Source organism: Mycobacterium sp. IDUB_36 (assembly GCF_055419225.1).
On the sequence record NZ_JBVAXH010000001.1, the window covers coordinates 1740497 to 1798167 of the forward strand.

Here is a 57671-nt window from a genome sequence, read left to right on the forward strand (position 1 = left end):
CGACCGCACCGCGTCGACCGTCTCGCTCACCACGTGTCGGTAACGCGGGCCCAGATTCATGGTGTCCGTGATGATCATCGGCTGACCCGATTTGACGACGTCGACCGGCACGATCGGGGTGTCCATCGACGCGATGTGGTAGCGATCGCGAATCTCGGCGGGAACCGCTGCGCTGTACTCGAATCGGAGGTTGTTGCCGTCGGCGTCGAGTAGCCCCAGGCAGATGATCGGGGCCGCACCGCTTCCGAACGCCGCACCTTGCAGGGCCTCGACGATCGCCGGGGGCGAGTCGGCGGCCTGCAGAGCCGCGTCGAGCTGCGCGAAATCCAGAGCCAGCTGCGCCTGGGCGTCACTCGACCGGCGACGGGTTCGTTCGCGTGCAGCAGCCGCCAACCTGGCAGCCACCCGGTCACGTAAATCTTTGGACGTGAACGGTTTTGGCAGATAGTCGTCGGCACCGCCGGCGAAGCCCTCGCTGACGGCCTCCGCGCCGGCTCTGGCCGACAGCATCAGCACCGGGGTGGCCGCCAAGGCTGGGTCGGCGCGGATGGCCGCGACCAGTTCGAAGCCGTCCATCCGCGGCATCATCACGTCGGTCACGACGATGTCCGGTCGCAGCTTGCGGGTGGTCTCGAAGGCTTCTTGGCCGTCCGCGACGAGCACCGTGCGCCAGCGTGGCGACAACACCTGCTCCAAATACGCCCGCATGTCCGCATTGTCGTCGGCGATCAGGATCAGTTCGCGTCCGTCGAGTGCGGGCGCCGCATCGCCGGAGGACACGGGTCGCGAGGTCACCCACTGGCCCGCCTCGACGACGTAGGGGTTGTCCAGCAAGGCGGCGGGCGCATGGTCGATCGGCTCGCCGCTCACTGCCCGTGGCAACCGGATGCTGACCGCCGTGCCGCGGCCGAGTTCACTGTCGAATTCTACTGTCCCACGCAGCAACTCAACCAGACCCCGCACCAGCGACAACCCGATACCGGTGCCTTCGACACTGCGCCCGTGCGTCTCCTCAGCACGAAAGAATCGCTCCCCCAACCGCTTCCGATCGGCCTCGGCGATGCCAACCCCGGTGTCGCGAATCACGATGTGGCAGAGGGACGCATCACTGCGGACCGTGACGGTGATGGACCCCGCCAGCGTGTACTTGACCGCGTTGGACAACAGGTTGAGCAGGATCGTCTCCCACATGCCCGGATCGATGTCGGCCACCGCCGGCCGGCAGTCGAGCACCAACGCCAGTCCGGCCCGCTGACACAGCTCGGTGAACGACGATGCGATGTGCGACGTCAGCGCCCCGACATCCGTGCACAGCAGATTGACTGTGGCCCGGCCGGCTTCGATACGGGAGAAGTCCAGCAGCGAGTCGACCAGTCGTCGTAGGCGCTCCGCGTTGCGCCGCGCAATGCCGAGCTGACTCTCGATCGTGCTGTCGGCGCTGCTGTCCGACAAGGCGTCGTCCAGGGGGCCGAGCAAAAGCGTGAGCGGCGTGCGGAACTCGTGGCTGACGTTGGTGAGGAAGGCGTTCTTGGCGCGGTCCAGCTCGGCAAGCGAGTCGGCCCGCTGCCGCTGTTGTTCGTAGGACACCGCCGAGGCCATCGCCGAGGACAGCTGGTCGGCGAGCAACTGGCAGAAACCGACGTACTGGTCGTCGAGCTGCGCGAGCGGATTGGTGCCGATCAGCAGAGCTCCGCCGGTGGGACCCTCACCCAGCGGCAACAGCAGCGCGTGGTCGGGGCAGTGGGTGCCCAGCGCGTCGTTGATGCCGTCGATCATCGTGGCGACGTCGTCGATGACCTGGGCCTCGGACCTGGTTCGCGGCACCGCCGCGGATGTGGTCAACGCGCTCAGGGTCGTCGGTAACAAGGGCAGCACCGCAGGCGTCGCAGCGCGCAGCGTGACCTCGCCGGTGTCGGGATCGCCGACATACGCGGCGAGCAACGGCACGTCAGCCGGGCGTTCCTGGCACACCGCCACTGCCGCCCGCACCGCGTCGTCGATCGTGTTGGTGTCCATCACGGCGGAGGCCACCGCGTTGAGAAGTTGCAGCCTGCGTTCGCTCAGCACCCGTTCCGTGGTCTCGAACGACGGGCAGATGATGCCGATCGTCGTGCCGTCCTCGCCGACCAGCGGGCTGTAGGTGAAGGTGAAGTACCGCTCTCTCCGTCGGCCCGCGGTCAGGATCGGCAGCATCAGATCGTGCGACCAGGTTGCCTCGCCGGTGGCGATCACGCCGGCCAGCATCGGACGCACCGGCTCCCACACGTCCCACCACGCATACTGCCCGCGCTGGCCCAGCGCGGCGGGGTGCCGGTCGCTGAGAATCGGGATGTAGGCGTCGTTGTAGACCAGGAAAAGCTCCTCGGTGCCGAGCCATAGCACGATCGGGAAGCTAGACGTCAACACCATCGCGACCACTGACCGCAGTTCCGTCGGCCACGACTGCGGCGAGCCGAGTGGATGGGCGGTCCAATCGAATTCGGCGAACCGGCGGCCCATTTCCCCGCCGAGCGCAACGGCGGCGGCAAGATCGGGCGGCAGGATCTTCGGGTCGCGCGGCCAGCCGCGGCGATCGTTCCCGCTCACGTCCCCTGCTCGGACTCGCGGCCTTTCAGCGCCTCGGGCAACGTGGGATACAGGTCGAGCAGGCTGTCCAGGTTCGTCACCTCTATCGGACGGACCACCAGATCGTTCTCGGCGACCAGCCGGACCGCTGTCCCGGCGCGCAGACCGCTCTTGTGGCAGTCGAGCACCGCATTCAGCCCGGCACTGCCGAAGTACGTCAAGCCCTGCAGGTCGACGATGAGCAGGCGGGATTCCTGCGCGCCGGCCTGCTGCAGCGCCGACCCGAGTTGTGTTCTGAGCTGGGTCGCGTTGCCGGAGTCGATCTCGCCGGACGCATGCACCAGCACGGCTTCGGGTCGGACCTCAGAGTTGACCGTCAACAGTTCCATCGCGCTCACCCGCTTCGACGCACGTGATTCCCCGATCCGGAGCCACGGGTCTTGGACCGGACCGCAGGACGGAAGCACCTTGGCGTGCCGTCCGTCGTTTTCGACGAGCCTAACCGGCAGCGCCATTACGCGGTGGGTTCACCCGGAACGCGTTGGTGCACGGTGAGCAGAAGGTGGTCGAAAGCGGCCTGCACATCGGCCGACGGCGGTGGCTGCGTGGACATCTCGGTGATGAGTTGCTTGGCCAGCGAGCGCAGCTTGGTGTTGGTCTCCTGCGACCGCCAGCGCAGAACGCCGAACGCCTGCTCCGGGCCGACCCGGTAGACGGCCATCAGGATGCCTTTGGCCTGCTCGATGACGGCGCGCGCCTCGAACAGGTCGGGCAGCGCTTCGTCGAGGGCCTCCTGACGGTTCTCCACGAAGGTCGCCGTGAGATCCAGGTAGTAGCCGGCAGTACCGACCACCGCGCCGTTCCCGTCGAGCATCCGGTCGGCGACCACGATGGCGTCGTGCACGGTGCCGGCCGTGTCGATGAAGCGGTGCCGGCTGGAGAACGAACTCTTGGACAGCAGCGCCCGGTCGAGCAGATCCTGGACATGACCGCGGTCGTCGGGATGCTTGTGCGACATCAGCAACTCGGTCGTCGGGTCGACCGTCCCGGGTTCGTAGCCGTGCATGCGGGCAAGCTCGTCGGACCACTCCCAGTGCTCACCGACGAACCAGAACCGGAACGCTCCGACGCCCGGTTTGTCGGCGTCGATGGCCGGCCACCGGGCGGGCCACACCTGGGGTGCAGTGCCTGTTTCAGCGACCTCTCGCACGCTGATCATCTTCTCACCGATGCCACACCTTGCCTACTGATTGACGGGCACCGGATCGGGTCGGCGTGCAGGAAGCTCAGGCTGCGCTAGCGTGGGAGGTCCACCGACGCGGGAGCACACGCCCAGTGCGCTGAGAGGACGGCTCGGGGCCGTCGACCGTAAGAACCTGACCGGGTAATGCCGACGTAGGGAGCAGACAATGACCGATTTGGCAGTCCAACCGACAGTGACCACCGGCCCGATCGCGGGCAGCACCAAGATCTACCGAGACCTCGAGATCTCCCCCGGCGGACCCGCCGCCAAGGTGCCGTTTCGACGGGTGAACCTGTCCAACGGCGAACACCTCGATCTCTACGACACGTCCGGGCCGTACACCGACCCCGACGCGGTCATCGACGTGTCTACCGGCCTGGCGCCACGGCCGGGCGTGATCCGTGACCGCGGCACTCAGCTGCAGCGCGCCCGCGCGGGCGAGATCACCGCCGAGATGGCCTACATCGCCGCACGCGAGCAGCTGCCCGCCGAGCTGGTGCGCGACGAGGTCGCCCGCGGTCGCGCGGTGATCCCGGCGAACCACAACCATCCCGAGAGCGAGCCGATGATCATCGGCAAGGCGTTCGCGGTCAAAGTCAATGCCAATATCGGCAACTCGGCGGTGACGTCGTCGATCGCCGAAGAAGTCGACAAGATGGTGTGGGCCACCCGCTGGGGCGCCGACACCATCATGGATCTGTCCACCGGCAAGGACATCCATGCCACCCGCGAGTGGATTCTGCGCAACTCACCGGTCCCCGTCGGAACTGTGCCGATCTACCAGGCGCTGGAGAAGGTCGACGGCGACCCGACCCTGCTCAACTGGGAGATGTACCGCGACACCGTGATCGAGCAGTGCGAGCAGGGCGTCGACTATATGACCGTGCACGCCGGTGTCTTGCTGCGATATGTGCCGCTGACCGCCAAGCGGGTGACCGGCATCGTGTCCCGCGGCGGCTCCATCATGGCCGCCTGGTGTTTGGCGCATCACCAGGAATCGTTCCTGTACACCAACTTCGAAGAACTGTGCGACATTCTGGCGCAGTATGACGTGACGTTCTCCCTCGGCGACGGGCTGCGGCCCGGGTCGATCGCCGACGCCAACGACGCGGCCCAGTTCGCCGAGCTGCGCACCCTGGGCGAACTGACCAAGATCGCGAAATCCCATGGCGTGCAGGTGATGATCGAGGGTCCCGGCCACGTCCCGATGCACAAGATCGTCGAGAATGTGCGCCTGGAAGAGGAGTTGTGCGAGGAGGCCCCGTTCTACACGCTCGGGCCGCTGACAACCGACATCGCCCCGGCGTACGACCACATCACGTCGGCGATCGGCGCGGCGATCATCGCGCAGGCCGGCACGGCGATGCTGTGCTACGTGACCCCGAAGGAGCACCTCGGCCTGCCGGACCGCAAGGACGTCAAGGACGGTGTGATCGCCTACAAGATCGCCGCCCACGCAGGCGATCTCGCGAAGGGTCACCCGCACGCCCAGGAGCGCGACAATGCGTTGTCGACGGCGCGCTTCGAGTTCCGGTGGAACGACCAGTTCGCGCTGTCACTGGATCCGGACACCGCGCGGGAGTTCCACGACGAGACGTTGCCGGCCGCGCCCGCCAAGGCCGCGCACTTCTGCTCGATGTGCGGTCCCAAGTTCTGCTCGATGCGCATCACGCAGGACGTCCGCGACTACGCGGCCAAGCACGGACTCGAAACGGAAGAAGACATCGAGGCTGTGCTGGCTTCTGGCATGGCCGAAAAATCCGCCGAATTCGCCGAGCACGGTAACCGGGTGTATCTGCCGCTCGCCCAGCAGTGACCGCGAAGGCGGCGAAGCCGGATTATCTGCCGCTGGCGCCGTCCGGAACGACGCCGCCACGGGTGTTGACGATGGCCGGATCCGACTCCGGCGGTGGTGCCGGCATGCAGGCCGACATCCGGACCTGCACCCTGCTGGGTGTGCACACGCTGTGCGCGGTGACGGCGGTAACTGTGCAGAACTCGCTGGGCGTCAAAGGTTTTCACCCCGTTCCGCCTGACGTGGTAGCCGCGCAGATCGCCGCCGTGGCCGGCGACATCGGACTGCAGGCCGCCAAAACCGGGATGCTCGCCACCGCCCCGATCATCGAGGCGATCGCCCACAGTTGGCGCGAACACGGCGGCGGCGTGCCACTGGTGGTCGATCCGGTGTGCGCTTCGATGCATGGGGATTCGCTGCTCGACGGCGACGCCTTGACAGCCCTGAAGGCCGAACTGTTTCCGCTGGCGACGGTGGTGACGCCGAATCTGCACGAGGTGCGACTCCTGGTGGACATCGACGTCGTCGACGCGCGCACGCAGGCCGATGCGGCCCGTGCCCTGCACGCCCTGGGACCGGCATGGGCGATGGTCAAGGGCGGCCATATGCCCGGGTCGGCCAGCAGCACCGATGTGTTGTTCGACGGCAAGGACTTTCACGAGTTCGAATCGCCGCGGGTGGATACCACCCATGATCACGGCGCCGGCGACACTCTCGCAGCTGCCACCGCCTGCGCGCTGGCGCACGACTACAGCGTGCTGGACGCCGTCGCATTCGCCAAGGACTGGGTCACCGAGGGTCTGCGGGCTTCCTACCCGCTGGGGGGTGGCCACGGCCCGGTGTCGCCGCTGTTTAGGTTGAGCACATGACCCTCGACGACATCGCGGGCGTCGCCCACGAACCCGACGGGCCCCCGACGGGCGTGGTGGTGTTGACGCACGGGGCCGGCGGAAACCGCGAATCGCCACTGCTGCAACGGCTTTGCGACGAGTGGGCGCGACGTGGCTGGCTGGCGGTCCGCTACAACCTGCCGTACCGGCGGCGACGACCCAAGGGTCCGCCGTCGGGTTCGTCCGCCGCGGATCGCGACGGCATCGCCGAGGCCATCTCGGTGTGCCGCGGCCTGTCGGACGGTCCGCTGATCGCCGGCGGCCATTCCTACGGCGGCCGGATGACGTCGATGGTGGTCGCCGCGAAGCAAGCCCACGTCGACGTGCTGACGTTGTTCTCCTACCCGGTTCATCCACCGGGCAAGCCCGAGCGGGCCCGCACCGAGCACCTACCCGACATCGCGGTGCCGACGGTGTTCACCCATGGCACGTCGGACCCGTTCGGCTCGCCGAGCGAGGTACAGGCTGCCGCAGCACTGGTCGCCGCACCGTCTCAGATCGTCGAGATCGCCGGTGCGCGTCACGATCTCGGCTCCAAGACGCTCGACGTGCCGAAGCTGGCGGTGTCGGCGGCGCTGCTACTACTGGGCCGCGGATAGCTCAGGCGCTTTTGCCGGTGCTGCGCTGGCCACGACCGCGGATGATCTCCGTCGCAACGTCGATCAGCTTGACATTGGAATTCTGCGACGCCTGACGAAGGATGTCGAATGCCGCGGCATCGGATACGTCGTTGCGTGCCATCAACATCCCGATGGCTTGACCGATAGCACGGTTGGTGGTCAGCCCGCGCCGAAGCGTCGCGACGTCCTCGTTGTGCGCCGCCGCCGTGCTGGCCACCGTGGCGAAGGCCGCCAACACCACCGCCTGCTCCACCGAGGAGGCGTCGAAAGCGTGTGGAGTGTCCGCGAACAAGTTGAGCGCGCCGATGTTGTCTCGATCCACCGGCAACTGAACGCTGAGGGCACCGCGCACCGGCGTCTGCGAGATCACCCGCGCCGTCAGGGCCGGCCACCGCTTGGCTGCTGCGAGGTCCGGTTCGAGCTGAGCACTTCGCGTTTCGATGGAATCGACGCACGGGCCGATGCCGAGCGCCAGTTCCATCCGGTCGATTTGGCGTGCCACGTCGTCGCTGACCGCCGCGGTACGCCGGGTGCCGTCGCGAGAGATCATCAGGCTGGCATGGTCGCAGCCCGAGACGGTCAGGGTCGCGGCCACACAGATGGCGGCGTACATCTCCGGAGAGGTCGAGCCATGGCGCACGATGTCGGCCAACGACGCGAACACCGCAGACTTGTCCTGACGCGTTGGGGACGACACGGCAACCTCCTGACCCCCGTTGTGTGGTGAGACCTGTGTTTCTATCACCCCAAAATCTATGCTCAGAACATCAGATTTTGTCTACCACGCGGCAAATTTATTCGCAAGTGTGATAGAAAGGTTTTATATGCGTCGAGATGCCGAGGATTGAGTAGATGGACGACCGACCCCACCGCGCGGACGGCCCGCCTACCGACCAGGGCGTTTACGGCATCTCGGTGGCAGCGGAACTGTCCGGCATCGCAGTGCAGTCCTTGAGGCTCTACGAGCGCCACGGCCTGCTCAGCCCAATCCGTAGCGGTGGGGGCACCCGCCGTTACAGCGCCGACGACCTGGCGCGCCTGCGGCGCATCAGCGAGCTGGTGAACGCTGGGGTGAACCTGGCCGGCATCAGCCGGATCCTCGAGCTCGAGGACGACAATGCGGTGTTGCATGAGGCCAACCGGGCGATGGGCGGTAAATCTCAGCGGAAAGCGTCGCCCGGCCGTTAACCAAGAAGGTTTACCGGTACCGGTGGTACTGCGTATATTGTCGTGCCATGACTTCCGAGCACTTCGAGGCCGTTATCGTCGGAGCCGGATTCGGCGGTATCGGCGCGGCCATTCAGCTCAAGCGCATGGGTATCGACGACTTCGTCATCCTCGACCGCGAGGACGACCTCGGCGGGACCTGGCACGTCAACCATTATCCGGGCCTGGCCGTTGACGTGCCCACCACCACGTACTCGTACTTCTTCGAACCGAACCCGAACTGGTCGCGTCTGTTCACCCCGGGTCCGGAGATCAAGCAATACGCCGCGGGTGTGGCCGACAAGTACGACGTCCGCCGGCACATGCGGTTCAACACCGTGGTGGAAAGCGCCCGCTGGGACGACGAGATGCGGCGCTGGCAGGTGGCGCTGTCGGGCGGCGACGTGCTGTCGGTGCGCTACCTGATCACCGCGACCGGATTCCTGTCGCAACCGAAGACGCCCGACATTCCCGGGATCACGTCGTTCGAGGGCAAGGTCATCCACACGACCGAGTGGGAAGACGACTTCGATCCGACGGGCAAGCGGATCGGGGTCATCGGGACCGGGGCGACCGCGGTGCAGCTGATTCCGAAACTCGCCGAGAAAGCCGGCGACCTCACGGTCTATCAGCGCACCCCGATCTGGGTGGCGCCGAAGATCGACCTGCAGTTCTCGGAGCGCGCCAAGCGGCTGTTCGCCCGCTTCCCGTGGACGCAACGAGCGATCCGGGCCGTCACCGACACGATCTACGAGTTGATGATCACGGTCGGGCTGGTGCGATACCGGGTGCCGCTGTTCCGCCGGCTCAACATCTCGGCGTCGGACTTGTGCAAGATCAACCAGTTCATCGCGGTCCGCGACAAAGAACTGCGCCGCAAGCTCACACCGGACTACGACCTGGGGTGCAAGCGTCCGACGTTCTCCAACACCTATTTCCGGAGCTTCACCAAGCCGCACGTCCACCTGCAGGCCGACGGGATCGAACGCATCGAGGCCGACGGCATCGTCAACGCCGACGGGTCGAAGACCCACATCGACACCCTGGTGCTGGCAACCGGATTCGACCTGTGGGAGGCCAACTTCCCCGCCATCGAGGTGATCGGCCGCGAGGGACGCAATCTCGGAAAGTGGTGGCGCGACACTCGTTTCCAGGCCTATCAGGGTGTGTCGATGCCCTACTTCCCCAACTATCTGAGCTTGGCCAGCCCATTCGCCTTCCTGGGACTGAACTTCTTCAACACGATGGAGTATCAGATGCGGTTGATGGACCGCCTCTTCGCCGAGCTCAAGCGGCAGGACGCCGACACCTTCGAGGTCACCGAGGAAGCCAATGCGCGCTACCTCGACCGGATGACCGACCTGCTGGGTGACTCGCTGTGGATTCTCGGCAACTGCGCCACCTCGAGGTCGTACTACTTCAACCCCAGCGGCGAGCCGTCGCTGCTGCGTCCGATGGCCACCGCGACCGCGATCGAAGAGGCATCGAGCTTTCCGATCAGCGACTACGCGATCAGTTAAGGAGAAGCATGTCGCGCAAAAGCAATCGCATCGCCCGCTTTTCGGGTCTGGCGCTCGCCGGTGCCGGTCTGGCCCACTTCACGAACCCGGGGTTGTTCGAGCCGGTGACGAAGTCGGCGTTCCCGCGCAACACGCGGCAGCACGTCTACGCCAACGGCAGCATCGAGACCGTGCTCGGGCTGAGCTTCGCCAGTAAGCAGACCCGCAGCCTCGGCGTCGTCGGCATCATCGGATACCTCGCCTACTTGGGCGGTAGCGCGATCCGCCAATCGCAAAAGAGCTAGGTAACCAGCGTCATTTCTTGTCGAGTTGGTGGCGGGTGCGGTCCTCACGGACCGGAACTCCGTTGCGACCGGTGATGTCCTGGGCGTAGAAGCCGGTCACGTACGCCACACCGCCGCCGTTGACACCCAATTCAGCACGGTCGATGTGCTCCAACGTGTCCGTGCTCTTGTGATAGTTGGGGTCGAACGCCTCGTCCGCGGGGCCACCCCACAGCTTTGACTCGTCCGCCGACTTCTTGTTCTCCGCTCCGGAGAACAGCCCGCCCGCCGGAATTCCGGCGACGGTGAAGCCGTCGTAGTCGGACCTGCCATCGAAAGAGGTGTCCTGCGGCGTCTTTCCGGCCGCGTTGAGGTAAGCCGCGAAGGATCGCTCGATGCCGGCGGAACCCTCGGGCACCACCGGGTTGCCCCGCTTGTCGGCCGGCAACGACTGGTCGCCGTCGTAGGTGAAGTATCCCGGGTTCGGCGAGGCGAGCATGTCGAAATTGAGGTACAGCGCAATGTCCTTGAGCGCGTTGACGTCCAAGGACTCGACGTACTTCCGCGATCCGATCAGTCCGAGTTCCTCGGCCCCCCAGAAGCCGAAGCGCACCGCGTTGTGAACGCTCGGCGACGGGCCCAGTTGCAGCGCAGTCTCCAGGACCGCTGCCACCCCGGATCCGTTGTCGTTGATGCCTGGTCCTTCGGGAACGCTGTCGAGGTGGGCGCCGGCCATCACCACGTCGGTGGCCGAGCCCGTCTTGGTCTGCGCGACCACATTGCGTGCGGCAATGGTCCTGGTGTCGGCGGACACCTGCACCGTCGCGGGCCCGGTCATCGTGCGCAGCAACGCGCCGTCGGATTTGGTGACACCGACGACTGGGATCTTCACCTCGTTGGTCTCACCGAGGGTGCCGGCGATGGTGTCCTCGACCACGTTGTCCGCCACAACGATTGCCACAGCACCTTTTTGCGCGGCGGCGCCCGCCTTCTGCGCGAAGGGGCAGGTGCCGCGATCCACCAGCACGACGGCGCCGTTGACCGGGAGGCTGTCGTAGTCGGCGGGATTACAGCCTGGGCTGCCATCGACTGGCACGGCGACCAGCGGGCCGGTCACCCCGACCGGCGGGGTGCCGACGCTGTACTCCAGCGCCCGCACGTCGAATTTCTTGTCCGCGACCGTCGCCGACCCCTTCTCGGCGTGGAACACGTGCGCCTCGAACTGCATGGTCTGTACGTCAAAACCCTTGTCCCGCAGCTTGCCCACCACATAATCGACGCTGGCGTCGTAGCCGGGGGTACCAACCGCGCGGGTGTTGTTGTTGGCGTTGGCGATGTCCTGCAGCTTCGTCAGGTGGGCCATTATCGCGTCGGTACTGACCCGCCCGCGCAGCGACGCGGCAAAGTCCGCAGCCGATACCGGCTTCATCGAGCGGGCGGTGTCGGAGGGGTCGCAGCCCCCGAGTGCCAGCATCGTCGTCACGGCAGCAATGAACAGCGGAGAAAATTTGGTAGCCATTGGGCCCCAGGTTAGACGTCCCCGTCGGATAGCACCCGGCATCTGAGCCCGTGTCAGCTCGCCGCGACCGAGGGACCGTGGCGGCGTAAGTAGGCGTGAATGGTTGTGCCTTCCGATGTGGTGTGTGTGCGCAGTAGGTCGGCGATGGCGTTCACCACGAACAACCCGTAGGGCCCCATGCCGCCCGAACCGGGTGGGCGACGCCCCGCCAACGGATCCGCCCAGTGACCCATGTCGCGGGCCTCGCACACGACGAACCCGCTGTCGTACCAGAACGCGAGCTGGCAGGGGCCGCCGGCGTGGTTGAGGCTGTTGGTGGCGAGCTCGGTGGTTACCAGGAGAAGATCGGCGACCCGATCGGCGTCCATCCCGAGCAGTCGACCGTAGCGTTCGGCGCATTTGCGGGCTCCGGCGAGATCCAGCGCGTGCTCGACGGTGTGGGTCACTGCGGCCGGGCTGGTGCCCAGCGGCTGGTTGCACTTGTCGAGAGCGGCGTCGACGGCGTACTCCGGGCAGTGGTTGCGCGACCCGCCCGACCATATCTCCGGGTGGGTGAGCCGGACGTGGTCGAGGACGCTCGCGTCCAGGCAGGAGGCGTCATACGGGCAGAGCCCGATGATGTCCGAGCCGGCGAACGCGATGTTGGCCAGCGCTTCGTGCTGCATGCAGGCGAGGTACTCGGATTCCGTTCGTCCGGCCCAGGCCGGCTCGGCGACGATGCGTACCCGCTGATCCGGGTGTCGTTCGACGAACGAGTACTGCCCGGCCAAGATGCGGCCCGGGTTGCGGCCGAAGTCGACCATGTCGGCCATGGTGACCTCGTCGGCGGCGTCACCGAGCGCCCCGAGCAGTGACACCAACCGATCGCCCGGGACAGCGACCAGCACCGGCTCCTGCTGCTGCAGTCCTTCGGTGATGAAGTGCATCAACGACTCGACGTACTCGTGCTCCGAGTAGTAAAAGAGCGCGGAATGGTCGAAGCCCCGAGTGTGCACGTGTTCTTTCAGTGTCATGTCATTGAACAAATCCGTAGGCATAACTTGCCTGCACAATTGCGTCGTTAGATTTACCCGCGCGCCGCGAAACTAATCAGTTCGGTGCAAAGCCTGTTCTGAAACCAGGTCGGCCACTGCGCGCATACCCGCGGCATTGGGATGGAATGGCGCCGGGCGCCACGGCAGCGGCCAGCCCGCGGCCGTCGTCCAAGGTTGCGCTGACCAGCCGTGATGGTCCCGGCTGGCCTGCGCGGCGGGCACGATTTCGCACCCGGTGGCGCGCGCGGCAGCGGCGGTGGCCTCCTCGAGACGCGCGGCGACGAACCGGCCCAGGTCGGCGTGTTCGGCCGACAGCGGTGCCGCGGCCGCACCGGGTTCGGGCAGCAGCGTGAGGTAGTCGACGAACATCACCCGAGCCTGCGGCGCCCGCCGGCGCACCGCGGTCCCGACGGCCTGCAGCGCAAACCCGAGCCCGTCGAGCGCCTGCTCGCGAGCGCCGGGGTCGAGGAGTTCACGCACGGCAGGCAGACGCCACGCCAGTCGCGGCAGTGCGGCGGCCATCAACAGCGGAACGTAGCCCACGTCGTTGCCGCCGATTGTGACGGTGACCAGCTCCTCGTTGCCATTCAGCGCGTCGATCTGCGGCGGGGCGCTGCGTTGATGCTCGGTCAGCACATGCGCGGTGGTGGCACCGGAGAAGGTGACGTCGACCAGGTCTAGGTTCAGCCGCTCGGCGACCAGGTGCGGGTAGTTGCGCGCCGACCGGGCCGACCCGAACGGCGCATCCGGGGCGGTCGGCTTGATGCCGGGCCCCGCGGCCATCGAGCTGCCGAGCGCCACATACCGACTCATACGTCGGGGCTGGACGCCTGCGCCCAGAACCGCTTGGGGATGCGTCCCGCACGGCGGGCCAGGTAGCCGGCGGTGACGGCGGCGGCCATCGCGGCGGCCATCGACGGTGGGTCGGCCGCACGGGTCACCGCTGTCGCCAACAGCACTGCGTCACAACCTAATTCCATCGCCAGGGCGGCGTCGCTGGCGGTGCCGATGCCGGCGTCCAGCACGACGGGGACACCGGATTGAGCCACGATCATCTCGATGTTGTGCGGGTTGGCGATGCCCAGGCCGGTCCCGATCGGCGAACCGAGTGGCATCACCGCCACACATCCGATGTCTTCCAACCGTTTCGCCAGCACTGGGTCGTCGTTGGTGTAGGGCAGCACTACGAAGCCATCGTCGACCAATTGCTCTGCGGCGCGGACCAACTCGACGGCATCGGGCAGCAGCGTGCGCTCGTCGGCGATCACTTCGAGCTTGACCCATTCGGTACCGAGCGCCTCGCGGGCGAGTTGAGCGGTCAGCACCGCTTCGGCGGCGCTGCGACAACCCGCGGTATTGGGTAGCGGTGTGATTCCCAGGCGGCTCAGCAGATCCAGCATGCCGGTACCGCCTTCGGCGTCGACCCGGCGCATCGCGACCGTGGTCAACTCGGTGCCGGAGGCGGTCAATGCTTCTTCGAGCACGGCCAGATTGGCCGCTCCCCCGGTGCCCATGATGAGTCGCGAGGTGAACTCGCGTCCGGCAATGGTCAGCTTCGAATCAACCACCCTGCACCGCCGTCACGACCTGGATGTCAGCCCCGTCGGAAAGTGCTGTGGCCCATCGTGATCGCGGTATCACGGCCTGATCGACAGCCACTGCGATGCCGCGATCCGGAAAGCCCAGCGACTGCAGCAGCGCGGCGACGGTCATCTGATCGTCGACCTCGACCCGTTCGGCATTGACGTTCACCATCATCACGCGACTCCAACCGGAATGAGTTCGGATGCAATCTGTTCGGCCGTCCACGGCGCCAGCAGGAAACCGGACCGGCCGTGGCCGGCCGCGATCAACGTCCGCGCGTCGAGCCGTCCCACCAGCGGCAGGTTGTCCGGCGTCATCGGGCGCAAACCGGCGGTGCACTCGGCGAACTCGTACTCGCCGAGCGCCGGCAGCACCGCGCACGCGTCGTCGAGCAGATCACGCACGCCAGAGACCGTGGGCGCGGTGTCGCGGCCGTGCTCGTACTGGGTGGCGCCCACGACGACGCCGTCGGCGCGTGGCACCACATACACCTGACGTCCGTGCACGCGGGCGCGAATCACGCGCTGCGGCAACGGCATACACCCTTTGCGCCACCGCAGTCTCAGCACTTCGCCCTTCACCGGGCGGATCGGCAGACCGGGCCACAACGACGGGGCGTCGATGCCGTTGGCGATCACGACCGCGTCGGCCCGCACCGAGCTCAGGTCGCTGACGGGTCCGCCCCACCCGACGCCCAGTTGCTCGCAGGCCGCACTCAGCCCGTCGAGCAGGGCACGGTTGTCGACCGCCAGTTCGGTGGGCGCCCGGAAACCATGGCGAATACCCTGCGCCAGCATCGGTTCCACATCGCGGACCGCGGACTCCCACACCACCGGGTGCCCCTGCGCGGACAACCAGTCGGCGACCGTGCGCAGGTCAGCGACATCGGCGCGGTCCACCGCGACCGTCAGGGACTCGCGTGCCGTGATCACGTCGGCGGGCAGGCCGTCGGTGAATCCGCCGTCCTGCCAGAGCCGCAACGATTCGAGCCCCAGATGCAGCAGCCGCTCTTCACCGGGCCAGCCCTCGCTGTGCGGCGCCAGCATTCCGGCGGCCGCCCACGATGCGCCGTGCTGTCCGGACCGATGCACGCGCACCGACCAGCCGGCTCGAGCCGCCCGGCGCGCCACGGCCAGCCCGATGACGCCGCCGCCGATGACGGCCAGCGATCTCGACTCCGATGGCACCTTCGCTCCCTTCGCCGGCATGATCCGGATCAGGTGTGACGGTAAGGGCTGGCGTGCCCACTCTCAGACCCCGGCTTGCGCGAATTTGCCGGCTCCTTGACAGACCTTGTGGCCTGCGTCGTCGCCGTGCCCTGGGACTCCCGTGTCGACTCACCACGGTAGTCGTTAGCGTCGCGGTGTGCATCAACCTCATGACCCCGCCCCCGGTCTCCTCGACCGGCTCGCCGGCGCCCGGCTCTACCTGTGCACCGACGCCCGTCGTGACCGCGGCGACCTCGCCGAGTTCGCCGACGCCGCACTGGCCGGCGGGGTCGACATCATCCAGCTGCGGGACAAGGGCTCGGCGGCTGAGCAGCGGCTGGGTCCGCTGGAGGCCCGCGACGAGTTGGCCGCGCTCGAGGTGCTCGCCGACGCGGCGCGCCGGCACGGCGCCCTGCTGGCCGTCAACGACCGCGCCGACATCGCCCGAGCCGCCGGGGCGGACGTGCTCCACCTCGGCCAGGACGACCTGCCGCTGACCGTGGCGCGCGACATTCTGGGGTCGGGCCCGCTGGTCGGCCGGTCGACCCACGACCGACAGCAGGTCGCCGCGGCCATCGCCGAGGACGTCGACTACTTCTGCGTCGGGCCGTGCTGGCCCACGCCGACCAAGCCGGGCCGTCCGGCACCCGGGTTGTCGCTGGTGCGGTCGACCGCCGAGCTGGCCTGCGACAAGCCCTGGTTCGCCATCGGTGGCATCGACGCGGATCGGGTGTCGGAGGTGCTGGAGGCCGGCGCGAAGCGCATCGTCGTCGTCCGGGCGATCACCGCCGCCGACGATCCGCAGGCGGCCGCCGCGCAACTAGTTCGGCACTTGCAGCAGTGAGCTGATCCGCGAGCTGAGCTCAGACGGCTCCTGATCGGGGCGGCCGGCCGTGCACCAGACGAAGACGCCCGCTTCGATTTCTATCGTTCGAGGCAGGGTGCGGCGCAGCTGATCGTCGTGGCCCAGCGGCAAGACTTCGGGCGCGGTGCGCAGGCGCTGCCAGCTGGCCGCGAATCCAGGGTGCAGCGGCAACTCGTCGACCTCGTCCTCGCCGACCCAGCGCATCTCGGCACTCTCGTAGTTGGCCACCGTCTGCAACTGCTCAGCCGCGTCGGCGACGACGGTGGTGTACGTCCAGTCGGTGCCGCTGGCTGCGGCGGTGACCACCGTCGCGCGCACCGCAACGAATTGGGCGGTCAGGCCGGCCTCTTCGTGCGCTTCGCGGACGGCGGCCTCCTCGGGGCTCTCGTGACTGTCGCGGGCACCGCCCGGCAGGCCCCACGTCCCACCCTGGTGGCTCCAGGGCGCGCGGTGCTGCAGCAACACTGTGGGCGAGCCATCCGGTCGCGGCGCTCGCAGCAGTAAGCCGGCCGCACCGAATCGACCCCAATGCGCGCTGCCGGTGTCCGACACCACCCATCCGTCACCGTCGCCACGCACGCGTTCAGGATAAGCACGCCCGACGACGAGGCGGCCGCGCAACGGCCCGAGGAGGACCATGGCAAGTAAGCAACGCACATGAAACGCACGACCCGGGTCGCAGACCGGTAACGAGTGAGGAAATCTGAGTAAGCAGGTCCCCGCATCTCAGGAAAACACTCTTAGACTTCACTTAATACAGTTCGTGACGCCCACGCCTGAAAGATGAGGTCCGAACAGACGTGACCGTTGAGTTGGCGCACCCGTCGACTGAGCCGCTGGGTTCGCGGTCGCCGATCGAGCCGGCCCACCCCCGGTGGTGGTTCGTGGCGACCACACCCGGCCGCATCCTGTCGATCGGTCTGGTGCTGGCCATCCTCGGCGGCCTCAGCGCCTTCGCCACCTCGACCACCATCAACCAGCGCCAACACGCGCTGACGACGGTGTTGAGCCACACCGAGCCGCTGGCGTTCGCCGCAGGCCGGCTCTACACCACCCTGTCGGTGGCGGACGCGGCCGCCGCGACCGCCTTCATCGCCCGGGCCGAGCCGCGCACGGTCCGACAGCGCTACGAGCAGGCGATCACCGACGCCGCGGTCGCGGTGACCAGGGCCTCGAGCGGGCTGACGGACGAGCCGCTGGTCCAGTTGCTCGGGCGAGTCAACGCCGAACTAGCGGTGTACACCGGGTTGATCGAGATCGCGCGGACCAACAACCGCGCCGGCAACCCGGTCGGTTCGTCCTACCTTTCCGAGGCCTCGACGCTGATGCAGTCGACGATCCTGCCCGACGCGGCACGGCTCTACAGCCAGACGTCCGAGCGGGTCGACGCGGAAACAACGGCGTCCACCCAGATTCCGGCTCCGGTGATTCTGATCGTGACTTTCACCGCAATCTTCGGCGCGTTCGCGCACCGATGGCTGGCCCGTCGCACCAAACGACGAATCAATCCCGGTCTGGTCGCCGGTGCGCTCGCAATTCTCGTTATGGTGGTCTGGGTGGGAACCGCGCTGGCGATATCCACCAGCGGCAGCCGCAGCGCCAAAAATACTGCGGCAGAGTCACTGAAGACGATCACCAACCTGTCCATCAGTGCGCAGCAGGCACGTGCCGACGAGACCTTGTCGCTGATTCGGCGCGGGGATGAAGAGGTCCGCAAGCAGTCCTTCTACGAACGCATCGACGCCATGCACAAACAACTCGACGACTACCTCGCCCGTAGTGATGCCGTCGACAAGAGCGACTTGCAGGGCGCCGACAAACTGCTGAATCAATGGCGCCGGGCCGATGACCGGATCAACTCCTATATCTCGGTGGGTAACTACCGGGCGGCGACTCAGGTGGCGCTGGGTAACGGCGAGGACGACTCCACCCCGGCATTCGACAAACTCGATCGCGCGTTGGTCAAGGCGATGGAGCAGAGTCGCCACGAGTTGCGTGACGACGTCCTCAACGCACGCGCGGGACTGGCCGGCGCCACCGTCGGCGGCATCGTGCTTAGCTTGGGCGCGGCGGTCGCGGTTGCCCTCGGCCTGTGGCCCCGGCTGATGGAGTACCGATGATCGGGCGGCGGCTGCGGATGTGGTTCGCCACCGCGGTGACGGCGACTGTGCTGGCCGGTTGCAGCGAGTCGGGGTCGATGGTGGTGGCGCCCGCGCCGACCCTGCCGCCTCCTACCCCGGCGGGGATGCAGATGTCGCCGCCGCAGCCACCGCTGGCACCGGACACGGCGGCGAACAACTGCAACCCGACCGAGAGCCTGCGTCCATTCGACAATCCGGCCGACGCCGAGGCAGCGGTGGCCAATATCCGCGCCCGCGGCAGGCTGATCGTCGGCCTGGACATCGGCAGCAATCTGTTCAGCTTTCGCGATCCGATCACCGGCGAGATCGTCGGCTTCGACGTCGATGTGGCGGGCGAGGTCACGCGCGACATCTTCGGCAACCCGGCGCAGGTGGAGTATCGGATCCTGTCGTCTGACGAGCGCATCACCGCGCTGCAGAAGGGCGAGGTCGATGCCGTCGTCAAGACGATGACGATCACCTGCGAGCGCCGCAAGCAGGTCAACTTCTCCACCGTGTATCTCGATGCCTCGCAACGCATTCTGGCCCCGCGGGATTCGCCGATCACCAAGCCGGCCGACCTGTCCGGCAAGCGGGTCTGTGTCGCCAAGGGCACCACGTCGCTGCACCGGATCCGCGAGATCGCGCCGCCGCCACTCGTTGTCGAGGTGGTCAACTGGGCCGACTGCCTGGTGACGCTGCAGCAGCGCCAGGTCGACGCGGTGAGCACCGATGACTCGATCCTGGCCGGCCTGGTCTCCCAGGACCCCTACCTGCATATCGTCGGACCGAATATGGGCACGCAGCCTTACGGCATCGGGGTTCAGCTGGACAACACCGGCCTGGTGAAGTTCATCAACGGCACACTGGAGCGCATCCGTCGCGACGGAACATGGAACACGTTGTACCGCAAGTGGTTGACGGTCTTGGGTCCCGCTCCCGCACCGCCGAATCCGAGGTACGTCGACTGATGACCGAGCAGCCGGTGGACCCGGAGGACCAGGACGCGGACGACGCCGGTCCGGCCACCCAGCCTGCCGACTCGATGGCCGATACGTCATCTCAGAGTCGCCCGATCGCCACGCAGGCGATCTTCCGGCCCGACTTCGACGACGATGACGACGACTTCTCGGTGCACATCGGGGACTCGATGCCGACGACCAAGCCGGCGACCCGGGCTCCGGTCCGCCGGCTAGGCGGTGGACTGGTCGAGATTCCGCGAGTCCCCGACATCGACCCGCTCGAAGCTTTGATGCCGAGTCCGGTTGTGCCGGAATCGAAACGGTTCTGCTGGAACTGCGGACGACCGGTCGGCCGATCCGACTCCGAAGAGAAGGCGCCGTCGGAGGGCGACTGCCCATACTGCGGTAGTCCGTATTCCTTTCTGCCGCAGCTCAATCCAGGTGAATTGGTGGCGGGTCAGTACGTCATCAAAGGTTGCATCGCCCACGGTGGACTGGGCTGGGTTTACCTGGCGCTCGATCGCAACGTCAACGACCGACCAGTCGTGCTCAAAGGCCTGGTGCACTCTGGCGATGCCGAAGCGCAGGCGATCGCCATGGCCGAACGGCGCTTCTTGGCGGAGGTCGTCCACCCGTCGATCGTGCAGATCTTCAACTTCGTCGAGCACACCGATCAGCACGGCGAACCCGTCGGTTACATCGTCATGGAATACGTTGGTGGACAGTCACTCAAGCGTCGCAAAGGTGACAGGCTGCCGGTAGCCGAGGCGATTGCCTACGTGCTGGAGATCCTTCCGGCTCTGAGTTATCTGCACTCGATCGGCCTGGTCTACAACGACCTGAAGCCGGAGAACCTCATGCTCACCGAGGAGCAACTCAAGCTGATCGACCTCGGCGCCGTGTCGCGGATCAACTCCTTCGGTTACCTCTACGGCACACCGGGCTACCAGGCGCCCGAGATCGTGCGGACCGGGCCGACGGTGGCCAGTGACATCTACACCGTCGGACGTACGCTCGCGGCGCTGACATTGAAGCTCCGGGCCCGTGGCGGCCGCTACGTCGACGGCCTCCCCGAGGACGACCCGGTACTGGCCGAGTACGACTCGTTCGGCCGATTACTGCGCCGGGCAATCGATCCCGACCCGAGCCGACGATTCGCGAGTGCCGAGGAGATGTCCGGTCAGCTGTCCGGTGTGCTGCGCGAGGTGGTAGCCCAGGACACCGGTGTACGACGGCCTAGCCTGTCGACGATCTTCTCGCGCAGTCGTGCGACGTTCGGCGAGGCCCTGCTGGTCGCCCACACCGACGTGTACCTGGACGGTCACGTGCACTCGGAGAAGTTGACCGCCAAAGAGATCGTCACCGCGCTACAGGTGCCTCTGGTGGACCCGGCCGACGTCGCGGCACCGCTGCTGCAGGCGACTGTCCTGTCTCAGCCCGTGCAAACCCTCGATTCTTTGCGCGCATTCCGCCATGGCGCAATGGATTCCGAGGATATAGACCTGTCAGACTCCGTCGAGTTGCCGTTGATGGAAGTCCGAGCGCTGCTCGACCTCGGAGACGTCGCGAAGGCGAATCGGAAGCTGGATGATCTGGCCGAACGGGTGGGCTGGCGCTGGCGATTGGTATGGTATCGCGCCGTCTCCGAATTGCTCACTGGCGACTACGATTCCGCGAGTAAGCACTTCAGCGAGGTGCTCGACACATTCCCCGGCGAGCTGGCGCCGAAGATGGCATTGGCCGCGACGGCCGAGCTGGCCGGCAGCTCAGACGAACACAAGTATTACGAAGAAGTGTGGAAGACCGACGACGGAGTGATCTCGGCGGCCTTCGGCTTGGCCCGGGCCCAGTCGGTTGAAGGCGATCGGGGTGGAGCGGTACGCACGCTCGACGAAGTCCCCGCAACGTCAAGATATTTCACCACCGCGCGGCTGACCAGCGCGGTGACGCTGCTGTCTGGACGATCGGCCACCGACATCACCGAGGATCAGATCCGCGATGCCGCACGACGAGTCGAGGCGCTGCCGCCTACCGAGCCGCGGGTGCTGCAAATTCGTGCGCTGGTGCTCGGCAGCGCGTTGGACTGGCTGGGAGACCACGAGGCCAGCACCAACCATATTCTCGGCTTCCCGTTCACCGAGCATGGTCTGCGACTCGGAGTAGAAGCGTCGCTGCGCGGACTGGCTCGGGCCGCGCCCACTCAGGCGCATCGCTACAAGCTGATTGACATGGCCAACCGCGTTCGGCCTACGAGCACTTTCTAGTTCTGGTGCGGGTCGCGACGGCGGACGTCCCGCGAGCCGTCGCGGGACATGAGCGTCATTTGCACAACTTGCCGATTTGAGCGCCTTCGACCTCGAGATCGTGGTGCAACGGATCAATGACGGTGTGGCCATCACTCATTGCCAAGTAATTGATGCCCATTTTCTGCAGGGTATTGGCAACGGTGTTGACGGCTTTTGCGAGATCGGCAGGCGTCGCCGGCTCCGCTGCGACAGTTTCTCGGAGATATGAACCGCCCCCCAGCATGGCCAACCGAACGTTGGCGGCCACCGACAATTGGGCGACCGGGTCTCCGGGCAGCGGGTTGGGCGTCCCTACCCAGACCGACTTATGGACCGGTGCCCACGCGGCGCAGACATTGGCTTTGGCCCGAGAAATTTGTTCACCACTGTAAGACTGCGATGATCCCGGGTGAAGCCATGCGGCAATCGCAACGGCTGCAGCGACAACGGCGATCACCAATGCTGAAATTGCCAGCGCACGTGGAGAATTCCATGTGACGCGTTTGCTCGAGCTGTCCTCACGGGCAATGTCGGTGGTAGACGTGTGAGTCATCAGGTGACGATATCGCACGAAATCGCAACCCGTCGGCGCTTTGTAAAGCTGGCATCGCGAATCCTAATTTAGTTCAAGGGATTCGGAACGAGGCAGTCGTTTGAGTGGTTATCCGACCACAATCGGTGTGCACCGCCCGTTCGTCAGATCCCTTCGGTCGCTGAATTCTCATGCAAAGGGATTCCGATGACGGCGGAATGGTAATTGGTGCGCCCGAAGGCGGTTGACCAAACGCCTTGTTCGGTCAACCGCCTTAGGTCCTGGCGCATCGGCGCCGGCGGGTCGCGTCTGCCTTACGGAACCGAAGTACCGGTCAGAGTCCGAGCAAGCGGCCGGTGGCTCCGGTCGCACCCGTGGCACCTGTAGCGCCGGTGGCTCCGGTCGCACCCGTGGCTCCCGTAGCGCCGGTGGCTCCGGTCGCACCCGTGGCTCCGGTCGCACCCGTGGCTCCGGTAGCGCCGGTGGCTCCGGTCGCACCCGTGGCTCCGGTGGCACCCGTAGCACCCGTGGCTCCGGTGGCTCCCGTAGCGCCGGTGGCACCCGTAGCTCCCGTGGCGCCGGTGTCACCGGTAGCGCCCGTGGCCCCAGTGCCGCCCGTCGCACCGGTAGCGCCAGTGGCGCCCGTGTCACCGGTAGCGCCAGTCGACCCCGTTGCTCCGGTCGATCCGGTTCCGCCAGTCGCACCCGTCGAACCCGTCGCTCCCGTGGCACCCGTCGAACCGGTAGCGCCGGTGGCACCCGTGTCACCAGTCGCACCCGTCGATCCCGTTGCGCCCGTGGATCCGGTGTCGCCAGTCGCACCCGTCGAACCCGTGGCACCCGTCGAACCGGTAGCACCCGTGGCCCCGGTCGCGCCCGTGTCACCAGTAGCACCAGTGGAACCCGTCGCTCCGGTCGATCCGGTGTCGCCAGTGGCACCCGTCGAACCCGTGGCACCCGTCGAACCGGTGGCACCCGTCGCACCGGTAGCGCCGGTCGCGCCCGTGTCACCAGTAGCACCTGTCGAACCAGTCGCACCCGTCGAACCGGTGGCACCCGTCGCACCGGTAGCGCCGGTCGCGCCCGTGTCACCAGTAGCACCAGTGGAACCCGTCGCTCCGGTCGATCCGGTGTCGCCAGTCGCACCCGTCGCTCCCGTGGCACCCGTCGAACCGGTAGCACCCGTGGCCCCGGTAGCGCCCGTGTCACCCGTCGCACCAGTGGAACCCGTCGCTCCGGTCGATCCGGTGTCGCCAGTCGCGCCAGTCGAACCGGTAGCGCCGGTAGCACCCGTGGCACCGGTAGCGCCCGTGTCACCGGTCGCACCAGTGGAACCCGTCGCCCCGGTCGATCCGGTGTCGCCAGTGGCACCCGTCGCTCCCGTGGCACCCGTGTCACCCGTCGCACCAGTGGAACCCGTCGCCCCGGTCGATCCGGTGTCGCCAGTCGCACCCGTCGAACCTGTAGCGCCGGTAGCACCCGTCGCGCCCGTGGATCCGGTGTCGCCAGTGGCACCCGTCGAACCCGTCGCTCCCGTGGCACCCGTCGACCCGGTAGCGCCCGTGGCCCCGGTCGCGCCCGTGTCACCCGTCGCACCAGTGGAACCCGTCGCACCCGTCGCCCCGGTCGATCCGGTGTCGCCAGTCGCACCCGTCGAACCCGTAGCACCCGTGGCACCGGTAGCGCCCGTGTCACCCGTCGCACCAGTGGAACCCGTCGCCCCGGTCGATCCGGTGTCGCCAGTCGCACCCGTCGAACCAGTCGCACCCGTGGCACCCGTCGCACCCGTGGCACCCGTCGCACCGGTAGCGCCGGTAGCACCCGTGGCCCCGGTCGCGCCCGTATCACCAGTAGCACCAGTGGAACCCGTCGCGCCCGTGGATCCGGTGTCGCCAGTCGCACCCGTCGAACCAGTCGCACCCGTCGAACCGGTGGCACCCGTTGCACCGGTCGCGCCCGTGTCACCAGTAGCACCAGTGGAACCCGTCGCACCGGTCGAACCGGTGTCGCCAGTCGCACCCGTCGAACCCGTGGCACCGGTGGCACCCGTGGCCCCGGTCGCGCCCGTCGACCCGGTAGCACCGGTAGCGCCCGTGTCACCCGTTGCACCAGTGGACCCTGTCGATCCGGTGGCACCGGTAGCGCCCGTCGAACCGGTAGCACCCGTTGCACCCGTTGCACCGGTCGCGCCCGTGTCACCAGTCGCACCAGTCGATCCCGTCGCACCCGTCGACCCGGTAGCGCCAGTGGCGCCCGTGTCACCCGTTGCACCGGTCGATCCGGTGGCACCGGTAGCGCCCGTCGAACCGGTAGCGCCCGTCGAACCGGTAGCACCCGTTGCACCGGTCGCGCCTGTGTCACCAGTCGCACCGGTAGAACCCGTCGCCCCAGTCGACCCGGTAGCGCCAGTGGCGCCGGTCGCGCCCGTGTCACCGGTCGCACCAGTTGATCCGGTCGCACCTGTGGAGCCGGTCGCACCAGTCGATCCGGTCGCACCTGTAGAGCCGGTCGCGCCCGTCGATCCGGTCGCACCTGTGGAGCCGGTCGCGCCCGTCGATCCGGTGGCACCTGTGTCACCGGTCGCACCCGTCGCACCAGTAGAGCCCGTCGCACCCGTCGATCCAGTTGCGCCAGTGGAACCCGTCGACCCGGTCGCGCCCGTGGAGCCGGTGGCACCTGTATCACCGGTCGCACCAGTAGATCCCGTCGCACCCGTCGATCCGGTCGCACCAGGACCACCCGGACCGCCGCCGCCGGCATGGCCGTCGTCACCATCCGCTCCGGCAACCCCGTCGTGACCGAAGATTCCGCCTTGCCCGCCGTCGCCGCCGAGCCCACCGTCACCCGCGTAGCCGCCCACACCGCCGACGGCCCCTGGGCCACCGGCTCCGCCGAACCCGCCGTTGCCGGCATCGCCGCCGGCGCCACCGTTACCGCCGTTGCCGATAAGCGTTGCGCCGTAACCGCCGACGCCGCCATCGCCGCCGTCACCGCCCGCGTGGCCGGGCCCGCCGGGGACGCCCAGCAACACACCGTTGCTTCCGTTGGCACCGCTGGCGCCATCGCCGCCCAAGCCGCCGTTGCCGCCGTTGCCGAAGAAGAAACCAGTGACGTTGCCGCCGTCACCACCGTCGCCGCCAGCGCCTCCGGTGCCGTCACCCAGCAAAACGCCGGCGCCACCGTCGCCGCCGTCACCCGCGATGCCGTAAAGGGTGTCGCCACCGTCCCCACCGGCTCCGCCGAACAGCGCATCTCCGCCGTCGCCCGCGTTCCCGAAGTAGGCATCGCCACCGGCACCACCCACACCGAAGATGTCGGTGCCACCGTCTCCGCCGTCACCGAACCACAAGCCGCCCGCTTCGCCGGTGGCCGCAGCAAGTGTCCCACCGTCGATGCCGTCGGCGCCGTTGCCGATCAGGATGCCAGTCCCCCCAATTTGGGACCAGAACAAGTTGAAACTGTTGTCCCACTGGATGGTTAGGGGACCCAAGAAGGTCGTGCCGTTGATCCAGTCCTGCTGGAATGCATGGATCGGTTCATAGAAATACGTCTCGTACAGCTGCGCGAAATCGGTCGAGACGGCTGCCGAGCTCATGGCATCAGGACTCGACACCCCCACGAGCGCGGAGTCGACAAATGACGGGTCGATGTTCAGTGAGCCCAGTGCGGCGTCCACACTCGCCGGGTCGAAGGTTGCGGCGCTGGCCAAGGCGGCATCAAGACTGTCGAGCCAGCTGGTCAGATCGAGGGCGAGTGCGGGGTCGACACTCGAGAGCGAGTTGATGATGGGGTCGATAACGAGGTCTTCGATCCCATCGGCTTTGGCCGGCGGGACGCTGAGGATCGGGCCTAGCCCGAAAGTGATGAACGCGCTGGTTGCACCGCTGAGACCAATGACTTTGCCGACGCCACGCTCGAGCGCCTTGCTTGACCGCCGCTTCGCCTTCTTCTTGGCGTGTCGACCAGCCATGGTGTTCCCCTTCGAACGCGGCCTGAGGTCCAGCTGAGACAGGACTCAGTTTTGGCTTTAGACCAGGCTAAAAAGCCTCAGTTTGGCTGAGGCACTGCTAGCCGGGCTCCTCTGAGATGACCACTGGGTCACACCCTGATCACTGCAGCCGGCGTCGTGAGAGGCAATCGATAGACCCCGAGAAAATGCCGTTGAACAGGACGAAACGCCCTCCGGTAAGCAGCCGCGGTGGCGACCGCGGAGGGCACCTCGGGACGCGGCTAGAGCGGTGCCGTTGCAACCACGCATTGCCCCTCCCGGCTTGGCAGTAGATTCTTCTCAGGTTTCGCTAAGGTACGACTTTGTGGGCAATCCCACAATCGAAATGCTCCAAATTCTCGGAAGAATTTTTCTGCGGGCCTCTGAACAGGCATTTTGAGCGCGCAATCCTCCATCTCGCGCGTCGCAGCGGGCCGCACACCACTCCCCTGGGCCTGTCGACGAGCTCCCGACGAAGCCGGGAGCAACTCAACCTAAGCTTCTTCTCAGCTTTAGCTCAGGTTTGGAGTTTCTGTGAGCTCTGCCGGTGCGGCCCAGGAATCGGATTTTGCTCGATCGGCCAGTGGAACGGCGTCCTGATGTCCCAACGCTGAACGACGACTGCGCAACGGTCCGGACTCGTCGTGAGTCCATGCCGACGCCTTGCATCCCAGCCACTGATTCGACTCACACACTCCACGTACTCCGCCGACTGCAGCCTGGGGCCGAATCTTGTTCGCCCACGCAATTATCCGAGGGGGAGTCGTGCAGTTATCCGATCCGCGACGGGCTCCGCAGTTCCCGCCTACGATTTGGCACTGTGTCCGAGCCGGTGATCGCGCGTCCCGCGATCTGCCTGAACATGATTGTCCGGAACGAGGCGCACATCGTCCACGAGGTGCTCGACTCGGTGGCGCCGTACATCACTTCGTGGGTGATCGTCGACACCGGCTCAGACGACGGAACCCAGAACGCGATTCGCAGCCACATGTCCCGGCTCGGCATCCGCGGTGAGCTACACGAACGCCCGTGGCGCAACTTTGGACACAACCGCACCGAAGCGTTGGTTCTCGCCCAGGGTCACGGCGACTACATCTGGGTGATCGACGCCGACGACATAGTAGTAGGCACACCGGATTTCGCTGATCTGAGCGCCGACATCTACAGCATGCGCATCGGACGAGCCGAATTCACTTACTGGCGGCCGCAGCTGTTTCGCGACGGGGCGCGGGTGCGCTACGAGGGTGTGGTGCACGAGGGCATCGCCGGAGAACCGGGCCAAGTGCAAGCGCTGCTGCCCGGCGAGTACTACATCGAATCGCGCAGGCTCGGCTCCCGCAGCCAGGACGCTCGCAAGTATGCCCGCGATCGCGACCTCTTGCTCGCCGAGGTCGAACGTAACCCCGAAGACACTCGATCGGTGTTCTATCTGGCCCAAAGTTATTACGATTTAGGAGATTTCGTCAATGCGCGTAAATGGTACGCGCGGCGGGCCGAGATGGACGGCTGGGATCAGGAGATCTACTACTCGAAGTGGCGGATCGCGGAGTCGATGGCGCAACTAGGAGAATCGTGGCCCGACGTACAGGACGCGTACCTGAGGGCCTGGGAGTACCGGCCGACCCGAGCTGAACCGCTGCATCTCCTGGCTCGCCGGTATCGCCTCGAGAGACGTTTCGAGCTCGGTTACCTTTTCGCCCAGCGGGCCACTCAAATCCCGCTGCCTGGTGAAGACAACCTCTTTGTCAGCGCGGACGTCTACACCTGGCGTGCGGCCGATGAACAAGCGATCTGCGCGAGCTGGATTGGCAAGCACGCCGAGGCATTCGACCTGTGCCGACAACTCGTGGCCCGCCCCGGCGTCCCCGACGACGACCGGCGACGGGTCGCCGGCAATCGCGACTTCAGTGTCCCGAGCCTGGTCGAATCTGCCTTGGCATACCCGGAGGCGGTGGTGCGGCGCCTCATCCCCAACTCCGACAACGCTGACACGGTGGTGAGCGTGCTAGCCGGGCTTGATCGGAGCACCACCGAACAGACGCTGAATACATTTCTAAATTGCTGTCTCGACGCATGGCGGATCAAAAGCATCCTGATCCTCGACGCCGGGTTGACCGCTCAAGATCGCGCGACGCTGCAGTCTTATTACCCGCTAGTCGATTTCATTCCGGACGTTCCCGGAGACAGTCCTGACGCCCAGTTCGCACGACTGCGCAACCGTGTCGACGGACGTCTGTGGCTACACCTGGGTTTCGGCTGGCAGTTCTTCGCGGCCGAGAACTACATCACCCGGCTGGCCGCCGTCCTCGACGCTGAAACACGAGTATTCCAAGCAGGAATCAACTTCACCGATGCGGCCCAGCTGACCGGCACCTGCGCCGAGGAAGCAACCGTACACCGCACTCCCGAAGCCGGCCGCTACGTATTGACCGACTCCGCTGCTGTCGGTCCGGCGATGTTCGATACGACGCGAATGGACTCCCGCGGCGCCGCGAACCAACACTCGATGACGGCCACACTCGACGAAGTACTCTGCATCCACTCGGGTGCCGCGCCACCGCAGCCGACGGTGAATCAACCCGACGTGGACGGAAGTCTGACCGTCCGCTCGTCGACGCGATTCGCCGTCGCTGTCGTGTCTCCCCCTGACTACCAGCACAGCGAGGTATTCCGCGAAATTGCCGAGGGCTTCCACTGTGCACTTTCAACACTCGGCTACGACTCGGTCCTGACGAACCGTCTCGACATGGACGACCGTCGCACCATTGTTCTCGGCTCCAACCTCCTCGCCACCTTCGACATCGCACCCCCTCAAAACCCCATCCTGTTCAATCTCGAGCAGGTCTATTTCGAGTCGGCCGAGTCGGTCTGGATGACGCCCAGGCTCCTCGACCTGTTCCGGCGCTTCCCGGTTTGGGACTACAGTCAGAGCAACATCGATCGCCTGACGGCGCTTGACGTTCCGGATATCACGCACGTCCCGATTGGGTATGTCCCGGAACTGACTCGAATCAGCCCAGGCCACGAGGACATCGACGTACTCTTCTACGGATCGAACAGCGACCCGCGCCGCCGCGCAGTGCTCGATGGCTTGCGTAGTCGAGGCCTGAACGTCAAAGAACTGTTCGGCGTCTACGGCGCTGAGCGTGACACGTGGATCGCCCGCTCCAAAGTCGTCATCAACATCCATCTGAGCTACTACAAGGCACAGGTCTTCGAAATCGCGCGCGTGTCTTACCTTCTGGCCAACAGACGTGTCGTGGTGTCGGAGCGCGGCGCAGATTCTGCCGAGACACGTGACCTCGAGGCCGGCATAGCCTTCGCCGAGTACGACGAACTTGTTGACCGATGCGTGCAACTCTGCGGTGACGAGTCCGCCCGCCGCGCGCTCGGCGAACGTGGCTTTAAAGCCTTCTCGGCTCGTAGCCAAGTAGATATCCTCCGTCGCGTTCTGGCGTCAGATCGCACATAGCGGCGTGGTCCCTTTTGCTGCTGTGCGCCAACGGATTGTGGCCCAAAAGCGTAACCGCCAACGAGGCCTCGAACATGCCGGTAACTGTTACCGTTACCCGCGAAGCTCGATGCGATTCGAATTCAGTCGCGCACGTGAGGGGGCCGAGAAGGTGCACGATTTCAATCAGGCGAGTGGCACATTCCAGATGCTCGGCGTGCCATACCTGGAATTTCTGACGGCTTTGCACGCCAACCTCGCGCCGCGCACCTACTTGGAAGTCGGGACCGAGAACGGCACCTCGCTGGAAATCGTCAATTGCGATGCGATTGCGGTGGACCCGAGATTCCAGCTGCGCGCCGGTGCTACCGGCAACCGTCGACGCACTTTTTTCTTTCAGATGCCGTCGGATGCTTTCTTCGCCTCAGAAGACGTACCTGGTTTGCTCGGTGGCCCAGTCGATATGGCTTTCCTGGATGGCATGCACCGGTTCGAGTTTCTGCTGCGCGATCTGATTGGCGCCGAAGCCGCCTGTCATTCTCGCTCACTGATACTGCTGCATGACTGCGTGCCGCTGAATCCGCGGATGGCGCTGCGGGCGTATCAGCAGGGCGACGCCACCGAGGGTGAGACAGCGTTCTTCTGGACGGGCGACGTGTGGAAGCTGCTGCCGATTCTCAAGGAGTACCGACCAGACCTCCGGCTTCACATACTCGACTGTCCGCCGACGGGCTTGGTCGCAATAACGGGGCTTGACCCCACTTCGCGCGTGCTCGCGGATCATTACTACGAAATCGTCGACAAGCATGCGGCCCTACACATCGACGAGATTCAGCTGAAGTCGTTCTGGGACGACCTGAGACTGACCGACTCGCGTCCGCTCTGCGAAGAACCCGACCGACTGACCGAACTATTCAGCCTTTTCTGATGGGTTTGTGGTCGACGCGCCAGTAGGTCCCGGTTCCATCGATGGGCAAGATCGGCGACGTAATCCCATGGCGATCGCGGAAATCGTGAACGGCTTTCGCACATGGCGGAAGGAAGTAGTCGTCGACTATGACGAACCCACCGTAGGAAACCTTGCGGTAGAGGGCATCTAGCGCTTCTATCGTCGACTCATACATATCGCCGTCGAGCCTCAAGACGGCGAGCCGGTCGATAGCGGCGCCCGGCAGAGTGTCCTTGAACCATCCTTCGAGAAAGACAACCCTCTCGTCCAGAAGACCGAAGCGCCGGAAGTTGTCTTCGACGTCATCGCGCGACACCTGCAGGCGGGTATGGGTGTAATGCTGATCGCCGGTATCGGCGGGGAAACTTTCAGGGTCCGGTGGCGGCAGCCCTGCGAAGCTGTCCGCGACGAAGACGCGACGCTCGTCGTCGCCGTAAGCTTCCAAGATTCCCTTCATGAGAATGCAGGCGCCGCCCCGCCAGACGCCGGTCTCGATGAAGTCACCCTTGATGCCGTCCAGAAGTACCGTCTCGCACGCGTGGCGTAGGTTCCGCATTCGCACGCTACCGATCATGGAGAATGACAGTGACGGCCAATCTTTGCCCAGAAGTCGTTTGTTCGGGTCGAACTCACCGCCGGACCAGATATCGCAGGGGGCATCCTCGAAAAGCATGCCGGTCAGCGAGGCCTCGAGCAGATTGAGGTAGCGCTGGACCATTCGGCCGCGTCCGTCACTCATCGTGGACCAGATTCCTAACTGAGCTTCGCTTCTCGGGACGAGATGTTGACTGAAGTTGTCGACGCTCTGGCAAGAGTAGATGAATTGGTTTCGCGATATGGGCGATACGCCGTGAACGTGATGACCGACCACAGCCACGCTCACGCACCGATTGAACTTTCTGGAATTCGGTCATCCGGCCGAGACCTGTGATAGAGCTTCTCCTGAAAAGGCATGCCTTCAAACAGCTGGTGGCTATGGTGCAGACTTCGAGCGTCAGCCCTCCTCGACATGCGCAGGGTGGGCGCCCCGCCCAACCCGGATTCCGTCCGGACATCGAGGGCCTACGTGCCGTAACGCTGTTGGCGATCCTCGGTTTTCATGCCGAAGTGCCGGGGGCGGGCGGCGGGTTCGTCGGACCCGACATCTTCTTCATCATCTCGGGCTTCGTCATCACCGGGCAATTGTGGAAGGACATCGACACCACCGGCACCGTAGGACTGCGCCGGTTTTACGCGGGGCGGGCTCGCCGTCTGCTTCCCGTCTCGGCCCTCATAGGCACCATCACCATGATCGGTTCGGCAATCCTGTTGCCCCCGATGCAACTTCGCAATGTGATCGGCGACGGCATCGCCTGTGCTCTCTACGTCGGCAATTACCGGTTCGCCTTTCAAGGGGTCGACTATTTTGCCGCCGACCGGGCTCCGTCGCCGTTTCAGCACTTCTGGACATTGGGCGTCGAAGAGCAGTTCTATCTGATTTGGCCGGTTCTGCTGGTTGGTACGGCCTGGGTCACCATGCGTCGGCGGCGACGCTCCGGGGTGCCGGCAGCGCCGTCGAAGAGTCCCTACATTGTGTTGCTCATTCTGATCGGAGGCGCCTCCTTCGCCTACTCGCTGTGGGCTACCGACGTAATGCCCTCCATGGCTTACTTTTCGCTCCCCTCGCGGGCCTGGGACTTGGCAGCCGGCTGCCTACTGGCGCTCACCGCCCACCACTGGCGCCGGCTTCCGAAAATACCTGCCATCGCTATCGGGTGGGTAGGCCTTGGTCTAATACTGCTGGCATGTAACCAATTTCGACCGACCACGCCATATCCTGGAACCGCAGCTCTCGTGCCATTGCTCGGCACGCTGCTGGTGCTCGGCGCAGGATGCGCGGCGCCGACCGACGGGTGCGGCCGCGTCCTGGCGTGGGGACCACTGCGGGCGATAGGAAGACTGTCCTATTCGTGGTACCTGTGGCACTGGCCGATCCTCCTCTTCGTGCCGTTATTACTCGATCGCCCAGTTGGTTTGGCGGATCGGCTGGCCGCAGTCGCCATCTCCGGTGGATTGGCCGTGTTCACACTGCACGTCGTCGAGAACCCGTTGCGCTACGCCGCCCGGCTGCGTCGTTCTGCGAAAGCGAGTCTCGCACTCGGCGCCGTTGCGACCGCCGCCGCCGCATGCGTCGGCTTCGTGATGCTGATGCTCATCCCCGCTCCCGTCGGTCGGAGCGTGGCGGCGCAAGCCTTGAATATCACTGCGGGAACACCGCTGGTGAACGCGACGGCCGACGAATACAACAAGGCGATCCAGCGGGCCTTCGCGCAGGTGCAGACCGCCGTCGCGGAGTCCGCGGACCTGCCAGACGTGCCTTCGAACCTCGACCCGTCCCTGGAGGGCGCGGCCGGGGAGCCGCAGCGGTTGTTCTTCGATGGTTGCCTGCGAAATTTCCTGGAAGTCGGCGTGCCCGACTGCGCGATGGCCGACACGTCGTCGTCGACGACCGTTGCCCTCATCGGCGATTCAAATGGCGCGATGTGGACGCCGGCATTGCAAGAGGTTGCCGCGCAGCGGCATTGGCGCCTGGAGATGATGGCGAAGGGTAACTGCCCGGTGATGGACCTGCCGACCATCATTTCGGGCCGTCCCTACACCGAATGCGAGCAATGGCGCAGCGACGTCACCGCCCGGTTGCAGAGGGAACACCCGAAGCTGATCGTGCTCAGCGTGTGGCGCCGCTACGGTGCTCCGGATGTGCCGGCGCGATTCACGGCCTACGACCCGGTCTGGATCGACCGACTCACCGCATTGGTGCGGCAGCTACGCGCCACCGGCGCAGGGGTTCTCGTACTCGGGCCGATCCCCGATCCGCAATCCCGTGTGCCCGAGTGCTTGTCCATACATCTCGATGACGCGACCGCGTGTTCACCGGACAAATCGGTGGCGGTCAACCAAACCGGAATCGCAGCTGAGGCGGCTGCGGTCGAGGCGGCAGGTGGTCAGTACACGGATATCACCGATCTCTTCTGCGCCGCCGATCGCTGTCCGGTGATCGTCGGCAACACGATGGTCTACTTCGACCGGAATCACATCTCACTCGAATACTCGCAACTCATGGCGCCCGCCATCGGACCTCTGGCGGACCGGGCAGTCTCCACTCGCTGAGCAGGCGTCTGCCGATATGACGTCGCAGAAAGACGCCCATCATCGGCGCAGACGAGAGTAGGGTCGACTGGTACTCAGCGACGGCAACAGTCTGTACGTGGCGTGCCTCCTGCGGAGCGCCCGGAAGAGGTTGCCGTGAAGTCCAGCCAGAATCATCCCAGCGGCGATCCGCAGCGAATCAGCGGCGGCGGTCCGAATATCCCCCCACCCGAAGATTTTTGGCGCAACCCAAACGCGGTAGCACCCCTCGGCTCACCAGCACTACACGCACCCGCCCCGGCTCGGTCGGAGCGTGACAGCGAGGTGCCAGGGTCGGCGAGCAAGGGCCGAGCTGGCCGCAAGGCTTCGCCGACATTCACCACGCTCGCGCTGGCCACGATCGTCGCGCTGCTGATCGGTTTCGCCGGCGGCTGGATATTTCGCGGGAACGCCAAGATCGCCGAGGCGCTCGCCATATCGAGGGTCAAATCGATCTTCGACGGGTTCGACGAGCCATCGACGCGCGGCTTCGCCAAAATCGCTACGGCCGCCAAGAATTCGGTTGTCTATATCGAAGACGTAAGAGTCAAAGACAAAGTCGGCTCTTACGGTTCTGGACTCGTCATCGACAGCCGCGGTTACATCGTGACCAACAACCACGGGATCTCGCAGACGGTCAACAATCTCGAACTGCGCACGGTCTCGGTGATCTTCAACGACGGCCGCAAGGTACTGGCCAATCTTGTCGGCCGAGATCCCAAAACCGACCTGGCCGTGCTGAAGATAGACAACGTCGACAACCTCGCCGTCGCGGAACTCGGAGATTCCGACCGAGTTCAGGTGGGTGACCTGGTACTCGCGGTCGGCTCGCCGCTGGGGTTACGTACCTCGGTGACGCACGGCATCGTCAGTGCCATGCACCGGCCAGTGCCTCTGGGCGACACCGTGATCGATGCCATTCAAACCGACGCCGGGATCAATCATGGCAACTCGGGCGGCCCGCTGATCGACATGAATGCGAAAGTCATCGGCATCAATACCGCGTGTCAGATCCAGACATGCGCGGGCGGGCCGGGCTTCGCCATTCCGATCAACGAGGCCAAGGCTGTCGCCGCTGTGCTGATTCAGGACGGTCACATCAATCACCCGAAGCTCGGGGTCGCCATCCGACCGGTGAGCGAGGCTACCGACTTCGGCGCTCAGGTGGCAGCCGTGACTGCCGAGAGTCCGGCGAAGAATGCCGGAATTCTCCCGGGCGACGTGATCGTCAAGGTCGGCGACCGTTCTGTCAGCGACGCCGATGAATTTGTCGTCGCGGTCCGTCTTCTCACGATCGGTCAGCCGGCACCGGTCGAGGTGATACGGAACGGACACACCGTCATGCTGACCGTCACGCCGTACCCGGATAAGTAGCTTCGCACAGACGCTCGCATCATCGGTCGTCGCCGTGTTGCCTCTCCGCACGTCACCGGCCAACAGCTGAGAAAATTCTGAGCGTTTAGCAAACTCCTAAGCTAAACCTCAGGTATGTTACGTCCGACTTATCGGATTAAACGTCCAAGGAGGACGGCGTGACTTGTACTTCTCGTCCTGCCATCACCGGCGGCATTGCCCTGGTCAGCGCTGCCCTTATCGCGATCACCCCCGCCGCGGCGCCGCCGCACCACATCCTTGATCTGCCGATTCAGCTAACCACCATCGAGCACGGTGACTTGTTCTTTCCCGAGGTCGGCTGGGATGAGATGGTCGCCAACACGACCGCCAACTGGAACGGCCTGATGGAGATGTACGGGCAGAGCACCAACCTGTTCTCGCTGCCTTCGGCCGTCTACTCCGAGGGTGTGCCGAAGGTCTTCAACGACCTCGTGACGCAGCTGCAGGCGCTCGCCACCTACTCGGCCGCAGTGACCGCGCAGAACGGCGCACTGGACCCGAACACCCCGCTACCGCCGCTACCCGATTTCTTCTCAAACCCGGTGACCAACCCAGTGTCGGTGCTGACCCTCGTCCTGCAGAACGCGATCGCATCGAACTTCGCGTCGAACGCCGCCCAGGTCGGCTGGGAGGGCATTCGCCAGAACATGCTTCCGTCGTTCAACGACATCGGCACCCAATTCAGCAGCATCTCCACCCAACTCCAGACGCTGCTCACGGACGGGACCTTCTCGGTCGACGCGTTCCAGACCGATCTGACCGACATCGGCAACGACCTGACGACGATAGGCGGTTACCTGTCGCTGGCGCCTTCGACGATTCTGAACAGCTACCTCAACGGTTACCCGATCGTCTCGGCCAGCCCTGACGGCTTGAACGGGATCGTGCCGTCAGTCGGGGACGCCTACACGCTGAACGCTCCGTTCAACGAAACGACGAATGTCGCCATCACGCCGTATTTCGGCCTGCTCACCAATCCGTTTGCGGCGTTCACTGAGAATGTCGGCGGGTTCGGCGACGGCGCCTCGCCGAGCTTCCTGGGTACCGCTCCGATGGTCACCGGCACTCTGGCGTCGCTGCTTCAGACTCAGCAGACATTGGCCCACGAACTGCTGACGGTGACGTCGACGATCCCGGGCAGCGGTATCGACGCGCCGCCGGTCACGGACGCGCTGACCATCCTGGGTCCGGACAGCATCAACATCGACCTCGACTTACTGGGAATCCCCGTCGTCGGTGACGTGATCAGCGGGATCAACACCGCCATCGACTCGGTCAACTCCGCAGTGAGCGAACTCATCGGCTACCTCAACACTTTCGTGAGCGGCACGTTGGACGCTGTCGTCAACCCCTTCATTGGAGCCGTCGACGGTGTCATCGACCTGATCAACGCGATTCCCGGAGTCGACATCGACGCGATCGGTAACGTCAGCCTGACGATTCCGACGATCCCGGAAATTCCGAGCATCCCGACTGACATCGCGGGAACGATCGGACTGCCGGATGTAACCGCACCAGGTGTGCCCGCGTACGTCTGGGATTTGGCCATGCACCAGATGGCCATTCTCGGCAGCATGGCCAGCATCGCCGCACCGGTCACCGGAACGGTGAGCAGCGACGGTATCGGCAACTTCCTTGCGCCGGACGCGATCATGAATCTCGGTTCCATTTTCAACGCAACTATGGAGAGCATCCTGGGGGACGGACCGTTGGCGATCACCGCGACTTTGCCGCTCGACTGGACGGACCTGATTGCCACCAGCCTGGCGAACTTGTTCACCGGCTGACACCGGACGAGTCCTAGACCACGCTCAGGCAGTCTCGGGCGATCGCCAGTTCCTCGTTGGTCGGAATCACCAGCACCGCGACCGGCGAGGAATCGGCCGAGATTCGCCGAGCGCCGTTGGCGACCTGTGAGTTTCGCTGTTCATCGAGTTCGATGCCCAGGCTTTCCAGGCCGCGCAGCGCGTCCAGGCGGACCCCGGCGACGTTTTCGCCGACGCCGGCCGTGAAGCTGATGGCATCTGCGCGGCCCAGGACCGCCAGGTAGGCACCGACATACTTACGCAACCGGTGCACGAACACGTCGTAAGCCAATTGCGCTGCGGTATCGCCGGTCTCGATCATCGCCTGTAACCGCCGAAAATCCCGCTCGCCGGCAAGGCCGAGTAGGCCTGCGCGGTGGTTGAGCATGGATTCGACGTCCTCGACACTCATACCTGCTTCGCGCTGCAGAAAGCTGACAATGCCCGCATCGATGTCGCCGCTGCGGGTTCCCATCACCAGACCTTCCAGCGGCGTCAGGCCCATCGACGTTTCTACCGGCCGTCCACCGGCGATCGCGGACGCGGACGCACCGTTACCCAGATGCAGCACAATCTGATTCAGCTCGCCCCAGGGCCGCTCCAGGAACGCGGCGGCCTGCTCGCTGACGTAGCGATGCGACGTCCCGTGAAACCCGTATCGCCGGATGTGCCACTTCTCCGCGATCTCGCGATCGATGGCATAGGTCGCCGCGGCGGCAGGAAGATCGTGGAAGAAGGCGGTGTCGAACACCGCGACGTGCGGAACCTCCGGCAGCATTGCGCGGGCGACCTCGATGCCCTGCAAAGCAGGCGGATTGTGCAGCGGCGCAAGCATCGACAGCTGTTTCAACTCGGCGATGACGCCGGCGTCGATGATGGTCGGTCGATAGAACACCGGTCCGCCGTGCACCACCCGGTGCCCCACCGCGGCCAGCCCGCAGGCCGTCAGATCGATACCGCCGTCGGACAACGTGTCGAACGCCACCTGAAGTGCGGCGCGGTGATCCGTGATCGGCGACGACGGCTCGCCGATGCGTTCGACGGTGCCGTCGGCCAGCGATCTTCCCGAATCAGGCTCGATCAGTTGGTATTTCAGCGATGAAGAGCCGGCGTTGAGTACCAGCACGGTGGTCGTCACGTAACACCCTGCGCCTGGATCGCGGTGATCGCCACCGTGTTGACGATGTCCTCGACGAGAGCACCCCGAGACAGGTCGTTGACCGGCTTGTTCAAGCCTTGCAGCACGGGGCCGATCGCGATCGCACCGGCACTGCGCTGCACCGCCTTGTAAGCGTTGTTACCCGAATTCAGGTCGGGGAAAATCAATACGGTGGCCCGGCCGGCCACCGGGGAGTCGCGCAGCTTGGTGGCCGCCACTGACGGCTCGACGGCGGCGTCGTACTGGATCGGTCCTTCGACCAGCAGCTGCGGGGCCCGGTCGCGCACCAATCCGGTTGCCTCCCTGACCTTGTCGACATCGGCTCCCGTGCCCGATTCGCCGGTGGAGTACGACAGCATCGCCACCCGCGGTTCGATGCCGAACTGCGCGGCGGTCTGCGCCCCGCTGATCGCGATGTCGGCGAGCTGATCGACGCTCGGATCGGGGACGATCGCACAGTCACCGAACGCCAGCACCTGACCGGGCAGGCACATCAGGAACACGCTGGATACCGTCGAAATGCCCGGCGCCGTGCGGATGATCTCAAAGGCAGGGCGAACGGTGTGCGCCGTGGTGTGCGCCGCCCCGGACACCATGCCGTCGACCATGCCGTTGTGCACCAGCATGGTGCCGAAATACGAGACGTCGTGGATGACCTCGCGGGCCTGCTCCACGGTGATGCCCTTCTTGGCGCGAAGCTCGGCGTACTGCTCGGCGAACTGATCGCACAACTCGCTGGATCGAGGGTCGAACACCGTGGCGTCGTCCACATTGACACCGAGTTCGGCTGCACGGGCCCGGATCTGCTTCTCATCGCCGAGGATGGTGAGGTCGGCGAGACCACGCTGCAGCACCCGGCCGGCGGACTTGAGAATCCGGTCGTCGTCGCCCTCCGGTAGCACGATGCGTTTGCGGTCCGAGCGGGCCCGTTCGCGCAATTGGTAGGTGAACATCTGCGGCGTGGTCACCTTGGGAATCGGAATCGCCAACTGTGCCAACAGGTCCGTAAGGTCGACGTGGGTTTCGATCAGCTCCAACGCGGTGTCGATTTTTCGCTGTGACGACGTCGTGACTCGGCCGCGGGCCGACCCGACCGCGGTGGCGGTGTCGAACGTGCCCAGCGAGGTGGCGATGATCGGCAGCCGCAGCCGCAGTCCCGCAACCAGTGCGCCTGTCGACTGGTGCAGCTCGAAATCGCCGTTGAGAATGATGCATGCCAGCGATGGAAACCCTTCGGCGGCATGGGCGCTCGCGACGGCAAGCACCACGTCCGACCGGTCGCCGGGAGTGACTACGGCCACGGCCTCGTCGAGGCGCTCGAGCACATGGTCGGCCGTCATGCCCGCGACCACCACACCCATCACCTCGCGGTTCATCAGTGCGGTGTCGCCGTTGAGCACGGTGCCGTTGACCGCCGCCTGCAGATCGGCAACGGTCGGGGCCACCAGCAGCGGCTCCTCGGGCACCGCATAGGTCTTGGGTGTCAGCGTCTTCAGCGCTTCGGTGATCGCGGCCAATTGGGTTGGCTCGCAACGGTTGGCGACGACGGCGGCGGTGTGCGCGTGCTGGCTGTTCAGCTCGGTCAGGCATACCTCGACGGCGTGCACCAGTTGCTCGGCGCTGCGGCCCTTGGCCCGAATGGCCAATACCACCGGCGCGCCCAAGTTCACCGCGATGCGGGCGTTGACGCTCAGCTCGGCGGGACTGGCGACATCGGTGTAATCGCTGCCGACGATGACCACCGCGTCGCATCCGTCGGCGACCGCGTGATACCGCTCGACGATGTCGTCGATCGCGCCGTCACGGTCGGCGTGCAGCCGCTGATAGTCGACACCGATGCAGGCTTCGTATGGCAGGTCTGCGGTGGCGTGGGCCAGCAGCAATTCCAGGATGTAGTCGCGGTCGCCGCCGTCGGCGCGTGTAATGGGCCGGAACACACCAACTTTGGCGACGGTTGCGGCCAGCCGATGCAGGATCCCGAGCGCGATCGCCGACTTGCCGCTGTCGCCTTCCGGCGCGGCGATGTAGATGCCGCTCGACGACGATGCGGGCCGCTGGTCGGCCCGTTGAGGAGTCGGGCGATCAGGACCGGAGGCAGGCACGCTGCGGTTCAGCCGAGCCGTCGCAACCGGGGCTCGAGATCGCGCTGGAACAGCTCCAGGAAACGGCGCTGGTCGTGTCCCGGCGCGTGGAACACCAGGTGGTTCAGGCCCCAGCCGACGTAGTCCTTGACCTTGGCGACGGCTTCGTCGGGATCAGACGCCACAATCCAGCGTTTGGCGACCTGCTCGATCGGTAGGGCGTCGGCGGCCTTTTCCATCTCGATCGGGTCGTCGATGCTGTGCTTCTGCTCGGCGGTCAGCGACAGCGGCGCCCAGAATCGGGTGTTCTCCAGCGCCAACTCCGGGTCGGTGTCGTAAGAGATCTTGATCTCGATCATCCGGTCGACGTCATCGGGGTTCTTGTCCGCCGCTTCGGCACCCTCGCGCATCGCCGGGATCAGCTTGTCCTTGTAGAGCTCCTCGCCCTTACCGGAAGTGCAGATGAACCCGTCACCTGCACGGCCCGCGTACTTGGCCACCTGCGGACCGCCCGCGGCGATGTAGATCGGGATACCGCCTTCGGGCACGTCATAGATCGAAGCGCCCTTGGTCTTGTAGTACTCGCCCTCGAAGTCGACGCGGTCACCCAGCCACAGCTCACGCATCAGCCGAACCGATTCACGCAGCCGGGCATAGCGCTCCTTGAACTCCGGCCACTCCCCCTCGTATCCGGTGGCGATCTCGTTGAGCGCCTCGCCGGTGCCGACCCCGAGGAAGATCCGGTCCGGGTACAGGCAGCCCATGGTCGCGAAGGCCTGCGCGATGACGGCCGGGTTGTAGCGGAACGTCGGCGTCAACACCGAGGTGCCCAGCTGTAGCCGCTTGGTGCGCTCCCCGACCGCGGTCATCCAGGCCAACGAGAACGGCGCGTGTCCGCCCTCGTGTCGCCACGGTTGGAAATGGTCGCTGACCGTCGCGCTGTCCATGCCGTGCTCTTCGGCGGCGACCGCCAGCTCGACGAGTTCCCGCGGGGCGAACTGCTCCGCCGACGCCTTGTATCCGAGTTTGAGTTCAGCCACGATGTCGTTTCTACTCCACACCCCGATCGCAAGCGCGGCTGAGCCGGGCGCCGCGGGCCGGCGGACCTAGACTCTCCGGCATGGCACCGGTGTTGAAGGCCGTCACCGAACGCGTCCACCTCGCCCAGGGCGGGGCGGTCAACTGGACGCTGGTCACCGATGAGCGCGGCGTCCTGTTGATCGACGCCGGTTACCCGGGGGACCGCGACGACGTGCTGTCGTCACTGCGGCGACTCGGATACCAGCCCGGCGATGTGCGGGCCATTCTGCTGACCCACGCCCACATCGACCACCTGGGTTCGGCGATCTGGTTCGCCAAGACCCACCACACGCCGGTGTACTGCCACGCCGACGAGGTCGGCCACGCCAAGCGCGAGTACCTCGAGCAGGCATCGCCGATCGACGTGGCGATGAACCTGTGGCGGCCCCGCTGGGCGCGCTGGACCGCCCACCTGGTCCGCGACGGCGGGTTGAGCCGGGAGGGGATCCCGACCACCCAGCCGCTGACCGCCGACGTGGCCGCCGCGCTGCCCGGCAGCCCGATGGCCATCCCCACCCCGGGCCACACCGGCGGACACTGCTCTTATCTGGTCGACGACGTACTGGTCAGTGGCGACGCTCTGGTCACCGGACATGCCCTGCTGGCCCGAAGCGGCCCGCAGCTGCTACCCGAATTGTTCAGCCACGACCAGGCCGGTTGCATCCGCAGCCTCGCCGCACTCGCCCTGCTCGACACCGAGCTACTGGTGCCGGGCCACGGCGATCTGTGGCGCGGCCCGATCCGGGAGGCCACCGAACAAGCGGCCGCGCTGGCGCGCTGACGGGTCAGCCGCGCATCACCGAAATCGACGCTGCCGTGCGAACGTTCGACAAGGACCCGCGCTCACGTCGATCTCGGCGCCAGGGGTCGCTAAAGGTCGCTTAGAGCCCGAGATGCTCCCGGAGAGTGGTGCCGCTGTATTCGGTACGGAAGCCGAAGCGTTCCTGCAGCAGCGGCACCACGCGGTCGACGAATTCGTCGAGTCCATGCGGCGTCAGGTGCGGCACGAAGATGAATCCGTCGCAGGCGTCGGCCTGGATGTAGCGGTCGATCTCGGCGGCGACGTGCTCCGGGGTTCCGACGAACTGCTCCCGGCTGGATACCGCGATGATCAAGTCGCGAATCGAAAGACCTTGCGCTTCAGCACGTTCGCGATAGCGACGGGCGACCTCGATCGGGTCTCCGTGCCGGACCCGGCCCTGGGTGATGCCGAGGTCGCCGGTCGGATCGTCGTTGGGTAGCGGGCCGTCCGGGTCGTAGTCGGAGAGGTCGCGACCCCACACCTGCTCCAGCATCGCTATCGCCGTCGGTCCGCTGATCTGCTGACGGCGGATGACACGGGCCCGCTCGTCGGCGTCCGCGGCGCTGTCACCCAGGACGAACGTCGCAGCGGGAAACACTTTCAGGTCGTTGGGGTCTCGACCGAACGACGCCGCCCGACCCTTCACGTCCGTGTAGTAACGCTTCCCGTCGTCCAGCGACCCGTGCAGGGTGAACAGCGCATCGGCGTAGTGCGCACCGAAATTGCGGCCTTCGTCGGAGTCACCGGCCTGCAACAGAATTGGATGCCCCTGCGGACCACTGGGCAGAGTGGCGACCCCGCGCACGTCGAAGTGCGAGCCATGATGCTCGACGACACCGATTCGGTCGGGTTCGGCGTAGACACCGGCCGTGATGTCAGCCCGGACGGCATCCGGTGCCCAGCTGTCCCAGAATTTTCGCGTCACCGCGAGGAACTCCTCGGCACGCTGGTATCGGTCGGCGTGTCCGAGAAATCCGCCGCGCCGGAAGTTCTCCCCGGTGAAGGCATCTGACGATGTGACGATGTTCCAGCCGGCTCGACCGTCGGACAACTGGTCCAGGGTGGCGAATTGCCGTGCAACCTCGAACGGTTCGTTGAAGGTGGTGTTGATCGTGCCGGTCAGCCCGAGCCGGTCGGTGACGGCGGCCAGCGCCGCGAGCACGGTGAAGGTGTCCGGGCGGCCCACGACGTCGTGGTCATAGATCTGGCCCCGATGCTCGCGCAGGCGCAGTCCTTCGGCCAGGAAGAAGAAGTCGAACAGGCCGCGTTCCGCGGTGCGGGCCATGTGCGCGAACGACTCGAACTCGATCTGGCTGCCCGACTGCGGATCGGTCCAGACCGTGGTGCTGTTGACGCCAGGGAAATGGGCGGCTAGGTGAATGGGTTTGCTCTGCTTGCCTTCTCGCGTGCTCATCCGCCGATACCCCAGCGCTTGGCCAGTAGTTCGTGCGAACGCAGACGAGCCTGATGGTCGTGGGTCACCGAGGTGACGACGAGTTCTTCGGCGCCGCTGAGACGCTGCAGTGCCGACAGTCGCTCAGCGACCACGTCGGGGTCGCCGACGAATTGGGTCTCCAGCCGGTCCTTGACCACCGGCAGCTGCTCCTCGGTCAACGGCGCAGTGTCGCCGGGTGCCGGATAGGGCACCGCGCCGACACCGGTGCGGATCGAATACACCCACTGCCCGTAGCCGGACGCGAGTTCCTGTGCGGTGGCGGTGTCTTCGGCGACCACGACGTCTGCGGACACCACGACGTAGGGCTCCTTCAGCGTTGCCGACGGAACGAAGGTGTCCCGGTAGGCCTCAACGGCTTCCAGCGCGGTTGCCGGAGTGATGTGGTAACTCGCGACGAACGGCAGCCCGTGCGCACCGGCAAGCCGCCCGCTCTGGCCCCTGGTACTGCCGAAGATCCACGGCGCCAACCCCGATCGCTCCCCCGGCACCGCGTGCACATCGAAGCCGTCGACCCGGTAACTGCCGTCGAGCAATGCGAGGATGTCGCCGAGTTGATCGGCGAAGTCGGGTGCCACCGCCTCGGGTTGTTGCAGGACCCCCATGGTGGCCAGGACGCGCTCGGTGTCGAGCAGGCCTTTCAGGTTGAAGGGCAGCGGTATCACCACACCGTCGACCTCGCGCCACTGGCGGGGTGGGCGGTCCTTGCTCGACGGGTGCTTGGGTTTGAAGCCGGTGTCGCGACGCTGGCCACGCCCCAGGCCGAGGTCGATGCGGTCCGGGTAGAAGGCATCGAGGGTGCCAAAGCTTTCGACGACTGCCGCGGCGGTGGTGTGGCCGAGTTGAACGGCGGCCGCTCCGACTCGGATTGTGTTGGTGGCCGCGGCGATCTGCCCGATCAGCACCGCGGGTGCCGAGCTGGCCACTCCGACGAAGTGATGTTCGGCGATCCAGAATCTGCGATACCCCCACCGCTCCGCGTGCCGGGCCAGGTCGATGGTGTTGTGCAACGCCGACGCGGCGTCGCTGCCGGCACTGATCGGTGAAAGGTCCAGGATGGACAGGGGTGTGGGAGTCACGGGTTCACTTCCGCATAGCGGTTGGGTGCGATGGGCAGGCCGAGTCGTTGCCGTAACGTCTCGCCGTGGGTGTAGGTCGTGCGAAATCGGTTGGCCCGCTGCAACAGCGGCACCACGTCGTCGACGATCACCGGAAGGTCTGTCGCGTTGACGGCCGGCCGCAGCCGCGCGCCGTCGATACCGCGCTGCTGCCAGTCGAGCAGGAGTTCGACCACGTCGGCCGGCCTGCCGTCGAAAATCAGAGCATCCGAACCGAATTCGGTGTCACCACCGAATGTCACGACCAGATCGGCGTACACCTTCAAGTGCTGACCGCCGGCCGACTTGACCTCGTCGAGAATCGCGTCGAGTGAGACATCGTCGGTGGGTGTGACGAACACCAGATCGGCGCTGGCGGCTGCGAATTCGTAGATGCGCGGCCCGTGCGCCAGGGCTGCCACGACCGGCTGACCCTGCGGAGAGCGCGGGGTGATCGACGGACCCTTCACCGAGAAGTGCTTGCCGCGAAAATCGATGTAATGCAGCTTCTCCCGATCGATGTAGCGCGCCGTCTCGGCGTCGCGAATGATCGCGTCATCCTCCCAGCTGTCCCACAACTGGCGCACCACCTCGACGACGTCGGCAGCCTCGTCGAACAGTTCGTCGCCGTCGATGGGCGCATCGCGCCGCCCGAACAGTGCGGCCTCATGTGCTGTCGAACTGACCCGCGGCTGCCAACCCGCCCGCCCGTGTGACACGTGGTCCAGCGTCGCGATGGCTTTGGAGAGGTGGAACGGCTCGGTATGCGTGACGGTGGCCACCGGAATCAACCCGATGTGCTCGGTGACCGGCGCGATCCGCGCGGCGACCAGCACAGCGTCACCGCGCCCGGCCAGCCGCCGCGGGCTGACCGGTTCGCGCCGTCCCGGCTGGGGCTGCAGGCTGTCGTCGATGGTGAGGAAGTCCAGCAGACCCCGCTCGGCGGTGGCCGCAAGGCCGGCCCAGTAGCGACCGGAGAGCACCGATTCCACCGCGGGGTCGGCTGCCAGGGTGGGACGCCACGCGTGCGGGTGCCATCCGTACCCGTCCAGGGCGACGCCGAGGTGCAACTGCCGCGTCATGTGTCGCTCCGCATGGTCGATGGCGCGGTCATGACAAGACCTTGACGAATGCGATCGGAAACACCGGGCCACGTGCGGGCAACGGTGCCGCAAGTCGGGTGTAGCCGGTGGCTTCGTAGAGCGCCTCGGCCTCGGGCTGGCGGTGACCCGTCGTCAGGTACACCCGCCGGTATCCGCGTTCGGCGATGACGTTCTCCAACTCCGCCAGCAACGCTGTGGCATAGCCGCCGCGGCGGTACTCCCGGCCGGTCCAGATCCGCTTGAGCTCGGCGGTCTGCGCGTCGAAGCGCTGGAACGCGCCGCCGGTGACAGCCACGCCGTCCAGCTCGCCGATCAGAAAACCGCCGTCGGGCGCCGCGAAATCTGCCGCCGGAACCGACTTCAGCCAGGCCATCACGGTTGGGGTGGTGCTCTCGTAGCGCTGTGCGTATTCCACGGCCAACTCGTCCAGCAGTGGTCTGGCCCGGGGATCATCCGCAGTCACCGTCACAAAGCGGAGCTGCTGCGCGGGCGTGATAGGTGACGGCATCACTTCATTCCCAACGTCTCGCTGTCGACCACATTCCGGTGCGGCTAGGTAAAGAATGCCCGGACGTAGCGCCCGGCCACCGGAACGCCGGTCAAGTCCTGACGGCGCAAACCGGGAAGCCCGGTCGCGGTGAACAGATTCTGGAGTTCGGTGACCACCGTTCGCCAGCCGAGCGCCGCCAGCGACTCGGCGGCATCGTGATGCTCACCCTGGTGGGTCAGCTCGGCCATGTTGCCTCGGTAGCCGAACCGGCGCCAGCGCTTGGCGAGAGCGTGTTCTTGGCTCAGCAGCGGGGGTTGCCGTTCGGGCAGATAATCCGCTGCGGCACGGCTTCCCGGAGCGCTCAACGCCGTGACGTTGTCGAGCAACCGATCCTGAGCGGCCGGCTTGAGGAATCCGATCAGCAGCCCCTCGGCGATCCACACCGTCGGCTGGGTGGCATCGAAGCCGATCCGCCGAAGCGCCTCCGGCCAATCCTGGCGCAGGTCGACACCCACCGCCCGACGATTGGCCGTCGGAGTGGCTTCGAGTGCACGCAGAGTCCGGGTTTTGAAATCGATGACACGCGGCTGGTCCAGTTCGTAGACGGTCGTGCCGGCCGGCCACCACAACCGGTACGGCCGCGCATCCAACCCTGACGCCAAAATCACTGCCTGTCGTATTCCGGCTCGGCAGGCATCGGTGAGGAAATTGTCGAAGAAACGGGTCCGGACGGCGAAAAGGTCTGTCAGCAAAGCCATTCCGTTGTCATCACCGAGATCGCTGAGGGCCAGTTCACCGGTGGCCACCTTGGTGAAGAAGTCCACCCCGACGGCGCGGACCAGTTGCTCGGCGAAAGGATCGCTGATCAGCCCGGCCCGGTTGGCCAACGCTCTCGCGGTCGCCACCATGGTGGCTGTGGTTCCGACGCTGGTGGCCGGCCCCCAGGTATCGCTGTCGGTCCGGGCCATGCTCAGACCGAACCCGACCGGCGCAATTCGAGCCGTGCAATCAGTCGCCATCCGAGCAGCAGAACCGCAGTGACTGTCGAGGCAACCACGACGAAGCTGCCGGCCACGCTGGCGGACGTGGCTTTGCGCAGCAGCAACCCGATCGCGACCGTGCACAACCACACCAGCACCCCGGTGGGGTACACGGCCGTCGGCCGGCGCCAGGCCTGCGACAACAGCCATCCGACCGCGGTCCCACTCAAGAAGGGCCACGACGTGGTGGCGATGCCGGCCGAGGTGAGGCCCTCGTCGTGATTGCGCCTTCCCACCGCGCAAAAGAACACAACACAGACGACGTCGATGCCCAGCCAGGCCAGATTCCGTCGCCGATGCGCCATGCGACGAGGTTACCGGGACAGCATCGGTCAGGAACCGGTTCGGGTTGACCACCGGCCCCTCTGGGTACACCTTCGTGAGACCAAAGCGCCCCGCGACCAGTTGGTGAGCGCATTTCACGGTCGATAATGAACGGAAATCGAATGTCACGCTTCACAATTCCGGGTCTTTCGGACTCCCAGGGCGCCGAAGTCGCGGCCCTGTTGCAAAAGCAACTCAGCGCCTACAACGACCTGCACCTGACCCTGAAACACGTGCACTGGAATGTCGTGGGACCGAGCTTCATCGGCGTGCACGAGATGCTCGACCCGCAGGTGACGCTGGTGCGGGGCTACGCCGACGAGGTGGCGGAGCGTATCGCCACGTTGGGCGCTTCCCCCAAGGGCACACCCGGGGCGATCATCGAGGACCGGACCTGGAACGACTACTCGCTGGGACGCGACGTCACCGGTGCGCACATGGCCGCACTCGATCTGGTGTACGCGGGCATCGTCGAAGACACGCGGAAGCACATCGCGCGACTCGACGACCTGGATTTGGTCACGCAGGACTTGTTGATCGCGCACGCAACCGAACTCGAGAAATTCCAGTGGTTCATTCGCGCCCACCTCGAGAACGCCGGCGGGAGCCTGATCAACGCCGGAGCCAAAACCGAAAAAGCTGCGGCCCGCGCCGCCGTCGGTGCCGCATAGCACCGCTGAAATCGGCTGTGTTGCAGCTAATTAAGCGTTGATGACATTGGTCACAACGCGGGCTTTCTGGGGTTACCTTCCGCCGCTGCAGGGTAGTCGCTGACAAGGTGCATCGCACAAATCGACTCAATCAATTCATAGGAGCAGTTCCTTCGTGACTAATTCCCAAACCAGTTCTCTCATCGCGCAATTGCGCACCGTGCTGGACCTGACCAATACTGAAATTCAAATCGCCGAAACCCGTGTGGCGCAAGCCCGTACCGATGCGGTGCGCCGCGAACTGACGCAGAACGCCGCCAACGGCCGCGACCGTGCGGTAGCGATTGCGGCGGCCATTCGCGATCTGGGTGGCTTCCCCGATGTGATCGGACCGTTCCTGGGCCGTGCCGGGGCCGCAGTCAAGGCCCTCACCGAACAGGCTCAGCCGTTCAGCGAAGCTCTCCTGGGCGACCTCGCACTCGAGGGGCAACTGCTGGACCGCTCGCGTTACATCAAGGCGCTCGCTGTCGCCGCAGAGCGTTCGGACATCGCCGACCTGGCCACCCGCCTGGTGGACGCACACTCCGCGACGGTGGACTGGATCACCACCGTGCTCGCCGAAGACGCGCTCGGCGGACCAGCCGCTCTCCGTCGCACACCTCTCCAGGCGGCGGCCGGGTCGGTCGTCAAACTGGTCAACCTGCCGGTCAACTGGTCGACCCGGGGCGTCGACCGCGCTGTGGAAGTCGTCCGCTCGACGGCGCCGGCGTTCAACGACTTGCTGAGCCGCGGCGCGCACGCCGGCGATGTGGCAGCGAAAGCAGCGGTCGCCGCGCGGGATGCCGCGATGCAGTCCGCGGAAAGAGTGATCCGCGACCAGGGCAACACCCAGTTGGCCGATGCGGTCCACTCGGCGCGCAGCGTGACCGGTGTGCTGAGCTCCGATGAGTTGCCCATCGACAACTACGACGAGCTCAATCAGACCGACGCGGTGGCGGCGATCAAGGAATTGACCGCTCCGCACGACATCCGGGCGATCGTCGCCTACGAGGAAGCAAACAAGGATCGCTCGCGCGTGGTGTCGGCAGCCCAGACCCGCGTGGCCGCCATCGCCCAAGAGGTAGTCGGCATCAGCTGACAGTCCTTGCGCAGTTTCGGCAAGAGCCCCCGCAGCGAATCGGCTGCGGGGGCTTTTCCTGTCCGGCGTGACGTCAGCTCAGCGCTTGTGCCGCGGGCGAATGCGCGCTTCCGCCTGGGCGAGCTGGACGGTATGGCCTTCGGCGCATTGCACATGGGTCGCCAATGGTGCGCCGCAACCCTCACCGTGGACGAAGTCGAGCCGCCGAGCGTCGCCCTGCAGCAACATGCCGAAGTCGACCAAGCTGACCAGAAGAGGAAACAGCTGTCGACCACGACCGGTGAGCACGTACTCGTAACGGGTCCGCTGCCCCGGCGTCTTATAGGGCTGCTTCACCAGGACGCCGGCGTCCACAAGCTGCTTGAGACGCGTCGCGGCAATCTGTTCGGTGAATCCAGCTCGTTGCGCGAAATCTTCGAAACGAGTTGTGCCCCAGAATGCCTCACGAAGCAAGATCAGGGCGGAACGGGTGCCGATCGTGTCCAAGGCACGTTCGATCGGACAGACCTCCCGATAACCGGTTCGGTCCCCATCCGCGAGGCGTCCCGTCAGAGTCATCGCGTCAACGGCATTCATGCGCACATCCTACGCCGCTGACCATACTTTCATATAGCCAGACGGTCATCGCCCGGGGATGATCAAGCAGCTACTCGTCGCCGTCGCCAGTAGCTTGCCGGCCTCGGTGGTCAGCGACGCTTCGGCCAGTGCGGTTCGACGGCCCAGGTGGCGGACAGTGCCAGTGCATCTGACCGGTCCGGTGTCCACCCGGATCGCGCCGAGAAATCGCACCGAAAGGTCCTGGCTGGTGTAGCCGGTACCGGCGGGCAGCAGGCTGTGCACCGCGCATCCCGCTGCCGAGTCCAGCAGCGTGCTGTAGACCCCGCCGTGCACCGAACCGATTGGGTTGTAATGGAATTCCGCCGGCACCATGGAGAAGACGACGACTCCGGACTCGACAGATTCCATCCGCATGTTCAACGTGTGCAGCAGCGGCGGCGCAGGCAGGGTGCCGGCTTGCATGGCGCGCAGGTAGTCCAGGCCTGTCATCTCGGCGGCGGCTTGCGCCCCGGTCAGTGGATCCTCCCAGCTGAAGGTTCGGGTGCGACGCGCGTCGTCTTGACCACTGTGCGATTCTGTCGCCAATGTATCGGTCATGCTGATGCCTCCCATTGGTTTCGATTGGCGCGTAGGAACTCTCGCATGGACACCGGCTTCCGATTGATCAGGCGAGTCAGCTCGTCGGAGTCGACCGGCAACGCTCCCCGAGCCGCCACCGCCGCCCCTACGTTGGCGATATGGCCGGCCATCGCTCGATTGACGACGCCGGCCGGATGGGCATTCGACACGTCGATGAGTTCGGCACGCCACCGGTCTGGTGAGATCGGCTCGAAGGTGATGGGGCGGCCGAGTTCCTCGGTCAGCATCTCGGCGATCTCATGGTGGTTCAGCAGTTCCGACCCGGTCGGATAGCAGACTGGACCGTCAAATGCACCCGGGCGCAGCAGCGCCGCTACCGCCAGCTCCCCGGCGTCGTCGCCATGGATCCAGCCGACTGCGCTGTCACCGAAGCTGTTGCGCAGCAGATTCTCTCGTCTGATCGAGTCGCCGTGCAACGCGATGAGGTTCTGATGGAATGTGGCGCCGATCCGCAGAATGAGCACGTCGAGACCGCCCCAGGTCATCACCTCTTCCGCCAGCCACTGGGCCCGGCCCAGTTCGCTCGGGTGAAGTGGATGGGCGGGCCCCATCGACATCACGACGGTGCTCAGTGCACGTCCCGTCTCGCGCACCGCAGCGGTGTAATTGGCTGCGGCGGTGACAACTCCGGCGTCCACCGGGTAGGTGAAGTAGGCCTGCTCGACGTCGGCGAGGGCGGCCACCAGGCTGCGCCGGTCGTGCAGGTCTCCGATCACCACTTCCGCGCCGAGGGCGGCCAGCGCATCGGTGCGATCGCTGAGCGTGCGGGCCAGGATGCGGACCGGCCTGCCTTCCTCACGCAGCCTGCGGGCGACGTGCGCGCCGGTGGACCCGTGCCGGCCGGTGGCACCAGTCACCAGGATCGGTGCGGCTGATCCGCTCATCGAGACCCTCCTCGGGTACACGCGACGACGTCGCCGCTCGCTCGGTTCGTCCAACGATGGTAGCTGTCTTGATTAATGTCAAGCCAACTAATCCTCTGGCATCCGATAGATGTTGTCGCAGCGGCTTTTCGGCAGTGCCAAGACATCAACCGCATGGGCGGAGGCGCGCTCACCGGTGTGAGCGGACGTACAAATCCAATTGTAAACCTGTTTTGAACTGCATTTATTCCGAATCTGACGACGCTTTTCGAGTTTGCGCCAATGCCGCTAGATAGCTTGACTTGAATAGAGCTAGCTGTGACAGTAACCAGCGGAAGCACATCTCCGCGACACTCTCGAAAGGCCTGACGATGACGACCGACACAGCCACCCTGCTGGTCACCGGAGCGGCCGGGCGCACCGGCGGCTACGCCACGAAACTCCTCCTGGAGCGCGGTCATCGCGTCCGCGCGTTGGTTCACCGTTTCGACGATCGCGCCGCCCGATTGCGCGATGGCGGGGCTGATGTGGTCGTCGGCGACCTGCACGACATCGACACGGTCCGCGAGGCCGCCGACGGCGTTCGTGCGGCGTACTTCGTCTATCCGATCGACGCAGGACTGCTCGAGGCGACCACCACGTTCGCCGAAGCCGCCGAGGACGCCGGGGTCGAAGCGATCATCAACATGTCACAGATCTCGGCCCGTCGCGCCGCGGCCAGTGACGCGGCACGCATTCACTGGTTGGGCGAGCGGATTCTGGATTGGTCGCCGATCGCTGTGACGCACTTGCGCCCAACTTATTTCGCCGAATGGTTCACGATCTTCTGTGCGACGCAGATTCGCGACGAGGGTGTCATGCGGCTGCCGTTCGGCGACGGCCGCCACGCGCCGATCACCGCCGAGGACCAGGGCCGCGTGATCGCCGCCATCCTGGAGAACCCGGCTGAGCACGCCGGACAGGTCTACCCGCTGTTCGGCGCGGTCGAGATGAACCACTACCAGATTGCCGAGGCCATCTCCGAGACGCTGGGACGCCCGGTGCGTTACGAGCCGGCGGACATCCCGACCTGGATCGAGGGCATCACATCGCTGGGTTTCCCGGACTTCCTGACCCAGCACCTGTCCCATGTCGCGGTCGACTATCAGAACGGGATCTTCGCCGGAACCAACGACCTGGTCGAACGAATCGGCGGCAAAAAGCCCACCACGGTGCAGGAATTCATCGCCGATCATCGCGCGGAATTCACCGACTGACCTGAAGAGCGCGACGGGCATCGACATGACGATTTCCGAGCCCCGGCCGGTCGGCGTGGGTGATCGGGAGCGAGCACGAAAGGCAAACCAGTGAGCCAACGGTCGACCGGCCGTGCCCTGTTGCAAAGGTGGTGGCAAGCCTTGGTCACCGTCATCGCGCTGAGTCTGGGCGTGGTGTGCATGTGGAAGGTGCACCAGTCCTCCGAACCGAAGCCGGTCATCACCGTCAACGGTCCACAGGCTCCTGAGGAATTCAACCCGAAACGGTTGACCTACGAGGTGTCTGGATCCATCGGCAGCGGCGGAATGCTGGTCTACGTCGACATCGACGGACATCCGCACAAGGTCGACATCACGGCATTGCCCTGGTCGCACACCGAGACGACGGTGTTGACCGTCGTCTCGGGCAGCATCTCGGCGCACGTCCACGGCGGGCAAGCCGTCTGCCGGATGCTGGTGGACGGCGTTGTCCGAGACCAGCAGTCGACGACCCACTCCGACGCCGACGTCCAGTGCCGGGTGAAGTCCGCATGAGCGCCCATCGGGCCGGCCGGCCATTCGTCGCCAGGACGGTTCGGGTGCTGTCGATACCGATCATCGTGTTCTGGGCGTTCCTGGCGGTATCCACCAACGCCTTTATGCCACAGGTGGAACGGGTCGCCGAAGAACTCGCCGGCCCGATGGTTCCGACCTACGCGCCGTCCCAGGTTGCGATGCTCAAGATCGGCGAAAAGTTCCACGAGTCCACCTCGACCAGTCTGACCATGGTGGTGTTGGAAGCAAACCGCCCGCTGGATGAGCAGGACCACACCTATTACGACGATTTGATCGGGCGGCTGCGCCGCGACACCCGACACGTGCAGTACGCCATGGACCTGTGGGGCAAGCCGTTCACCGCCGCGGGCGCCCAGAGCATCGACGGCAAATCCACCTACGTGTTGTTGCGTCTCGCCGGCGACATCGGGCAGATGGAGGCCAACCAATCCGTGGACTCCGTCCGCGAACTCATTGACAACGACACTCCCCCAGCGGGTCTCAAGGTCTATGTCAGCGGTGCGGCTCCGCTCGCCTCGGACACCTTGTCGATCGCGGATTCAAGCCTGAACAACATCACGATCGTGACGGTCATCCTCATCTTCATCATGCTGCTGTTGGTGTATCGCCGGCTCACCACCCTGGTCGTGCCCATGTACAGCGTGCTGTTCGAGATCCTGGTGGCCAAAGGTGTCGTGTCGACACTGGGCCACATCGGCGCCATCCCGTTGTCGTCGTTCGCGGTCAACGTCGTCATCTCGCTGACGCTGGGCGCCGGGACCGACTACGGCATCTTCCTGATGGGTCGGTATCAGGAAGCACGCCTGGACGGGGAGAGTCCAGAAGAGGCGTATTACACCGCTTTCAAAGGTGTAGCGCCCATCATCATCGGATCGGGGCTTACCATCGCCGGCGCCTGCTTCTGCCTGAGCTTCGCCCGCCTCAACTACTTCCACACGATGGGGCCCGCGGTCGCGGTCAGCATGCTGTTCACGATCGCCGCGGCGCTCACGCTGGCCCCGGCGCTGCTGACCCTCGGCAGCATCTTCGGCCTGTTCGAACCGCGCACACAGGTCAAGGGAACGCTGTATCGGCGGATCGGCGCGAGCGTGGTGCGCTGGCCGGTGCCGATCCTCGCGGCCAGTTCCGCCGTCGTCATGGTCGGTGCGGTGTTCGTGCCGACCTACACACAGAATTACGACGATCGCCAGTACCAGCCGACGAGCGCATCGGCGAAGAGGGGCTTCGCGGCAGCCGACCGGCACTTTCCGCCGAGCAAGTTGTTCTCCGAGATGCTGATGGTCGAAACCGACCACGACATGCGCGATTCCGCAGACTTCATCTCGCTGGACCGCGTTGCCAGGGCATTGATTCGACTGCCCGGCGTGGCCATGGTGCAGAGCATCACCCGGCCGTTGGGACGACCGCTCGAACACGCCTCCATCCCCTACCTGTTCACGACGCAAGGCAGCGGAAACGGTCAGCAGCTTCCGTTCAACCGGGAGCAGAACATGAACACCGACCAGCAGGCGGACATCCAAGCGCACTCGGTGGCGGTGCTGCGCAAAGAGATCGGCTTTTTCCAGAAGGTGTCGGATGAGATCCACAACACCGTGCTCACGGTCGAGGATCTGGAGAAGATCACGGCAGAGATGAACGAGGAGATCTCGAACCTCGACGACTTCTTCCGGCCGATCAAGAGCTATTTCTATTGGGACAAACACTGTTTCGACATCCCGATCTGCTGGGCGCTGAGATCGGTGTGGGACACCCTGGACCACATCGACCACCTGGCCGAGGACATCAACAAGACCCGGGTCTCTCTGGTCGAGATCGACAAGGCGTTCCCGCCCATCATCACCCAGCTCAAAGCCACCGCCGACGACACCGATGCTTTGAAGGCGAAGCTGGTCAACTCCTACGGTTCCGCCGATCTTCAATCCCGCGCGACCGAGCAGACCTTCGATGACTCGATCAACGTCGGCAACGACTGGGACAGATCCCGTAGCGACGACTTCTTCTACATCCCGCATGAGGGATTCGACAACGAGGACGTCAAAACCGGTATGCAGCTGATGATGTCGCCGGACGGCCGGGCAGCCCGCTTCATCGTGACGCACGAGGGCAACGCGATGGGGCCCGAAGGGGTGCAGCATGTCGAGCAGTTCCCCATGGCGATCACGACGATCCTCAAAGAGACCTCGCTGGCCGGCGCGCGCGTCTACATCGGTGGATCGGCGTCGAACAACAGCGACATCAAGCGATACGCGATGTCGGATCTGCTGATCGCCGCGATCGCCGCCTTCGTATTGATCTTCCTGATCATGATGTTCCTGACCCGAAGTCTGATGGCAGCCTTCGTGATTCCGAGCACCGTGGCATTCTCCTACGCCGGAGCCTTCGGTCTCTCGGTGCTCTTCTGGCAACACCTGATCGGGCTGCCACTGCACTGGCTGATCCTGCCGCTGTCGTTCATCATCCTGGTCGCCGTCGGCTCGGACTACAACCTGCTGCTGATCGCCCGGGTCAAAGAGGAGTTGCAGGCCGGGCTGCACACCGGTCTGATCCGTGCGCTGGGAAGCACCGGAGGCGTGGTGACGTCCGCGGGTCTGGTGTTCGCATTCACCATGCTGGCGATGTTGATCAGCGATCTCCGGACGATCGGCCAGCTCGGATCCACCGTGTGCATCGGGTTGCTGCTCGACACCTTGGTGGTCCGGTCATTCGTGGTTCCGTCGATCGTCACCATTCTCGGAAAGTGGTTCTGGTGGCCAACACTGGTGCGTTCGCGTCCACTGCCACCGAAATCGAGGCCGACAGGAGTACGGCAATGAACTGGAACGTGTGGAACTACCTGACCGCGATCACCTTCGTACTCGCACTGGTCTTCGCCACATGCGCGTCCGTCTACGTCGGGCGCGTCCTACGGCGACAGCCGGTGCCGCTGACCAACGAAGTCAACAGCGTGCCGACGGTGCTGGGCAAGTTACGCAAGCGAGTTGCGTTGGAGGACTACGAAAAGCCACTCGCCACCCAGGTCGTCGACGCCCGTAGACCTCTGATGGCGTTCTCGATCCCGGCCGCCTTCTTCACCGTGGGAGCATTCTACGTCGTCGGCAGCCTCGAGCATCTGCACGGCGCCCAGCCGTCCGAGCGGACCTACCTCGGCTTCATCCCGATGATCACCTCGACGAACCTGACCATGCGGATGTTCCTGAGCGGGCGGTTGAAGAGCCGGATCGAGAAGTAGCGCGATCCCGGCCGCGAGGTGTGCGGGGTGTGAACCGCAACCGGCCACGTGGCGAAAGGCTGTTGAAGTGTTGCCCGACTGCGCAGTGAGCGCCCGCACCGGATGCGCTGCCCGCTTATCGTCGAGAAATGTGACCACCGCAGACCCACCGCGCGAGCCGGATCCCGCGGCCAGCGCACCGGCGCGCAACTCCCTCGACAATCGCCGGCGTTCCGCCGACGTTCGCCGGGAGGGCAGCTTCTGCAGTTGCGGCATGCAGCGCTCGCTCACCGGCATCTGCGTCAACTGCGACTAGCGTTGCGGCCGAACGCGTTACGGCACCCGCGTCCAGGGCTGACAGTTCCTCGACTCGAAGGCCTTGACCCCGGTGTTGATGTTCGCATACATCGGGCCGACTGATGAATTGGTCTGCAGCACATGGTCCTTGGCCGCATCCGGCGTGCTGTAGGTGAACCAGGAACACATCGAGTCCTCGGTCGGCACGTTGTTGATCCAGACACCGAACGTCGAACCCGACCCGCTGGTGTGATACAGCCCGGGGGCGACGTCGGGCCCGACCACGAAGATGCCGTTTCCCGGGATCGGGTCCACCGGATCGGCGCCGGCCGGCGGCGCCAGCGCGAGAGCCAGCAGGAAGGCGGCCGAGAGGCGAAGTAATGGGGGCATGGCGCTATCCCTTCGTGCCGGTTCCCCCCCAGGCAGCCTAGGCCGGGTTGTCCGCGGTGGCAGTATGAGGCCATGAGCACTGGCACACTTCCCGCCTTCAATCCGCAGGATCCGCTCGGCCTGGACGTCTCGCTGTCCGACGACGAGATCGCGGTGCGTGACACGGTCCGTCAGTTCTGCGCCGAGCACGTCCTCCCGCACATCGCGGAGTGGTTCGAAATCGGCGACCTACCGGTGCGCGACCTGGCCAAACACTTCGGGCAGCTCGGCCTGCTGGGCATGCACCTGGAAGGTTACGGCTGCGGCGGGGCGTCCGCCGTGCACTACGGGCTGGCCTGCACCGAACTCGAGGCCGCGGACTCCGGCATTCGCTCGATGGTGTCGGTGCAGGGTTCGCTGGCCATGTTCGCCATCTGGCGATTCGGCTCCGAGGAGCAGAAGCAGCAGTGGCTGCCGGGCATGGCCGCAGGAGAACTGCTCGGCTGTTTCGGGCTGACAGAGCCCGACGCCGGATCCGACCC

At 65.4% G+C, this 57671-nt stretch carries 51 protein-coding genes (2 of these 51 running past the window's edge); 25 read left to right on the plus strand and 26 right to left on the minus strand.

What is annotated here, in order from left to right:
- The 3 genes in view from ACZYW1_RS08555 to ACZYW1_RS08565 are tightly spaced (each overlapping or abutting the next) and all read right to left on the minus strand, a layout consistent with a single transcriptional unit that may run on beyond the window.
- Positions 1–2586, minus strand: partial view of a SpoIIE family protein phosphatase gene (locus ACZYW1_RS08555; RefSeq protein WP_463784902.1) — the 5' portion only. Its footprint begins 1335 nt before the window's first position; the window shows 2586 of its 3921 coding nt (coding positions 1–2586); it begins with the start codon at positions 2584–2586; its stop codon lies off the left edge, out of view.
- Positions 2583–3080: an STAS domain-containing protein gene (locus ACZYW1_RS08560; protein WP_463784904.1), complete on the minus strand. Its 498-nt coding sequence runs from the start codon at positions 3078–3080 to the stop codon at positions 2583–2585. Before ACZYW1_RS08560 ends, ACZYW1_RS08555 begins: the two co-directional genes overlap by 4 nt.
- A complete protein-coding gene (locus tag ACZYW1_RS08565; protein WP_463784906.1) occupies positions 3080–3784 on the minus strand; it encodes a PAS and ANTAR domain-containing protein in 705 nt (234 codons plus the stop codon). The genes ACZYW1_RS08560 and ACZYW1_RS08565 overlap by 1 nt, the downstream gene beginning before the upstream one ends.
- A 190-nt stretch (positions 3785–3974) precedes the next feature.
- Here ACZYW1_RS08565 and thiC point away from each other — a divergent pair, with 190 nt between their 5' ends.
- The 3 genes from thiC to ACZYW1_RS08580 all read left to right on the plus strand — a co-directional run bounded on the left by thiC (position 3975) and on the right by ACZYW1_RS08580 (position 7092).
- Positions 3975–5624 carry a phosphomethylpyrimidine synthase ThiC gene (gene thiC / locus ACZYW1_RS08570; protein ID WP_463784908.1) on the plus strand — a complete coding sequence of 550 codons (1650 nt, stop codon included), beginning with the start codon at positions 3975–3977 and terminating at the stop codon, positions 5622–5624.
- Between the two features lie 71 nt (positions 5625–5695).
- A complete protein-coding gene (gene thiD / locus ACZYW1_RS08575) occupies positions 5696–6472 on the plus strand; it encodes a bifunctional hydroxymethylpyrimidine kinase/phosphomethylpyrimidine kinase (protein ID WP_463787758.1) in 777 nt (258 codons plus the stop codon).
- Complete coding sequence (locus ACZYW1_RS08580; protein ID WP_463784909.1) at positions 6469–7092, plus strand: alpha/beta hydrolase family protein; 624 nt, start codon at positions 6469–6471, stop codon at positions 7090–7092. Before thiD ends, ACZYW1_RS08580 begins: the two co-directional genes overlap by 4 nt.
- A 1-nt stretch (position 7093) precedes the next feature.
- On the opposite strand, the gene ACZYW1_RS08585 is transcribed toward ACZYW1_RS08580, so the two are convergent.
- On the minus strand, positions 7094–7810 hold the full coding sequence (locus ACZYW1_RS08585; RefSeq protein WP_463784912.1) for a GAF and ANTAR domain-containing protein: 717 nt from the start codon (positions 7808–7810) through the stop codon (positions 7094–7096).
- 155 nt (positions 7811–7965) lie between these two features.
- Here ACZYW1_RS08585 and ACZYW1_RS08590 point away from each other — a divergent pair, with 155 nt between their 5' ends.
- The 3 genes from ACZYW1_RS08590 to ACZYW1_RS08600 are packed head-to-tail and all read left to right on the plus strand — an operon-like array spanning position 7966 to position 10123.
- The gene (locus ACZYW1_RS08590) at positions 7966–8301 is read left to right on the plus strand and encodes a MerR family transcriptional regulator (protein ID WP_463784914.1); all 336 of its coding nucleotides are present in this window, start codon (positions 7966–7968) and stop codon (positions 8299–8301) included.
- 47 nt (positions 8302–8348) lie between these two features.
- The gene (locus ACZYW1_RS08595) at positions 8349–9839 is read left to right on the plus strand and encodes a flavin-containing monooxygenase (RefSeq protein ID WP_463784918.1); all 1491 of its coding nucleotides are present in this window, start codon (positions 8349–8351) and stop codon (positions 9837–9839) included.
- A gap of 8 nt (positions 9840–9847) precedes the next feature.
- Entirely contained in the window at positions 9848–10123 is a 276-nt protein-coding gene (locus ACZYW1_RS08600; protein WP_463784920.1) for a hypothetical protein, read from the plus strand.
- A gap of 10 nt (positions 10124–10133) precedes the next feature.
- Here the strand turns inward: ACZYW1_RS08600 and ACZYW1_RS08605 are convergent, their stop codons facing one another.
- From ACZYW1_RS08605 to thiO, 6 genes are all read right to left on the minus strand, one after another.
- On the minus strand, positions 10134–11576 hold the full coding sequence (locus ACZYW1_RS08605; RefSeq protein ID WP_463787759.1) for a M28 family metallopeptidase: 1443 nt from the start codon (positions 11574–11576) through the stop codon (positions 10134–10136).
- Positions 11577–11674: 98 nt separating this feature from the next.
- Positions 11675–12634 carry an anti-sigma factor RsbA family regulatory protein gene (locus tag ACZYW1_RS08610; RefSeq protein ID WP_463784922.1) on the minus strand — a complete coding sequence of 320 codons (960 nt, stop codon included), beginning with the start codon at positions 12632–12634 and terminating at the stop codon, positions 11675–11677.
- Positions 12635–12706: 72 nt separating this feature from the next.
- Positions 12707–13468 (minus strand): SGNH/GDSL hydrolase family protein, encoded by a 762-nt coding sequence (locus tag ACZYW1_RS08615; protein ID WP_463784924.1) that lies wholly within the window; start codon positions 13466–13468, stop codon positions 12707–12709.
- Positions 13465–14223, minus strand: a complete 759-nt coding sequence (gene thiG, locus ACZYW1_RS08620; RefSeq protein WP_463784926.1) for a thiazole synthase — start codon at positions 14221–14223, stop codon at positions 13465–13467. Before thiG ends, ACZYW1_RS08615 begins: the two co-directional genes overlap by 4 nt.
- The gene (gene thiS / locus ACZYW1_RS08625) at positions 14216–14413 is read right to left on the minus strand and encodes a sulfur carrier protein ThiS (protein WP_463784927.1); all 198 of its coding nucleotides are present in this window, start codon (positions 14411–14413) and stop codon (positions 14216–14218) included. Before thiS ends, thiG begins: the two co-directional genes overlap by 8 nt.
- Complete coding sequence (gene thiO / locus ACZYW1_RS08630) at positions 14413–15426, minus strand: glycine oxidase ThiO (protein ID WP_463784929.1); 1014 nt, start codon at positions 15424–15426, stop codon at positions 14413–14415. Before thiO ends, thiS begins: the two co-directional genes overlap by 1 nt.
- A gap of 178 nt (positions 15427–15604) precedes the next feature.
- Here thiO and thiE point away from each other — a divergent pair, with 178 nt between their 5' ends.
- Complete coding sequence (gene thiE, locus ACZYW1_RS08635) at positions 15605–16291, plus strand: thiamine phosphate synthase (RefSeq protein ID WP_463784930.1); 687 nt, start codon at positions 15605–15607, stop codon at positions 16289–16291.
- Here the strand turns inward: thiE and ACZYW1_RS08640 are convergent.
- Positions 16268–16891: an NUDIX hydrolase gene (locus ACZYW1_RS08640; RefSeq protein ID WP_463784932.1), complete on the minus strand. Its 624-nt coding sequence runs from the start codon at positions 16889–16891 to the stop codon at positions 16268–16270. The two genes, thiE and ACZYW1_RS08640, sit on opposite strands and share 24 nt — an antisense overlap.
- Positions 16892–17112: 221 nt before the next feature.
- Between ACZYW1_RS08640 and glnX the strand changes: the two genes are divergently transcribed.
- The 3 genes from glnX to ACZYW1_RS08655 are packed head-to-tail and all read left to right on the plus strand — an operon-like array spanning position 17113 to position 21658.
- Positions 17113–18432, plus strand: a complete 1320-nt coding sequence (gene glnX, locus ACZYW1_RS08645; protein ID WP_463784934.1) for a protein kinase G-activating protein GlnX — start codon at positions 17113–17115, stop codon at positions 18430–18432.
- Positions 18429–19403, plus strand: a complete 975-nt coding sequence (locus ACZYW1_RS08650) for a glutamate ABC transporter substrate-binding protein (RefSeq protein WP_463784936.1) — start codon at positions 18429–18431, stop codon at positions 19401–19403. Before glnX ends, ACZYW1_RS08650 begins: the two co-directional genes overlap by 4 nt.
- Entirely contained in the window at positions 19403–21658 is a 2256-nt protein-coding gene (locus ACZYW1_RS08655; protein WP_463784938.1) for a serine/threonine-protein kinase PknG, read from the plus strand. Before ACZYW1_RS08650 ends, ACZYW1_RS08655 begins: the two co-directional genes overlap by 1 nt.
- A 55-nt stretch (positions 21659–21713) precedes the next feature.
- On the opposite strand, the gene ACZYW1_RS08660 is transcribed toward ACZYW1_RS08655, so the two are convergent.
- Positions 21714–22232, minus strand: coding sequence for a hypothetical protein (locus tag ACZYW1_RS08660; protein ID WP_463784942.1), 519 nt, complete (start codon positions 22230–22232; stop codon positions 21714–21716).
- Between the two features lie 2737 nt (positions 22233–24969).
- On the opposite strand from ACZYW1_RS08660, the gene ACZYW1_RS08665 reads away from it, so the two are divergent.
- The 3 genes from ACZYW1_RS08665 (at position 24970) to ACZYW1_RS08675 (ending at position 30578) form a co-directional block, all read left to right on the plus strand.
- Positions 24970–25692, plus strand: coding sequence for a hypothetical protein (locus ACZYW1_RS08665; protein WP_463784944.1), 723 nt, complete (start codon positions 24970–24972; stop codon positions 25690–25692).
- Between the two features lie 1369 nt (positions 25693–27061).
- Positions 27062–29671, plus strand: coding sequence for a glycosyltransferase (locus tag ACZYW1_RS08670; protein ID WP_463787760.1), 2610 nt, complete (start codon positions 27062–27064; stop codon positions 29669–29671).
- 109 nt (positions 29672–29780) lie between these two features.
- The gene (locus tag ACZYW1_RS08675) at positions 29781–30578 is read left to right on the plus strand and encodes a class I SAM-dependent methyltransferase (protein ID WP_463784946.1); all 798 of its coding nucleotides are present in this window, start codon (positions 29781–29783) and stop codon (positions 30576–30578) included.
- Here the strand turns inward: ACZYW1_RS08675 and ACZYW1_RS08680 are convergent.
- A complete protein-coding gene (locus ACZYW1_RS08680) occupies positions 30565–31338 on the minus strand; it encodes a TylF/MycF/NovP-related O-methyltransferase (RefSeq protein WP_463784948.1) in 774 nt (257 codons plus the stop codon). The two genes, ACZYW1_RS08675 and ACZYW1_RS08680, sit on opposite strands and share 14 nt — an antisense overlap.
- 236 nt (positions 31339–31574) lie before the next feature.
- Here ACZYW1_RS08680 and ACZYW1_RS08685 point away from each other — a divergent pair, with 236 nt between their 5' ends.
- The 3 genes from ACZYW1_RS08685 (at position 31575) to ACZYW1_RS08695 (ending at position 36949) form a co-directional block, all read left to right on the plus strand.
- Positions 31575–33749, plus strand: a complete 2175-nt coding sequence (locus tag ACZYW1_RS08685) for an acyltransferase family protein (protein WP_463784950.1) — start codon at positions 31575–31577, stop codon at positions 33747–33749.
- Positions 33750–34052: 303 nt separating this feature from the next.
- The gene (locus tag ACZYW1_RS08690) at positions 34053–35141 is read left to right on the plus strand and encodes a S1C family serine protease (RefSeq protein WP_463784952.1); all 1089 of its coding nucleotides are present in this window, start codon (positions 34053–34055) and stop codon (positions 35139–35141) included.
- A 158-nt stretch (positions 35142–35299) separates the two neighbouring features.
- Positions 35300–36949, plus strand: coding sequence for a hypothetical protein (locus ACZYW1_RS08695; RefSeq protein ID WP_463784953.1), 1650 nt, complete (start codon positions 35300–35302; stop codon positions 36947–36949).
- A 13-nt stretch (positions 36950–36962) separates the two neighbouring features.
- Here the strand turns inward: ACZYW1_RS08695 and ACZYW1_RS08700 are convergent, their stop codons facing one another.
- Genes ACZYW1_RS08700 through fgd form a run of 3 tightly spaced genes read right to left on the minus strand, consistent with a single transcriptional unit; the run spans position 36963 to position 41247 of the window.
- Positions 36963–38105, minus strand: coding sequence for an acetate kinase (locus ACZYW1_RS08700; RefSeq protein ID WP_463784955.1), 1143 nt, complete (start codon positions 38103–38105; stop codon positions 36963–36965).
- Complete coding sequence (pta, locus tag ACZYW1_RS08705; protein WP_463784957.1) at positions 38102–40228, minus strand: phosphate acetyltransferase; 2127 nt, start codon at positions 40226–40228, stop codon at positions 38102–38104. Before pta ends, ACZYW1_RS08700 begins: the two co-directional genes overlap by 4 nt.
- An 8-nt stretch (positions 40229–40236) precedes the next feature.
- Positions 40237–41247 (minus strand): glucose-6-phosphate dehydrogenase (coenzyme-F420), encoded by a 1011-nt coding sequence (gene fgd / locus ACZYW1_RS08710; RefSeq protein ID WP_463784959.1) that lies wholly within the window; start codon positions 41245–41247, stop codon positions 40237–40239.
- A gap of 80 nt (positions 41248–41327) precedes the next feature.
- Between fgd and ACZYW1_RS08715 the strand changes: the two genes are divergently transcribed.
- Positions 41328–42068 carry an MBL fold metallo-hydrolase gene (locus ACZYW1_RS08715; protein WP_463784960.1) on the plus strand — a complete coding sequence of 247 codons (741 nt, stop codon included), beginning with the start codon at positions 41328–41330 and terminating at the stop codon, positions 42066–42068.
- 100 nt (positions 42069–42168) lie between these two features.
- On the opposite strand, the gene ACZYW1_RS08720 is transcribed toward ACZYW1_RS08715, so the two are convergent.
- The 6 genes from ACZYW1_RS08720 to ACZYW1_RS08745 are packed head-to-tail and all read right to left on the minus strand — an operon-like array spanning position 42169 to position 47577.
- A complete protein-coding gene (locus ACZYW1_RS08720) occupies positions 42169–43503 on the minus strand; it encodes an NtaA/DmoA family FMN-dependent monooxygenase (RefSeq protein ID WP_463784962.1) in 1335 nt (444 codons plus the stop codon).
- Positions 43500–44621, minus strand: a complete 1122-nt coding sequence (locus ACZYW1_RS08725) for an LLM class flavin-dependent oxidoreductase (RefSeq protein ID WP_463784965.1) — start codon at positions 44619–44621, stop codon at positions 43500–43502. Before ACZYW1_RS08725 ends, ACZYW1_RS08720 begins: the two co-directional genes overlap by 4 nt.
- Positions 44618–45721 carry an LLM class flavin-dependent oxidoreductase gene (locus tag ACZYW1_RS08730; protein ID WP_463784967.1) on the minus strand — a complete coding sequence of 368 codons (1104 nt, stop codon included), beginning with the start codon at positions 45719–45721 and terminating at the stop codon, positions 44618–44620. The genes ACZYW1_RS08725 and ACZYW1_RS08730 overlap by 4 nt, the downstream gene beginning before the upstream one ends.
- Positions 45722–45749: 28 nt before the next feature.
- A complete protein-coding gene (locus ACZYW1_RS08735; RefSeq protein ID WP_463784968.1) occupies positions 45750–46250 on the minus strand; it encodes a GNAT family N-acetyltransferase in 501 nt (166 codons plus the stop codon).
- Positions 46251–46294: 44 nt separating this feature from the next.
- Positions 46295–47200: an SAM-dependent methyltransferase gene (locus ACZYW1_RS08740; RefSeq protein WP_463784970.1), complete on the minus strand. Its 906-nt coding sequence runs from the start codon at positions 47198–47200 to the stop codon at positions 46295–46297.
- 2 nt (positions 47201–47202) lie between these two features.
- The gene (locus ACZYW1_RS08745; RefSeq protein ID WP_463784971.1) at positions 47203–47577 is read right to left on the minus strand and encodes a DUF3054 domain-containing protein; all 375 of its coding nucleotides are present in this window, start codon (positions 47575–47577) and stop codon (positions 47203–47205) included.
- A 141-nt stretch (positions 47578–47718) separates the two neighbouring features.
- On the opposite strand from ACZYW1_RS08745, the gene ACZYW1_RS08750 reads away from it, so the two are divergent.
- On the plus strand, positions 47719–48267 hold the full coding sequence (locus tag ACZYW1_RS08750) for a Dps family protein (protein ID WP_463784973.1): 549 nt from the start codon (positions 47719–47721) through the stop codon (positions 48265–48267).
- Positions 48268–48421: 154 nt separating this feature from the next.
- Positions 48422–49384 carry a ferritin-like domain-containing protein gene (locus ACZYW1_RS08755; protein ID WP_463784974.1) on the plus strand — a complete coding sequence of 321 codons (963 nt, stop codon included), beginning with the start codon at positions 48422–48424 and terminating at the stop codon, positions 49382–49384.
- 78 nt (positions 49385–49462) lie between these two features.
- On the opposite strand, the gene ACZYW1_RS08760 is transcribed toward ACZYW1_RS08755, so the two are convergent.
- The 3 genes from ACZYW1_RS08760 to ACZYW1_RS08770 are packed head-to-tail and all read right to left on the minus strand — an operon-like array spanning position 49463 to position 51465.
- Entirely contained in the window at positions 49463–49960 is a 498-nt protein-coding gene (locus ACZYW1_RS08760) for a winged helix-turn-helix transcriptional regulator (RefSeq protein WP_463784976.1), read from the minus strand.
- Positions 49961–50005: 45 nt separating this feature from the next.
- Positions 50006–50539, minus strand: a complete 534-nt coding sequence (locus tag ACZYW1_RS08765; protein ID WP_463784978.1) for a PaaI family thioesterase — start codon at positions 50537–50539, stop codon at positions 50006–50008.
- Positions 50536–51465 carry an NmrA family NAD(P)-binding protein gene (locus tag ACZYW1_RS08770; RefSeq protein WP_463784979.1) on the minus strand — a complete coding sequence of 310 codons (930 nt, stop codon included), beginning with the start codon at positions 51463–51465 and terminating at the stop codon, positions 50536–50538. The genes ACZYW1_RS08765 and ACZYW1_RS08770 overlap by 4 nt, the downstream gene beginning before the upstream one ends.
- Positions 51466–51815: 350 nt before the next feature.
- On the opposite strand from ACZYW1_RS08770, the gene ACZYW1_RS08775 reads away from it, so the two are divergent.
- The 5 genes from ACZYW1_RS08775 (at position 51816) to ACZYW1_RS08795 (ending at position 56779) form a co-directional block, all read left to right on the plus strand.
- On the plus strand, positions 51816–52700 hold the full coding sequence (locus ACZYW1_RS08775; protein WP_463784981.1) for an NmrA family NAD(P)-binding protein: 885 nt from the start codon (positions 51816–51818) through the stop codon (positions 52698–52700).
- Between the two features lie 90 nt (positions 52701–52790).
- Positions 52791–53234 carry an MmpS family transport accessory protein gene (locus ACZYW1_RS08780; RefSeq protein WP_463784983.1) on the plus strand — a complete coding sequence of 148 codons (444 nt, stop codon included), beginning with the start codon at positions 52791–52793 and terminating at the stop codon, positions 53232–53234.
- Positions 53231–56068: an MMPL/RND family transporter gene (locus ACZYW1_RS08785; protein ID WP_463784985.1), complete on the plus strand. Its 2838-nt coding sequence runs from the start codon at positions 53231–53233 to the stop codon at positions 56066–56068. The genes ACZYW1_RS08780 and ACZYW1_RS08785 overlap by 4 nt, the downstream gene beginning before the upstream one ends.
- Complete coding sequence (locus ACZYW1_RS08790; protein WP_463784987.1) at positions 56065–56484, plus strand: hypothetical protein; 420 nt, start codon at positions 56065–56067, stop codon at positions 56482–56484. The genes ACZYW1_RS08785 and ACZYW1_RS08790 overlap by 4 nt, the downstream gene beginning before the upstream one ends.
- Before the next feature lie 130 nt (positions 56485–56614).
- Positions 56615–56779, plus strand: coding sequence for a hypothetical protein (locus tag ACZYW1_RS08795; RefSeq protein WP_463784989.1), 165 nt, complete (start codon positions 56615–56617; stop codon positions 56777–56779).
- Between the two features lie 17 nt (positions 56780–56796).
- Here the strand turns inward: ACZYW1_RS08795 and ACZYW1_RS08800 are convergent, their stop codons facing one another.
- Complete coding sequence (locus ACZYW1_RS08800; RefSeq protein ID WP_463784991.1) at positions 56797–57150, minus strand: hypothetical protein; 354 nt, start codon at positions 57148–57150, stop codon at positions 56797–56799.
- Between the two features lie 72 nt (positions 57151–57222).
- Here ACZYW1_RS08800 and ACZYW1_RS08805 point away from each other — a divergent pair, with 72 nt between their 5' ends.
- Positions 57223–57671: the start of an acyl-CoA dehydrogenase family protein gene (locus tag ACZYW1_RS08805; protein WP_463784993.1), read on the plus strand. Its footprint extends 736 nt past the window's final position; only the first 449 of its 1185 coding nucleotides appear in the window; its start codon is at positions 57223–57225; its stop codon lies off the right edge, out of view.

Bases quoted from the DNA above. Each gene is read 5' to 3' on its own strand.
- ACZYW1_RS08715 (WP_463784960.1), top strand. From the start codon at position 41,328: ATGGCACCGGTGTTGAAGGCCGTCACCGAACGCGTCCACCTCGCCCAG.
- ACZYW1_RS08685 (WP_463784950.1), top strand. From the start codon at position 31,575: ATGGTGCAGACTTCGAGCGTCAGCCCTCCTCGACATGCGCAGGGTGGG.
- ACZYW1_RS08560 (WP_463784904.1), bottom strand. From the start codon at position 3,080: ATGGCGCTGCCGGTTAGGCTCGTCGAAAACGACGGACGGCACGCCAAG.
- ACZYW1_RS08730 (WP_463784967.1), bottom strand. From the start codon at position 45,721: ATGACGCGGCAGTTGCACCTCGGCGTCGCCCTGGACGGGTACGGATGG.
- ACZYW1_RS08680 (WP_463784948.1), bottom strand. From the start codon at position 31,338: ATGAGTGACGGACGCGGCCGAATGGTCCAGCGCTACCTCAATCTGCTC.
- ACZYW1_RS08565 (WP_463784906.1), bottom strand. From the start codon at position 3,784: ATGATCAGCGTGCGAGAGGTCGCTGAAACAGGCACTGCACCCCAGGTG.
- ACZYW1_RS08785 (WP_463784985.1), top strand. From the start codon at position 53,231: ATGAGCGCCCATCGGGCCGGCCGGCCATTCGTCGCCAGGACGGTTCGG.
- ACZYW1_RS08615 (WP_463784924.1), bottom strand. From the start codon at position 13,468: ATGAGTCGGTATGTGGCGCTCGGCAGCTCGATGGCCGCGGGGCCCGGC.
- ACZYW1_RS08595 (WP_463784918.1), top strand. From the start codon at position 8,349: ATGACTTCCGAGCACTTCGAGGCCGTTATCGTCGGAGCCGGATTCGGC.
- ACZYW1_RS08790 (WP_463784987.1), top strand. From the start codon at position 56,065: ATGAACTGGAACGTGTGGAACTACCTGACCGCGATCACCTTCGTACTC.
- ACZYW1_RS08750 (WP_463784973.1), top strand. From the start codon at position 47,719: ATGTCACGCTTCACAATTCCGGGTCTTTCGGACTCCCAGGGCGCCGAA.
- ACZYW1_RS08665 (WP_463784944.1), top strand. From the start codon at position 24,970: ATGGCCGTCGTCACCATCCGCTCCGGCAACCCCGTCGTGACCGAAGAT.
- ACZYW1_RS08675 (WP_463784946.1), top strand. From the start codon at position 29,781: ATGCGATTCGAATTCAGTCGCGCACGTGAGGGGGCCGAGAAGGTGCAC.
- ACZYW1_RS08800 (WP_463784991.1), bottom strand. From the start codon at position 57,150: ATGCCCCCATTACTTCGCCTCTCGGCCGCCTTCCTGCTGGCTCTCGCG.
- ACZYW1_RS08765 (WP_463784978.1), bottom strand. From the start codon at position 50,539: ATGACCGATACATTGGCGACAGAATCGCACAGTGGTCAAGACGACGCG.
- ACZYW1_RS08660 (WP_463784942.1), bottom strand. From the start codon at position 22,232: ATGACTCACACGTCTACCACCGACATTGCCCGTGAGGACAGCTCGAGC.
- ACZYW1_RS08745 (WP_463784971.1), bottom strand. From the start codon at position 47,577: ATGGCGCATCGGCGACGGAATCTGGCCTGGCTGGGCATCGACGTCGTC.
- ACZYW1_RS08720 (WP_463784962.1), bottom strand. From the start codon at position 43,503: ATGAGCACGCGAGAAGGCAAGCAGAGCAAACCCATTCACCTAGCCGCC.
- ACZYW1_RS08740 (WP_463784970.1), bottom strand. From the start codon at position 47,200: ATGGCCCGGACCGACAGCGATACCTGGGGGCCGGCCACCAGCGTCGGA.
- thiS (WP_463784927.1), bottom strand. From the start codon at position 14,413: ATGATGGTGAACGTCAATGCCGAACGGGTCGAGGTCGACGATCAGATG.
- thiC (WP_463784908.1), top strand. From the start codon at position 3,975: ATGACCGATTTGGCAGTCCAACCGACAGTGACCACCGGCCCGATCGCG.
- ACZYW1_RS08600 (WP_463784920.1), top strand. From the start codon at position 9,848: ATGTCGCGCAAAAGCAATCGCATCGCCCGCTTTTCGGGTCTGGCGCTC.
- ACZYW1_RS08670 (WP_463787760.1), top strand. From the start codon at position 27,062: ATGATTGTCCGGAACGAGGCGCACATCGTCCACGAGGTGCTCGACTCG.
- ACZYW1_RS08775 (WP_463784981.1), top strand. From the start codon at position 51,816: ATGACGACCGACACAGCCACCCTGCTGGTCACCGGAGCGGCCGGGCGC.
- ACZYW1_RS08590 (WP_463784914.1), top strand. From the start codon at position 7,966: ATGGACGACCGACCCCACCGCGCGGACGGCCCGCCTACCGACCAGGGC.
- thiD (WP_463787758.1), top strand. From the start codon at position 5,696: ATGGCCGGATCCGACTCCGGCGGTGGTGCCGGCATGCAGGCCGACATC.
- ACZYW1_RS08580 (WP_463784909.1), top strand. From the start codon at position 6,469: ATGACCCTCGACGACATCGCGGGCGTCGCCCACGAACCCGACGGGCCC.
- ACZYW1_RS08650 (WP_463784936.1), top strand. From the start codon at position 18,429: ATGATCGGGCGGCGGCTGCGGATGTGGTTCGCCACCGCGGTGACGGCG.
- ACZYW1_RS08610 (WP_463784922.1), bottom strand. From the start codon at position 12,634: ATGACACTGAAAGAACACGTGCACACTCGGGGCTTCGACCATTCCGCG.
- ACZYW1_RS08735 (WP_463784968.1), bottom strand. From the start codon at position 46,250: ATGCCGTCACCTATCACGCCCGCGCAGCAGCTCCGCTTTGTGACGGTG.
- ACZYW1_RS08770 (WP_463784979.1), bottom strand. From the start codon at position 51,465: ATGAGCGGATCAGCCGCACCGATCCTGGTGACTGGTGCCACCGGCCGG.
- ACZYW1_RS08605 (WP_463787759.1), bottom strand. From the start codon at position 11,576: ATGCTGGCACTCGGGGGCTGCGACCCCTCCGACACCGCCCGCTCGATG.
- ACZYW1_RS08655 (WP_463784938.1), top strand. From the start codon at position 19,403: ATGACCGAGCAGCCGGTGGACCCGGAGGACCAGGACGCGGACGACGCC.
- ACZYW1_RS08760 (WP_463784976.1), bottom strand. From the start codon at position 49,960: ATGAATGCCGTTGACGCGATGACTCTGACGGGACGCCTCGCGGATGGG.